This window comes from Sandaracinus amylolyticus, assembly GCF_000737325.1.
Classification (GTDB): Bacteria; Myxococcota_A; Polyangia; order Polyangiales; family Sandaracinaceae; genus Sandaracinus; species Sandaracinus amylolyticus.
Genome location: NZ_CP011125.1, coordinates 3,218,845 through 3,276,118, shown reverse-complemented (window position 1 = coordinate 3,276,118; position 57,274 = coordinate 3,218,845). Strand labels below are relative to the sequence as shown.

At 72.3% G+C, this 57,274-nt stretch carries 51 protein-coding genes and 2 pseudogenes (1 of these 53 cut by a window edge); 29 read left to right on the top strand and 24 right to left on the bottom strand.

Translation table 11 applies throughout. The annotated features are described in order from the left end of the window. On the top strand, positions 1-2,048 hold the 3' portion of the coding sequence (locus DB32_RS13750) for a class I SAM-dependent methyltransferase (RefSeq protein ID WP_053232919.1). Its footprint begins 58 nt before the window's first position; only the last 2,048 of its 2,106 coding nucleotides appear in the window; the start codon falls outside the window, past its left edge; it ends in the stop codon at positions 2,046-2,048. Here DB32_RS13750 and DB32_RS13745 read toward each other — a convergent pair. Beyond that, entirely contained in the window at positions 2,045-2,650 is a 606-nt protein-coding gene (locus DB32_RS13745; protein WP_053232918.1) for a hypothetical protein, read from the bottom strand. The two genes, DB32_RS13750 and DB32_RS13745, sit on opposite strands and share 4 nt — an antisense overlap. A gap of 86 nt (positions 2,651-2,736) precedes the next feature. Continuing rightward, a complete protein-coding gene (locus DB32_RS13740; protein WP_157069024.1) occupies positions 2,737-4,224 on the bottom strand; it encodes a thrombospondin type 3 repeat-containing protein in 1,488 nt (495 codons plus the stop codon). Positions 4,225-4,519: 295 nt separating this feature from the next. On the opposite strand from DB32_RS13740, the gene DB32_RS13735 reads away from it, so the two are divergent. Further along, positions 4,520-5,716: a hypothetical protein gene (locus DB32_RS13735; protein WP_053232916.1), complete on the top strand. Its 1,197-nt coding sequence runs from the start codon at positions 4,520-4,522 to the stop codon at positions 5,714-5,716. A gap of 9 nt (positions 5,717-5,725) precedes the next feature. Here the strand turns inward: DB32_RS13735 and DB32_RS13730 are convergent. Both DB32_RS13730 and DB32_RS50380 read right to left on the bottom strand, forming a co-directional pair. Next, positions 5,726-8,143 (bottom strand): annotated as a pseudogene (locus DB32_RS13730) (putative metal-binding motif-containing protein); the annotation flags it as partial. Between the two features lie 168 nt (positions 8,144-8,311). After that, positions 8,312-9,079 (bottom strand): annotated as a pseudogene (locus tag DB32_RS50380) (MopE-related protein); the annotation flags it as partial. Between the two features lie 413 nt (positions 9,080-9,492). On the opposite strand from DB32_RS50380, the gene DB32_RS13725 reads away from it, so the two are divergent. From DB32_RS13725 to DB32_RS13715, 3 genes are all read left to right on the top strand, one after another. Continuing rightward, positions 9,493-11,145: a DUF1592 domain-containing protein gene (locus tag DB32_RS13725; RefSeq protein WP_169791440.1), complete on the top strand. Its 1,653-nt coding sequence runs from the start codon at positions 9,493-9,495 to the stop codon at positions 11,143-11,145. Further along, the gene (locus DB32_RS13720; RefSeq protein ID WP_053232913.1) at positions 11,142-12,590 is read left to right on the top strand and encodes a DUF1552 domain-containing protein; all 1,449 of its coding nucleotides are present in this window, start codon (positions 11,142-11,144) and stop codon (positions 12,588-12,590) included. The genes DB32_RS13725 and DB32_RS13720 overlap by 4 nt, the downstream gene beginning before the upstream one ends. Before the next feature lie 78 nt (positions 12,591-12,668). Continuing rightward, complete coding sequence (locus DB32_RS13715; protein WP_053232912.1) at positions 12,669-13,457, top strand: DUF1517 domain-containing protein; 789 nt, start codon at positions 12,669-12,671, stop codon at positions 13,455-13,457. Between the two features lie 376 nt (positions 13,458-13,833). Here DB32_RS13715 and DB32_RS45245 read toward each other — a convergent pair whose 3' ends face one another. The 9 genes from DB32_RS45245 to DB32_RS13670 form a co-directional block, all read right to left on the bottom strand. Further along, positions 13,834-14,670 carry an energy transducer TonB gene (locus DB32_RS45245; RefSeq protein ID WP_053232911.1) on the bottom strand — a complete coding sequence of 279 codons (837 nt, stop codon included), beginning with the start codon at positions 14,668-14,670 and terminating at the stop codon, positions 13,834-13,836. Between the two features lie 11 nt (positions 14,671-14,681). Then, positions 14,682-15,119, bottom strand: coding sequence for an ExbD/TolR family protein (locus tag DB32_RS13705; RefSeq protein WP_053232910.1), 438 nt, complete (start codon positions 15,117-15,119; stop codon positions 14,682-14,684). Positions 15,120-15,123: 4 nt separating this feature from the next. After that, positions 15,124-15,783, bottom strand: a complete 660-nt coding sequence (locus tag DB32_RS13700) for a MotA/TolQ/ExbB proton channel family protein (RefSeq protein ID WP_053232909.1) — start codon at positions 15,781-15,783, stop codon at positions 15,124-15,126. Positions 15,784-15,954: 171 nt separating this feature from the next. Beyond that, positions 15,955-16,212, bottom strand: a complete 258-nt coding sequence (locus tag DB32_RS13695; protein WP_053232908.1) for a hypothetical protein — start codon at positions 16,210-16,212, stop codon at positions 15,955-15,957. Between the two features lie 110 nt (positions 16,213-16,322). Next, positions 16,323-17,162 (bottom strand): sugar ABC transporter permease, encoded by an 840-nt coding sequence (locus tag DB32_RS13690; protein ID WP_053232907.1) that lies wholly within the window; start codon positions 17,160-17,162, stop codon positions 16,323-16,325. Further along, entirely contained in the window at positions 17,159-19,399 is a 2,241-nt protein-coding gene (locus DB32_RS13685; protein ID WP_053232906.1) for an extracellular solute-binding protein, read from the bottom strand. Before DB32_RS13685 ends, DB32_RS13690 begins: the two co-directional genes overlap by 4 nt. Next, on the bottom strand, positions 19,396-20,475 hold the full coding sequence (locus DB32_RS13680) for an ABC transporter ATP-binding protein (RefSeq protein WP_053232905.1): 1,080 nt from the start codon (positions 20,473-20,475) through the stop codon (positions 19,396-19,398). Before DB32_RS13680 ends, DB32_RS13685 begins: the two co-directional genes overlap by 4 nt. Before the next feature lie 109 nt (positions 20,476-20,584). Next, positions 20,585-20,803, bottom strand: a complete 219-nt coding sequence (locus tag DB32_RS13675) for a hypothetical protein (protein ID WP_053232904.1) — start codon at positions 20,801-20,803, stop codon at positions 20,585-20,587. A gap of 175 nt (positions 20,804-20,978) precedes the next feature. After that, complete coding sequence (locus DB32_RS13670; RefSeq protein ID WP_169791439.1) at positions 20,979-21,761, bottom strand: histidine phosphatase family protein; 783 nt, start codon at positions 21,759-21,761, stop codon at positions 20,979-20,981. Positions 21,762-21,868: 107 nt separating this feature from the next. On the opposite strand from DB32_RS13670, the gene DB32_RS13665 reads away from it, so the two are divergent. Continuing rightward, positions 21,869-23,476 carry a mechanosensitive ion channel family protein gene (locus tag DB32_RS13665; RefSeq protein WP_053232902.1) on the top strand — a complete coding sequence of 536 codons (1,608 nt, stop codon included), beginning with the start codon at positions 21,869-21,871 and terminating at the stop codon, positions 23,474-23,476. Here the strand turns inward: DB32_RS13665 and DB32_RS13660 are convergent, their stop codons facing one another. The 4 genes from DB32_RS13660 to DB32_RS13645 are packed head-to-tail and all read right to left on the bottom strand — an operon-like array spanning position 23,477 to position 27,270. Continuing rightward, positions 23,477-24,517, bottom strand: coding sequence for a sulfate/molybdate ABC transporter ATP-binding protein (locus DB32_RS13660; protein WP_053232901.1), 1,041 nt, complete (start codon positions 24,515-24,517; stop codon positions 23,477-23,479). Continuing rightward, positions 24,514-25,302, bottom strand: coding sequence for a sulfate ABC transporter permease subunit CysW (gene cysW / locus DB32_RS13655; protein ID WP_420820941.1), 789 nt, complete (start codon positions 25,300-25,302; stop codon positions 24,514-24,516). Before cysW ends, DB32_RS13660 begins: the two co-directional genes overlap by 4 nt. Positions 25,303-25,330: 28 nt before the next feature. Beyond that, positions 25,331-26,218: a sulfate ABC transporter permease subunit CysT gene (gene cysT / locus DB32_RS13650; protein ID WP_240481197.1), complete on the bottom strand. Its 888-nt coding sequence runs from the start codon at positions 26,216-26,218 to the stop codon at positions 25,331-25,333. Continuing rightward, positions 26,215-27,270 (bottom strand): sulfate ABC transporter substrate-binding protein, encoded by a 1,056-nt coding sequence (locus tag DB32_RS13645; protein WP_053232899.1) that lies wholly within the window; start codon positions 27,268-27,270, stop codon positions 26,215-26,217. The genes cysT and DB32_RS13645 overlap by 4 nt, the downstream gene beginning before the upstream one ends. A 130-nt stretch (positions 27,271-27,400) precedes the next feature. Between DB32_RS13645 and DB32_RS13640 the strand changes: the two genes are divergently transcribed. From DB32_RS13640 to DB32_RS13565, 16 genes are all read left to right on the top strand, one after another. Further along, the gene (locus DB32_RS13640; RefSeq protein ID WP_205627052.1) at positions 27,401-29,092 is read left to right on the top strand and encodes a sigma-54 interaction domain-containing protein; all 1,692 of its coding nucleotides are present in this window, start codon (positions 27,401-27,403) and stop codon (positions 29,090-29,092) included. 64 nt (positions 29,093-29,156) lie between these two features. Then, entirely contained in the window at positions 29,157-30,527 is a 1,371-nt protein-coding gene (locus DB32_RS13635) for a DUF1552 domain-containing protein (protein ID WP_053232897.1), read from the top strand. Next, positions 30,524-32,191, top strand: a complete 1,668-nt coding sequence (locus tag DB32_RS13630; protein WP_053232896.1) for a DUF1592 domain-containing protein — start codon at positions 30,524-30,526, stop codon at positions 32,189-32,191. The genes DB32_RS13635 and DB32_RS13630 overlap by 4 nt, the downstream gene beginning before the upstream one ends. Positions 32,192-32,353: 162 nt before the next feature. Next, the gene (locus DB32_RS13625; RefSeq protein WP_157069022.1) at positions 32,354-33,613 is read left to right on the top strand and encodes a hypothetical protein; all 1,260 of its coding nucleotides are present in this window, start codon (positions 32,354-32,356) and stop codon (positions 33,611-33,613) included. Next, the gene (locus DB32_RS13620; RefSeq protein WP_053232894.1) at positions 33,613-33,966 is read left to right on the top strand and encodes a hypothetical protein; all 354 of its coding nucleotides are present in this window, start codon (positions 33,613-33,615) and stop codon (positions 33,964-33,966) included. Before DB32_RS13625 ends, DB32_RS13620 begins: the two co-directional genes overlap by 1 nt. A 339-nt stretch (positions 33,967-34,305) precedes the next feature. Beyond that, the gene (locus DB32_RS13615; protein WP_157069021.1) at positions 34,306-35,796 is read left to right on the top strand and encodes a porin; all 1,491 of its coding nucleotides are present in this window, start codon (positions 34,306-34,308) and stop codon (positions 35,794-35,796) included. Further along, positions 35,793-36,764: a YfaP family protein gene (locus DB32_RS13610; RefSeq protein ID WP_053232892.1), complete on the top strand. Its 972-nt coding sequence runs from the start codon at positions 35,793-35,795 to the stop codon at positions 36,762-36,764. The genes DB32_RS13615 and DB32_RS13610 overlap by 4 nt, the downstream gene beginning before the upstream one ends. A 27-nt stretch (positions 36,765-36,791) precedes the next feature. After that, positions 36,792-37,496, top strand: coding sequence for a MotA/TolQ/ExbB proton channel family protein (locus DB32_RS13605; RefSeq protein ID WP_053232891.1), 705 nt, complete (start codon positions 36,792-36,794; stop codon positions 37,494-37,496). A 3-nt stretch (positions 37,497-37,499) separates the two neighbouring features. Beyond that, the gene (locus DB32_RS13600) at positions 37,500-37,925 is read left to right on the top strand and encodes an ExbD/TolR family protein (RefSeq protein WP_083457364.1); all 426 of its coding nucleotides are present in this window, start codon (positions 37,500-37,502) and stop codon (positions 37,923-37,925) included. A 59-nt stretch (positions 37,926-37,984) separates the two neighbouring features. Continuing rightward, positions 37,985-38,737: an energy transducer TonB gene (locus tag DB32_RS13595; protein WP_053232889.1), complete on the top strand. Its 753-nt coding sequence runs from the start codon at positions 37,985-37,987 to the stop codon at positions 38,735-38,737. Positions 38,738-38,847: 110 nt separating this feature from the next. Continuing rightward, positions 38,848-41,499, top strand: coding sequence for a TonB family protein (locus tag DB32_RS13590; RefSeq protein ID WP_053232888.1), 2,652 nt, complete (start codon positions 38,848-38,850; stop codon positions 41,497-41,499). Beyond that, entirely contained in the window at positions 41,487-42,527 is a 1,041-nt protein-coding gene (locus DB32_RS13585; RefSeq protein ID WP_053232887.1) for a hypothetical protein, read from the top strand. Before DB32_RS13590 ends, DB32_RS13585 begins: the two co-directional genes overlap by 13 nt. 87 nt (positions 42,528-42,614) lie before the next feature. Further along, positions 42,615-43,688, top strand: coding sequence for a TauD/TfdA family dioxygenase (locus DB32_RS13580; RefSeq protein ID WP_053232886.1), 1,074 nt, complete (start codon positions 42,615-42,617; stop codon positions 43,686-43,688). Next, entirely contained in the window at positions 43,685-44,104 is a 420-nt protein-coding gene (locus DB32_RS13575) for a hypothetical protein (protein WP_053232885.1), read from the top strand. Before DB32_RS13580 ends, DB32_RS13575 begins: the two co-directional genes overlap by 4 nt. 56 nt (positions 44,105-44,160) lie before the next feature. Beyond that, positions 44,161-44,358: a hypothetical protein gene (locus DB32_RS49060; protein WP_053232884.1), complete on the top strand. Its 198-nt coding sequence runs from the start codon at positions 44,161-44,163 to the stop codon at positions 44,356-44,358. After that, positions 44,355-44,966 carry a helix-turn-helix domain-containing protein gene (locus tag DB32_RS13565; protein WP_053238798.1) on the top strand — a complete coding sequence of 204 codons (612 nt, stop codon included), beginning with the start codon at positions 44,355-44,357 and terminating at the stop codon, positions 44,964-44,966. The genes DB32_RS49060 and DB32_RS13565 overlap by 4 nt, the downstream gene beginning before the upstream one ends. Positions 44,967-45,024: 58 nt before the next feature. On the opposite strand, the gene DB32_RS13560 is transcribed toward DB32_RS13565, so the two are convergent. Further along, positions 45,025-45,414, bottom strand: a complete 390-nt coding sequence (locus DB32_RS13560; RefSeq protein WP_420820940.1) for a hypothetical protein — start codon at positions 45,412-45,414, stop codon at positions 45,025-45,027. Between the two features lie 251 nt (positions 45,415-45,665). On the opposite strand from DB32_RS13560, the gene DB32_RS13555 reads away from it, so the two are divergent. Next, a complete protein-coding gene (locus DB32_RS13555; RefSeq protein ID WP_053232883.1) occupies positions 45,666-45,956 on the top strand; it encodes a DUF2325 domain-containing protein in 291 nt (96 codons plus the stop codon). A 46-nt stretch (positions 45,957-46,002) separates the two neighbouring features. On the opposite strand, the gene DB32_RS13550 is transcribed toward DB32_RS13555, so the two are convergent. Then, positions 46,003-46,887 carry a hypothetical protein gene (locus tag DB32_RS13550; RefSeq protein ID WP_157069020.1) on the bottom strand — a complete coding sequence of 295 codons (885 nt, stop codon included), beginning with the start codon at positions 46,885-46,887 and terminating at the stop codon, positions 46,003-46,005. Positions 46,888-47,412: 525 nt separating this feature from the next. Here DB32_RS13550 and DB32_RS13545 point away from each other — a divergent pair. Beyond that, positions 47,413-48,765, top strand: a complete 1,353-nt coding sequence (locus DB32_RS13545; protein ID WP_157069019.1) for a porin — start codon at positions 47,413-47,415, stop codon at positions 48,763-48,765. Here DB32_RS13545 and DB32_RS13540 read toward each other — a convergent pair whose 3' ends face one another. Then, entirely contained in the window at positions 48,766-49,596 is an 831-nt protein-coding gene (locus DB32_RS13540; protein ID WP_157069018.1) for a hypothetical protein, read from the bottom strand. A 45-nt stretch (positions 49,597-49,641) separates the two neighbouring features. On the opposite strand from DB32_RS13540, the gene DB32_RS13535 reads away from it, so the two are divergent. After that, complete coding sequence (locus tag DB32_RS13535) at positions 49,642-50,148, top strand: hypothetical protein (RefSeq protein WP_053232880.1); 507 nt, start codon at positions 49,642-49,644, stop codon at positions 50,146-50,148. Between the two features lie 26 nt (positions 50,149-50,174). Here DB32_RS13535 and DB32_RS13530 read toward each other — a convergent pair whose 3' ends face one another. After that, the gene (locus tag DB32_RS13530; protein ID WP_053232879.1) at positions 50,175-50,582 is read right to left on the bottom strand and encodes a hypothetical protein; all 408 of its coding nucleotides are present in this window, start codon (positions 50,580-50,582) and stop codon (positions 50,175-50,177) included. A 19-nt stretch (positions 50,583-50,601) separates the two neighbouring features. Here DB32_RS13530 and DB32_RS13525 point away from each other — a divergent pair, with 19 nt between their 5' ends. Then, positions 50,602-51,375, top strand: coding sequence for an ABC transporter ATP-binding protein (locus DB32_RS13525; protein ID WP_053232878.1), 774 nt, complete (start codon positions 50,602-50,604; stop codon positions 51,373-51,375). Between the two features lie 50 nt (positions 51,376-51,425). Here the strand turns inward: DB32_RS13525 and DB32_RS49955 are convergent, their stop codons facing one another. Further along, positions 51,426-51,548, bottom strand: coding sequence for a hypothetical protein (locus DB32_RS49955; protein WP_275935471.1), 123 nt, complete (start codon positions 51,546-51,548; stop codon positions 51,426-51,428). Positions 51,549-51,667: 119 nt separating this feature from the next. Between DB32_RS49955 and DB32_RS13520 the strand changes: the two genes are divergently transcribed. Together DB32_RS13520 and DB32_RS13515 are read left to right on the top strand one after the other, a co-directional pair. Beyond that, positions 51,668-52,798 (top strand): MlaD family protein, encoded by a 1,131-nt coding sequence (locus DB32_RS13520; RefSeq protein ID WP_053232877.1) that lies wholly within the window; start codon positions 51,668-51,670, stop codon positions 52,796-52,798. Positions 52,799-53,280: 482 nt separating this feature from the next. Then, positions 53,281-53,664, top strand: a complete 384-nt coding sequence (locus tag DB32_RS13515) for a hypothetical protein (protein ID WP_053232876.1) — start codon at positions 53,281-53,283, stop codon at positions 53,662-53,664. A gap of 77 nt (positions 53,665-53,741) precedes the next feature. Here DB32_RS13515 and DB32_RS13510 read toward each other — a convergent pair whose 3' ends face one another. Beyond that, complete coding sequence (locus tag DB32_RS13510; protein ID WP_169791438.1) at positions 53,742-54,800, bottom strand: vWA domain-containing protein; 1,059 nt, start codon at positions 54,798-54,800, stop codon at positions 53,742-53,744. Positions 54,801-55,445: 645 nt separating this feature from the next. Further along, positions 55,446-56,771, bottom strand: a complete 1,326-nt coding sequence (locus DB32_RS13500) for a S41 family peptidase (protein ID WP_053232873.1) — start codon at positions 56,769-56,771, stop codon at positions 55,446-55,448. 159 nt (positions 56,772-56,930) lie between these two features. On the opposite strand from DB32_RS13500, the gene DB32_RS13495 reads away from it, so the two are divergent. Next, positions 56,931-57,128, top strand: a complete 198-nt coding sequence (locus DB32_RS13495; RefSeq protein WP_053232872.1) for a TIGR04563 family protein — start codon at positions 56,931-56,933, stop codon at positions 57,126-57,128. The last annotated feature ends 146 nt before the right edge of the window (positions 57,129-57,274 follow it).

Sequence of the window (57,274 nt, the reverse complement as noted above, 5' to 3'; positions counted from 1 at the left end):
TCGCGCTGGCGGAACGCCCCTCGCGGCGTCGCACCGGACGGCGTCGCTCGCTGCGCGTGCCGGTCGACGAGGTGCCGCGTCGCAGCACCAGCCCCGACGGAGAGCTCGCCGCGGTGTCGACGCCGGAGGAGCAGGACCCGTTCGCGCCGATGCCGACCGAGCGCACGCAGGTGAGCGCGGCGGTCGCCGCGGCGACGACGACGTCGGAGCTCGGGATGGAGCTCGCGGACGTCGATCTCGCGGAAGAGCTCGACGCGGACGAGCTCCAGGTCGACGACGAGCCCGGCGCTGCCGCGCCGTCGCTCGAGGAGGAGCCCACGCGCATCGCCGCCACGCCGAGCGCGCCCGCGCTCGGGAGCCCGTCGACGGAGCCCGAGCTCGAGCGCGTGCGCGAGACCGATCCCGGCGCGCAGCCCGCGATGAGCGAGCGCCCGCCGCCGAGCCAGCCGCCCGTCGACGCCGAGCGGACCTCGCCCGGCGTCACCCGCGCGGCGGACGAGCCGCGTGCGTCGATGCCGAGCGCACAGCCGGCGGTGATCGTGTCGCGCGTCGTCGCGATCTCGTCGCCGCCGCCCGCCCCGACGCCGACGCAGGCGGCAGCGCCCACGCCGTCGTGGCCCTCGCACGACGAGGAGCCGGAGCTGAGCATCAGCGAGAGCTTCGACGACCTCGAGGTCGACGTCGGCGACGACGAGCGCGACATGATGAGCGCGCTCGCCGACGAGGAGCTCGGCGACGATGCGCTCGACGCGGGCGATGCGCTCGACGAGGACGATGCGCTCGACGACGACGCAGCCCTCGACGCCGCTGCCACGGCGCGCGCGCCGGAGGACGACGGCGACGAGGTCTCGGCCGCCGAGCTCGAGCTGCCCGATGACGAGCTCACCGACGCGGCGAAGCCCCCTCCGCCGCCGGCGCGCGCGCAGCGTCCCGCCGACGAAGAGGAGCTCGCCGCCGACGATCTCGAGGTCGAGGCGAGCGGCGAGACCGACTCGCTCGATCCGAAGAAGCGCTCCGCCCCGCCACCGCCGCCCGACAAGCCCGCGCGCGCGGCGCCGCCGGCACGCCCCGCCGGCGCGACGAGCGCCACGCCGACCGCGGCCGCGCCCGCATCGGCGACCGCGACCGCGTCGTCGACCGCGACCGCGTCGTCCACCACCACCGCCCAGGAGCCCGCGGCCGAGCCCGCGCGTCGCTCGAAGAAGAAGGGCAACTGGTGGGAGGACTTCTTCAACGACGACTACCTCCGCACCGTGCCGCCGCCGAACCCGCGGCAGATCGCGCGGCAGTGCGACTTCATCGAGCAGCGGCTCGCGCTGAAGGAAGGCTCGACGATCCTCGACGTCGGCTGCGGGCTCGGCCTGCACGCGATCGAGCTCACGCGCCGCGGCTACCTCGTCGTCGGCCTCGACCTCTCGCTGCCGATGCTCTCGCGCGCGGCCGACGAGGCGCAGGATCAGGGCTTCCGCATCAACTTCCTCCACGCCGACATGCGGGAGATGAACTTCGACGGAGCGTTCGACGCCGTGCTCTGCTGGGGCACGACGTTCGGCTACTTCGACGACGATCAGAACCGCGGCGTCGTCGAGCGCCTGCATCGCGCGCTGCGCCCGAAGGGCAAGCTGCTGCTCGAGGTCGTGAACCGCGACTTCGTCGTGCCGACGCAGCCGAACCTCGTGTGGTTCGAGGGCGACGGCTGCGTCGTGATGGAAGAGACGCAGGCGAACTTCATCACGTCGCGCCTGACCGTGAAGCGCACCGTGATCCTCGACGACGGGCGCCAGCGCGACAACCAGTACTCGGTGCGGCTCTACTCGCTGCACGAGCTCGGGCAGATCCTCCACCAGCGCGGCTTCCGCGTGGTCGAGGTCTCGGGGCGCGAGGCGACGCCGGGCGTGTTCTTCGGCGCCGACTCGCCGAAGCTGATCATCCTCGCGGAGCGCCGCATCCAGCAGGCCGCGCCGCCCCCCGCGCCGAAGAAGACGGGCAGCATGGACGCGGTCGACGCGCCCACGACCGACTCGTCGGAGAGCGGCGCGGAGAGCTAGTCCGCCTCGGCCTCGAGGTCGTACCGAGCGGAGCACGGCAGCGTCGGGAAGCTGCCGCCGTGGACGATCAGCAGCGGGCTGCAGTCGGAGCCCGCGACCGGCACGACCTCGATGCGGTGCGACGCCTCGAACGTCGGCCGCGCGCTCGCGCCCGCGTCGCCCTGCGTCCCCGCGTCGCCCTGCGTCCCCGCGTCGCCCTGCGTGCCCGCGTCGGGCATCGACGTCCCGCCGTCCGCGCGAGGCAGATCGCGGATCGTGCCCTCGATCGTCTCGATCTGCGTGAGCCGGCAGCCGCGGATCCCGTTCACCGGATCTTCCGGCCAGGCCTCCGCCTCCGTCGACGAGCGCACGCGGAACTCGCCGTCGTCCTCGATCGTGCCGAACACCGGACCGCCGCCCTGCATCCGCCAGGTCAGCGTGCCGTGCTCGCGCGCGAGGTCGACGCGGAACTCGAGCGGATCGATCGAGTCGAGCCCGGGCGCGCACCCGTTCTCGTCGAGCGTGCCGTGCACGTCGAAGCTGCCGATCGACGTGCCCGACGTGCTGTCGACGTCGCGACACGCGAGCACGAACGGCGTGCCCACGAGCGCGACGACGAGCATCAGAAGCGAAGCGACCCGGTGCCGCATCCCGCCCACGTACGGGCGAGCGCGTCACCGGGTCAACTTTCGGGCAGAGCGGAGCGAGCTCAGCGGCCGCGGCGGCGGCGATCGGCGGGCGTCTCTTCCGCGGGCGGCGGGCCCGCTTCCTCGGCGCAGCCGTCTTCGTCCTCGAAGCCGTCGGCGTCCTCGGGCTGATCCGGGCACTGATCGCCGTCGTCGGGCAGGTTGTCGCCGTCGAAGTCGGTCTCCGGGCAGCCGTCCTCGTCGCCGAAGCCGTCGGTGTCCTCCGGCTGATCCGGGCACTGGTCGGCCGAGTCCTCGATGTTGTCGCGATCGCGATCGGCGTCGGGGCAGCCGTCGTCGTCGCGGTCGCCGTCCATGTCCTCCGCCTGCGTCGGGCACGAGTCGTAGCCGTCGTGCACGCCGTCGCCGTCGGTGTCGAGGTCGGGGCAGCCGTCGTCGTCGGCGTCGCCGTCCATGTCCTCCGCTTCGTTCGGGCAGCGATCGGCGCCGTCGGCGAGGCCATCGGAGTCGTTGTCGGGCTCGGGGCATCCGTCGTCGTCGTGCCAGTCGTCGAGGTCCTCGCGATCGGCCGGGCACGAGTCCATCGAGTCGTCGATGCCGTCGCCGTCGTTGTCGGCGCGCTGCGGCGCCCACGCGAAGCCGCCGAGCACGCGGAACACCGGCACGCCCACGCCCGCGACGAGGCCCGCGCCCGCGCCGAGCTCGAACACGACGTCGTCGACGCGCAGGCGGCCACCGAGGCGCGCCTCGAGCGGGTTCTCGTCGACCTGCCCGGAGAACGCGGTCGAGCCCTGGATCTCGCCGAACACCATCACGAGCGGCGTGATGTCGTAGCCGAACGCGAGGCCGTAGCTCAGCGCCGGTCCCGCGACCGTCGAGAAGAGCGTGTCGCCGTCGCGCCAGTAGCCGCCGACGTTGCCGGCGACGTGCACGCCCTGGTTGACGTACTCGATGATCGCGTGGCCGCCGAAGCTCGGATCCTCGTCGCCGACGAAGCGCCCTTCCGCGATGTGCACTGCGACCGGCGCCGTCACCCACGCCGCGAGGCCGAGACGCAGCCCGCTCGCATCGTCGAGCAGGTTCGCCTTCACGTGCAGCCGCGGATCGCCGAGCGTGAAGCCGCTGCCCGACGAGATGAGATCACCGGGGCCCGCGGGGTTCGGGAACGCGTCGCCCTCGGTGAGCACGAGCGGCACGTTCAGGCCGATCTGGATGCGGTTGAAGAGCGCGATCGATCCCCAGAGGTGCGCGGCCGCGGTGTACTGGACGACGTTCGCTTCGATGCCCGTCGTCTCGCAGCCTGCGTCGCCCGCCTCGCAGGTCGCGCTGTAGAGCGTGAACGGCTCGTGCGCGTAATCGAGCTGCACGCCCGCTGCGCCTGCGACCTCACCACGGACCGCGGCGCCGTCGACGCCGAAGTAGTTGTTGGGGCCTGGAGCGGGGTGGTAGCGGAGGACGTTGAACTCCCCCAATGGCTGAGCGGACGCGTGATTCGTCCACGCAACGAGCAGACACGTGAGCGTGCCGACGACGAGGGCGATCCGGCGCATCGAGAGCTCCCCATTTCACGCGCGGGGGCGGCATGCCGCGCGTGGTGCGACTATCTCAGACCGCCATTGCGAAGAACAAGGTCGAAAACGCCGAGAGCGTTCGGATCCAGTAGTGCTGTCAGGGAAGTCCCGCACAGGGGAGCGCGCAGAATTCCGAGATCTGCGCGCGAGCGGGGTGCGCGAGAGGGCGCGCGCAGGATCCCGATTCCACTCAGCGCCTGCATGCGTGCTACGTCGGCGGACGCCGAGGGGGCCGGCGCACGATCGGACCTCTCCGTCCACCTGGAGGATCCGCATGCATCGCACAGCTCTCGTTCTCGCATCGGCGCTCGCTGCTTGTGCGCCCGACCAACCTGCCACCGGCCTCGCGCTGCACCTGACGGCGACCGACGCGGAAGGCGCGACCTATCGCCTTCGCGACGCGACGTTCGCGATCGCCGGGCCCGAGACGACGAGCGCATCGACCGAGACCGATCCCGATGCCGCGACGATCTCGCTCGAGCTCGCGGCGGGCACGTACGCCGTCACGCTCGCCGACGGGTGGCGGCTCGAGCGCGTGGTCGCCGGCGAAGCGACGGACGTGACCGCGACGCTCGTCTCGCCCAACCCGGTGAGCGCGACCGTGGTGGCCGCCGCGAGCACGCAGGTGCGCTTCCGCTTCGCGGTGCGCGGCGACGTCGTCGAGACGGGCCCGGGGCAGCTCGACATCGGGATCGAGGTCGAGCGCGAGACGGCCGGCGACGAGATCGTCCTCGGCCCGTGGAACACCGGCGCCGGCACCGAGGAGACGCTCTGCCTCGTGGTCGACGCCGGGGGCATCACCGGCAAGCGCGTGCGCGCGATCCACGTCACGCCGTCGCCCGGCACGTACGAGGTCGAGATCGCGAGGACGACCGCGCCGCTGACCGAGGGCGCGACGACGTGCCCGGGGGACATCGGGAGCGCGCCGCTCTTCGTCGCGACTGCCGCGCCCGCGTCGCTCGTCCTTCCCGACGACACCGAGCTCGTGCTCGCGCCGCACGAGCACGTGCGCATCCTGCAGCGCGTCGCGAACACGAGCGACGCGGACGTCGAGTCCTCGGTGCACGTGGAGCTCGACGTGCTCGATCCCGGCGCGCCCGCGCGCGACGCGCTGAGCGTGTCGCTGCTCTTCGACTGGATGTTCGCGTGCCCTCCGCACACGACGTGCGCGACGAGCTCGTTCCACGCGATGCCCGCGAGCGCCGAGCTGGTCGCGCTCACGACGCTGACGCGCTCGCGCGCCGACGCGACCGTGCGTCATGCGGCGTCGGCGGCGGACACGACGGGCGCGCTGATCCACGACGCGGTGGATTGGAGCGCGCCGGGCACCACGATCGCGGCGCCGCGGCGGACGTTCGGCGGTGAGGACGGCCTGCGGCTCACGTGCACGATCACCGCCGACGACTCGACGCTGACCGCGGGCCTGTCGAGCCGCGACGAGATCTGCGCCGCCCTCGCCTACCACCGCTGAGCGTCGCGCTCAGAAGCACACGTTCGATCGCTGGGCGCGCGTGTACGGCCCGCCCCCGACGAGCGCGCCGTTGAGCTCGACGCGCGCCATCGACACCGCGCCCCCCGTCGCGGCGCTGAACCCGACCTGGAACGGCTCACCCGGGACGAGCTCCCGCGAGAGCGAGGGCGACGCGCACGGCGGATCGCACGCGCAGATCGATCCGCCGCACGACGACGGCGAGGGCGCGATGTCGAGCGCGATCGGCCCGTTCACCGCGAAGCGCAGCCGCAGCCGCTCTTCGCTCGTGACGGTGCGCGGATCGTCCGGCGTGTACTCGATGAAGAGCCGCTGCGTGACGTCGCTCGACGACGTCGAGTCGAGGTGGGCCGAGGGCGGCGTGACCGTGCCCAGCACCGTCCGCGTCCCGCCCGACTGCCGCACGACCTGCACCTGATCGCTCTGGCTCGACGGGACGCCGGTGTAGTAGCGCCACTCGAGCACGAGCCCGTCGCGCGTCGAGGGCACGCCGAGCCCACCGCCGACGGCGCCGAGATCGCCGCTCCCGCTGCGTCCGAGGATCACCGCCCAGCCGTCCGCCGGGTACGTCGTCGGCGACGCGCTCCGGCCCGCCGTCACCTCGGCGACGAAGCTCATCGGTCCCCAGCCGAGGCGCCGCATCGCCGCAGGGCTGTCGAGCCAGATCGCGCCGGCGTCGTTCGCCGCGCCGTTCACGAGCGTGTACGTGCGCGACGTGAGGGTCGAGCACGTCGTCGTGGTCGACGCCGCGCGGAACGCGCTGCACGTGTAGAGGTCGGTGACGATGCCGTTCGCGAGGCTCGCGTCGCTCGTGCTCGGATCGCCGTCGTCGTCGCAGTAGTTGCAGCTCTCCGCGCTCGCGTAGCAGGCGGTCTCGGTGTGCGCGCTGCAGCTGGCGTTGCAGATCTGCTGGCCCGCGGTGCCGCACGCGGTCGTGCAGTACGTGATCGCGTTGCGCGGACAGAAGAAGCCGTTGTCGACGCTGCCGTCGCCGTCGTCGTCGCAGCCGTTGCACGTCTCGGTCGCGGTGCAGTCGCTCCAGCCGCTGCAGTCGGCGAGACAGCGCTGCGTGCCCGCGACGCTGCCGCCGCCGCACGCGCGCGTGCAGCTGCGGGTCTCGCCGAGGCGGCACGCGAAGCCGTCGTCCGCGCTGCCGTCGACGTCGTCGTCGCAGCCGTTGCAGATCTCGGTGCCGCGACAGGTCTGGCCACCGAACGAGCAGCTCGCGCTGCAGCTGCGCGTGCCGACGGTGCCGCAGCCCGTCACGCACGCGTGGCCGCTCGAGCTCTGGCGGCACTCGAACACGTCGTCGATCGCGCCGTCGCAGTCGTCGTCGCCGCCGTTGCACGTCTCGGACGGAGGCGCGGGCGTGAACGTCTCGGTCGTGCAGCCCGCGTTGCACGCGTAGGTGCCCGCGACGCTCGCGCACGAGCCGTACGCGCCCGTGCCCGCGCGCACCGTGCCGAGCGCGCAGATCATCCCCGCGCCGTCGTCGGCCGCGGCGTCGCAGTCGTCGTCCCGGCCGTTGCACGCCTCGGTCGCGCCGGGGCGGATCGCGCTCGAGCTGTCGTTGCAGTCGCCGCCGCGGCTCGTGTAGCCGAGCGGACAGAACCCGTGCGCGCCGCGCGTCGCGTCGCGGCACTGCGTCGTCGCGCTGCCGATGCCGTAAGTGTCGGCGTCGGCATCGGGGAAGCAGCCGGTCGCGGTCGTGCCTTCGTCGATCGTCGTGTCGCAGTCGTCGTCGATCGCGTTGCACGACTCGGTCGCCATCGGGCGCGCCGACGCGTTCGCGTCGTTGCAGTCGCCGCCCGTCGTGGTCCAGCCGGGCGGGCAGAAGCCCGCGCTCGCGCGGGTCGCATCGCGGCACTGTCGCGTCGCCGCGCCCGCGCCGTAGCCATCGCCGTCGCCGTCACCGAGGCACGTCGCGACGACCGTGCCCTCGTCGGTGCGACCGTCGCAGTCCTGATCGAGCCCGTCGCACACCTCGGCGCTCGACGCGACGTCGCCGACGCAGCTCCCCCACGATCCGCCGACGCAGATCTGCGATCCGATCGCGCACTCGCCGACGTTCGTCGGCGCGCCGCCGCCGGGGCCGGTGCCGCAGTCGCGGCGCGCGCCGTCGGTGCACGTGCAGCCGGGATCGGTCGTGCCGTCGCAGTCGTCGTCGATCGCGTTGCACGCGTCGTGGCGCCCGGGATGGCGCGCGGCGTCGGTGTCCGCGCAGTCGCCCCCGAGCGTCACGTACCCGCTCGGCGCGGTGCAGCCGGTGCTCGTCGTGGCACCGCCGGCGCCGTCGCCGTCCTGATCGCGGTGGAACGTGCGCAGCACGCCCTCGTCGGTGCGCCCGTCGCAGTCGTCGTCGGCGCCGTTGCACGACTCGATGCCCACCGGGCTCGCCGCCGCGCGCGCGTCGTCGCAGTCGCCGCGCCGCTCGACGTACGACGCGCTCGGCGGGCCGCACGTCGCGCCCGCGGCGTTCGCCGCGCCGCCGAATCCGTCTCCGTCGCCGTCGAGGTGGTAGACGCGGCGCAGGCCCTCGTCGGTCGTGCCGTCGCAGTCGTCGTCGAGGTCGTTGCAGACCTCGGGCGCGGCGGGGCTCACGCCGGCGCGCGCGTCGTCGCAGTCGAGCGTGTTCGACGCCCAGCCCTCGGGGACGCTGCACGCGCTCGTCGTCACGCCCGAGGTCGCGGAGCCGTAGCCGTCGCCGTCGGTGTCCTCGTGGTACGTGCGCAGCACGTGCTCGTCGACGATCGCGTCGCAGTCGTCGTCGACGCCGTCGCAGAGCTCTTCGGCAGGACCGACCGCGCCGATGCACTCGCCGAAGATCCCCTCGACGCACACGCGGCGGCCCTCCTGGCACGCGCCCTCGCCGGTGCCGCACACCTCGGCGGCGCCGGGCGCGCACGGACAGACCTCGTCGGCGACGCCGTCGCAGTTGTTGTCGACGCGATCACACGCCTCGCCGGCGCGCGGGTTGATCAGGCTGTCGCCGTCGTCGCAGTCGTCGCCGCACTGCGCGCCTTCGTCGTCCGCGTTGCAGCACGTCTCGGACGCCGAGCCGTCGCCGTCGTCGTCGACGAAGCCGAACGTCGCGACGTTGCAGTCCTCGTCGTGCCCCGCCGCGTCGCAGACCTCGGTGTTGCCGGGGAAGCGGTTGCGATCGCCGTCGTCGCAGTCGTCGCCCCCGCACTCGGTCGCGATGCGGCCGTCGCCGTCGGCGTCGAGCGCGACCGGGCAGTCGGTCACGCAGCGCCGCGCGTCTTCCTCGCACACGTAGCCGGGCTCGCAGGCCGCGACGTACGCGGGCACGCAGCCGCGCTGATCGGCGTCGGTCGCGCCGGGCATGCAGCGCTCCTCGCCGTCGCAGAACACGCCGTTCTGGCACTCGCGATCGAGCACGCAGAGCTCGGGCCCCGCATCGGCCTCGATGCCTCCGTCGGGCGTCGCCGGTGGAGGCGCTTCGCACGCGACGATCACCACGACAGCGAGCACCACGACGCGACGACGATCGAGCATGGACGCCGCGCCCGAGCAGCGCGCGTACCACGCTCGAAATCGCACGGAGCGCACGCACCGCACGCGGGCCGCCCGCGGGCGCGCACGCGGGCCGCACGCGGTCTCGGAGCACGGACCGCGACGACACGAGTCGTCCGCTCGCGCGCTCGGTTCCAACCGCGCGCGTCGACGCAGAGCGCCTGAAAAACGCGACGGCCACGAGCGACAAGTCCTCGGTGCAGGACATGCAAACAGGGACTTGCGTGCGCCACGCTGTGCCCCTCGCCGTCATCCTCCTCCTCGCTGCGCTCTCGGGATGCGGCGACGATCTGCCCATCGCGCGACCGCTTCCGACCGGGCGCGCGACTCCCTCGCTGCCAGAGCCGCTGCGACGGCTCTCGCGCGTCGAGCACGAACGAACGCTGCGCGACTTGTTCCCCGGCACCGCGCTGCCGCTCCTCGAGCTCCCGCCCGACACCGAGCTCGATCGCCTGGAGAACGACGCGCGCTCGCTCGGGCCCTCGCAGCTCGGGATCGCGCGGTACGAGGAGTCCGCGCGGGCCGTGGCGAGCGCCGTGATGGCCGACGAGCGTGCGCGCGCGCGGGTCCTCTCGTGCGACGCGTGGTCGACGCCGAGCGAGCAGGAAGCGTGCGTCGATGCGTTCGTCGCCGGCTTCGCGATGCGCGCGCTGCGCAGGCCGCCGAGCGAGGACGAGGCGGAGCGCCTCCGCTCGCGCATCCGCGCGTGGACGACGCAGACCGACTTCCTCGGCGCGATCGAGCTCGCGGTGCAGATGCTCCTGCAGACGCCGAGCTTCCTCTATCGCACCGAGCCGAGCGTCGACGACGACGACGAGATCATCGCGGTCGACGGCTACGAGATGGCTTCTCGGCTCTCGTACGCGCTCTGGCAGTCGATGCCCGACGACGCGCTCTTCGAGGCCGCCGCGTCCGGCGCGCTGTCGAGCCGCGAGGGCGTCGAGCGCGAAGCCCGCCGGATGATCGCGGACGCGCGCGCCGGGGACACGATCGTCGACTTCCACCGGCAGTGGCTCGATCTCGATCGCATCCTCGAGCCCGAGCACGCAGTCCGCGCGGACGGCACGCGCAGCGACTGGGACGCGCGGACGCAGCGCGACGCGCACGCCGAAGCGCTGCGCTTCGTGCGCATCGCGCTCGTCGAAGGAGACGGCCGCCTCGCGTCGCTCCTCGAGAGCCCCGAGGCCGAGCTCAGCGGGCGCCTCGCGCGTCTCTACGACGTCGGGACCGACCCTTCGTGGGCCGACGACGAGTGGCGCCGCGTGACGCTGCCCGACGAGCGACGCGCCGGCATCCTCACGCGCGTCGCGGTGCTCGCGTCGCACGCGCACCCCGGCTACGCATCGCCGCCGCTGCGCGGCAGCTTCGTCCTCGAGACGCTCCTCTGCGCGCCGCGCACGAGCCCACCCGCCGACGTCGATCTCTCGCAGCCGCGACCGAGCGACGGCGAGGGCCCGCGCACCAACCGCGAGCTCTTCGCCCAGCGCACGAGCTCCGCGCTGTGCCAGGGCTGTCACGTGCGGCTCGACGGCATCGGCTTCGGTCTCGAGCACTACGACGCCGCCGGCGTGTGGCGCGACGTCGAGGTGGGCGTCGCGATCGACACCGCGGGCGCGCTCCACGGCACCGACGTCGACGGCCCCTTCGACGGCGCGCTCGAGCTCTCGAGGCGGCTCGCGACGAGCCGTGACGTCCACGCGTGTTACACGCGCCGCTGGCTGCAGTTCGTGCGCGGCAGGCCGGCGGACGCGAGCGAGCAATTCCTCCTCGCGGAGCTCGAGGAGCGGTTCGCGGAGAGCGGCGGCGACGTGCGAGCGCTGATGCTCGCGATCGTCACGCACCCGAGCTTCGCGCGACGCACGGCGGTGGGCGAATGACGACGATCCTCGATCGACGACGGTTCTTGCGCGCCATGGGCCTGTCGGCGCTCGCCTCCGCGGGCGCATCGACCGCGCTCGGACGATCGATCGTGCACGCCGGGGACGACGACGCGCCGCCGCGACGCGTCGTCTTCTTCTGCACGGGACACGCGCACGTGTGGAACGGCTGGCACGTCGCGCTCCCCGGGCTGCCGACCGATCGCACCGTGGAGCGCTCGCTCCTCGAGCTCTCGCGCGACGAGCTCAGCCCGGTGCTCCGGCCGTTCCACGCGATGCGCGATCGCGTGCTGCCGATCGAAGGGATCGCGCACACCTCGGTGCTCGGCGATCTCGCGGCGCTCGCCGGCCAGACCGGCATCGACGCGAACCATCACAACGTCGCGATGGCGCACCTGCTCACGGCGCAGATCGCGCAGCAGCGTGGGCCCGGCGCGATCTGCATCGGCGGCGGGCGCTCGATCGATCAGGAGATCGGCGCGCGCGTCTCGCAGCCGGGGCGCTTCGACGCGTGCGTCTGGGGCGCGAACCACTGGATGCCCTACTCGTTCCTCGGCGCGGGCCACGCCGCGCCGCGCGTCGACGATCCCGAGCGCGCGTACGCGGACCTGCTCGGGCTCTACGTCCCGCCCGCGAGCGACACGCCCGCGACGCGCGACGAGCGCATCCGCGCGCTGCGCGGGAGCGTGCTCGACGCGGTCGCGCGCGAGCACGAGTTCATGCGCACGCGCATGGGGCTCGAGGGCGCGCGCAAGCTCGAGCAGCACCGCGACATGGTGCGCGATCTCGAGCGCGCGCTCGGCATCGCGGTGCCGACGCGCTGCGATCCCGTCTTCGAGTCGACGGGCCACGTGATCGACCAGTACTCGCGCCTCGCGACCCTGGCGCTCTCGTGTGATCTCACGCGGGTCGTCACGATCGTCCCGCCGATCCTCGAGCCCACGGAATTCGGGTATCCCGCGAGCTCCGACGTGCACGGGCGCTTCGCGCACAGCTCGGTCGACGACGGCAGCGAGCCCTTCGATCCCGTGTCGGAGCGAGCGATGATCGACTACGGCATCTTCTATTCGCAGCGCTTCCTCGCGCTGCTGGAGATGCTCGACGCGGTGCCCGAGGGATCGGGGACGATGCTCGATCACACGACGGTCGTGTGGCTGACCGAGCTGGGCTCCCCGACGCACCAGCACGTCGACGCGTGCACGCTGATCGCGGGCGGCACCGACTTCTTCCGCACCGGCCGGTACGTGCGCTACGCGCGCGACGTCCGCGCCGCGATGGACTGGGCCGGGCGACCGCTCTCGCACGGCCCGGCGCTCTCGCAGCTCTTCGTGACGTTGCTGCGCAGCTTCGGCTGGGACGACGATCACTTCGGCATGCGCGAGGTGACGCGCGGCGACGGAAGCACGATCGACGTGCGCGGGACGCTCCGCGAGCTGCACGTCTGATCGCGTCCGCGCGAGGGCGCACGTCGCGCAGCAGGCGTATGACGGAGCGTGATCGCCGAGATGCTCCGGAGACGATCCATGTCGGGCGCGGGGTGGCTTCACGGGCTCGCGCTCGCGCTCGCCGTCCTCGCCGCGCTCGCGACGACGGCGAGCGCCCAGGCCTCGACCCGGCGGCCGCGCCCGTTCCCTCCCGAGCAGGCGGCCCACCTGCGCGCCGTCGCCCGCGAGAACGTCGTGCTCGTCCTCGCGACGGCCGCGGCGGGCGCGGTGCTCGCGGGCTGGGCGCTCTCCCGCCGACGGTCGCGCACGCGGCTCGCGTCGGACACACCGATCCGCATCGAGCAGTGGGACCTCGCGGTCGTCGAGGTCGCGCTCGCGCGCGAGCACGTCGCATCGCTCCGGCGCGAGCTCGACGAGATCCTCGCGTCGCGCCTCAACGCGCGCGACGTGCTGCCGGAGCTCGCGAACGCGCTCGCGCGCGCGCCCTGGTCGCACGTCGGGATGCGCCAGTACCCGCGGGTCGACGCGCCGATCGCGGAGCAGCGCCACCGCGCGGTGCAGACGGAGATCGCCGCGCGCGAGACGCTCGAGGTCCCGCCCGAGCCGGGGCGCGGCTACCGCGGGGAGCCCATGCGCGACGAGCCGGAGGAGCACGCGCTCGTCTCGCTGCTCGTGCTCACGCGCGCCGAGCTCCCGGAAGCGCTCGGAGCACCTCCGGACGCCGCACGGCGCACGCTCGAGTCGCTCGCGCGACGCCCGACGAGCGAGATCGTGCAGGTGGACGTCACGTGGTTCCCGCCGGGCGCGGGCGAGACGACGACCACCCGCGATCTCCTGGCCCGCGCCCCCCGCTTGGTCCCCGCCTGAGCGCTCGAGCCGCCCCGAATCTCCGAGATTCGCCCGCCGATTCCAGAATCGACCACCGAATCTCCGAGATTCGCCGGGTGGATTTCGAATCCAGGGATCGAATCTCCGAGATTCATCCGCCGATTTCAGAATCGCCGACCGAATCTCCGAGATTCGCCGGGTGGATTTCGAATCCAGGGGATCGAATCTCCGAGATTCGCCCGCCGATTTCAAAATCGATCACCGAATCTCCGAGATTCGCCCGCCGATTCCAGAATCGACCACCGAATCTCCGAGATTCGCCGGCCGGTCCCCGACCGAGACCCCGAACCTCCGACATTCGCCCCGGCGCCGCGCCCGCTCCCGAGAGCGACCCGGCCCCGGCCCCCGCCCCCGCTCAGAGCCCGACCGCGAACTCGCACTCGAAGCTGGCGTCGGTCGCGACCGCGGCGCCGTCCTGCGCGAGCGGCGGATCCCAGCGCAGCTGCTGCACCGTTCGACGGCACGCCTCGCCGAAGCCCTGCGACGGCGGCGTCTCGCTGCGCGTACGGAACCGCTGCACGCTGCCGTCCGGCATGATGCGGAACCCGATCACGACGCGCCCTTCGATGCCGAGCTGACGCGCGCGCGGCGGGTAGTTCCGCTGCAGCACCGCGTTCATGTCGCCCTGCGGGCTCGGGCGTCGCGACAGATCCGCGAGCGCGACGACGCGCGGTCCCTCGGGCGCCGCCGTGCCGCTGCCGCCGATCGCGCCGCCGCTGCCGCCCTCGCGACGACGACCGGTCACGACCGCGCCGGGCTGGCCGATCGGTCCGTCCATCGGCGCGCCGTTGCCCACCGGCATCGCGAAGGTCTCGCCGCCCTCGTTCGTCAGCGTCTCGCCGGTGAAGTCCGCGATCGCTTCCTCGACCGGCGGCGGCTCGGCGCTCGGCGGCTCCGGCTGCGGCTCGGGCGTGGACGGGCGCGGCTCGGTGCGCTCGACGCGACGCGGCTCAGGGCGCACCGCCTCCGGCTCGGGCGGCGGAGGCTCGGGCTCCTCGACGACCGGCTCGGGCTCCGGCTCGGGCGGGAGCGGCTCGTCGATCGCGACGATCTCGATCATCTGCGGCTCGTTCGGGATCAGCTCCCGGGCGAGCGGCAGCGCGATCAACACGAACGCGACGGCGACGTGCGCGCCGGTGCTGAGCACCAGCATGCCGAACACCCTCGCGAGCCCTGCCGCGCCGTCTCCCAAGCGGTCTCGACTTACTGCGCGAGGTCTTCGGGACGGACGTTGATCGCGTAGCGCGTCACGCCCTCACGACGAAGCGAGTCCAGCACGTACACGAAGCGCGAGTGCTGGATGCGCCCGTCGGCGGCGATCGTCGCGCGCGACTCCTGACGGTTCGGCAGGCTCGCGACGTACTCGCGGATCCGGCGCCGGAACACCTCGTCCGAGATCGGCTCCGCGTCGATGTGCAGCTGCCCCGTCTCGTTGATCGAGACCGTCAGCGTGCGCGGCTGCTGCGCCTCGGGATCGCCCGTCTCGGCCTGCGGCAGCTCCATCGGGATGCTGTGCGACACGATGTAGCTCGCGGTGACCATCAGGATGATCAGCAGCACGAGGACGACGTCGACGAGCGGCGTGACGTTGATCGAAGTGATCAGATCGTCGTCGCCACCACCACCGGTTCCACCGCCCATCGCGTCACTCCGCCGCGGCTTCCGCGACGCCGTTCTTGCGGCGCTCGGACTTGAGGAACGCCAGCACTTCCCTGCCCATCGCGTCGGCGCGCGTGAGGCGCGCCTTGATGATGCGCTGGAAGAGGTTGAAGAACGCGACCGCGGGCAGCGCGACGAGCAGACCGATCAGCGTCGCGACGAGCGCTTCGCCGACCTCCGCCATCAGGCCCGCGCTCACCTGTCCCTGGCTCTCGTTGAGCTCGTGGAACGCGCGGATGATGCCGATGACGGTGCCGGCCAGCCCGACGAAGGGCGCGTTGTTGCCGACGGTGCCGAGGAACGCGAGGTTGCGCTCCATGTTCAGGCGCGAGATGGACGTCTGGCCGTCCATGCGCTCTTCGGCGGTCTCCGCGCCGTCTTCGGCGGCGTCGAGCCCGGCGAGCGCGACCTGCGCCTCCACGCTGCGTGATTGCCGCATGCGGGTGCGCGCGGCGTCGACGTCGTTGGAGCGGAGCTTCGCGAGCAGGTCGCTCTTGAGCTTCGCGATGTCGTCGCGCGAGACGAAGAGGTAGTACGCGCGCTCGAGAATGATCGCCAAGCCCACGATCGACAGGAGCACGAGCAGCCACATGACCCACGTGGCCCCGAGCATCGCGAAGGCGGTGAGGCGTTCCTGGATGTCCATTCGGGCGAGATCCTGAGGTAAAAGGGCGCGAGAAGCGGCGGAACCCTACGAGAGGTGGATTGCAGACGCAACCAACATTGAGAATGCAATGTGGTTGCAGAACGCGTCTCTCGCCCAGCTATTCCCGAACGTCGTTCCGGGAACGCCCCGCACGACTCCGCAGATGGCGCCTCAGTCCTGCAGGTCGCCGCGCACCAGGCGCCAGACCTCGCTCACGGAGTCGATCTCGAGACGCACGCAGGCGACGCGGATCGCCGCGGCCGCGAGCGACGGATCGACCCCGAGCTGCGCCGGCAGCGCCTCGGGCGCGACGCCCGCGAGCGAGAGCGCGATCACGCGCCGCTCGATGTCGTTGAGCCCGACCCTCGCTGCGAGGTGCGCGACGACGCGCTCCGCCGCCGCTCCGTCTCCGTGCGTGCTCGCCCCCATGTCCATCAAGTGGCGAGCCGCGCGCGGACCGGCTCAGGAATCTCGTGTCGCGTCCGGCCATCGATCGGCCAGGTGGATGTCCGCGAACGGAGATCGCTCGAGCGGAGATCTCAGCCCTTCACGCCACCCGCGGTCAGGCCGCCGACGAGCTGGCGCTGGAGCGCGTAGAAGAGCGCCATCACCGGGATCGAGACGACGATCGCGCCGGCCGCGAAGTGACCGAAGTTGGAGTCGTACTCGCTCGCGTAGCCGTTCAGGAGGATCGGCAGCGTGTAGAGGTCCTGCGAGGTCAGGAACGTCGCGGCGAGGATGAACTCGTTCCACGCGGTCATGAACGCGAAGAGCGCGGTGACCGCGAGCGCGGGGCGCGCGGCGGGGAGCACGACGCGGAAGAACGCGCCGGCGCGCGTGGCTCCGTCGACCATCGCGGCTTCTTCGAGGTCGCGCGGGATCGCGTCGAACGCGCCGCGCAGCTGGAAGATCGCGAACGGCACCGCGCTCGTGGCGTAGACGAGGACGAGGCCGGTGCGCGTGTCGAGGAGGTTCGACGCGTCGAGCAGCAGGTAGAGCGGGATCGACGCGGCGACGCCGGGGAACATCTGCGTCGCGAGGAGCGTGCGCGTCGCGCCCCGCGCGCCGACGAACTCGAAGCGCGAGAGCGCGTACGCCGCGGGCGTCGCGATCGCGATCGCGACGAGCGCGGTCGCCGCGCTGACGACGACGCTGTTGAGCAGCTGGAGGCCGAAGAGCCAGCGCCCTTCGTGCACGCGCATGACGACCGCCTCGAAGTGCTCGAGCGAGGGCTCGGTCGGCCACGGCAGGATGCGCCCGCCGGTGGTCGCGCCGCTCGAGAGCGCCTGCGAGACGACCCACGTGACGGGATAGAGCGCGAAGAGCACCGCGATCCAGAGGACGAGGTGCACGAGGAGCTCGCGTCCGCGCGCCTTCATCGCGCGCCCTCCTTCGCGCTGCCCGAGCCCGGCAGCGCGCGCGTGCCGAAGTAGAGCAGCAAGAAGATCAAGACCGCGTACGCCGCGGCGTAGCCGTACTGGTGGCCGCGGGTGAACGCCCAGCGATAGGCCTCGCTCACGAGGATCTCGGTGGTGCCGTCGGGCTCGCCCGCGCTCACGAGGTACACGACGTTGAACATGTTGAACGTCCACACCGCGCCCATCGCGACCGCGGGCGCGAGCGAAGGACGCAAGAGCGGGAGCGTGACGAAGCGGAACTGCTGCCACTTCGTCGCGCCGTCGACCTCGGCCGCTTCGTAGAGGTCCTTCGGGATCGCGGTGAGCGCGCCGAGCGTGACGACCATCATGAACGGGAAGCCGAGCCACACGTTCGTCGTGACGTTCGCGGCGAACGCGGTGGACCAGCGCGCGAACCACGAGACGGGCTCGGCGCCGAGCGCCTCGAGCATCGCGTTCACCGCGCCGAACTGGCGATGGAACATGCCGCGCCACGCGAGCGCGGTGACGTAGCTCGGCACCGCCCACGGCAGCACGAGCAGCACGCGGTAGAGGCCCTTGAAGCGCAGCGTCGATCGGTTGAGCAGGAGCGCGAGCGCGACCCCGATCGCGACGTGGAGCGAGATGTTCGCCGCGGTCCAGAGCACGGTGACGACCAGCACCGCCCAGAACGATCCGTGGCCGAGCAGATCGCCGCCGCGCGCGGTGAGGATGTCGACGTAGTTCGCGAGCCCGACGTAGTGGAGGTCGCGACCGTGGCCCGCGAAGAAGCTCGTCCCGGCGCCGACGACGAGCGGGAGGATCACGAGGACGCCCACCGTGATCGCGGCGTGCGCGACCCACGCGTAGGCGGGCACGGAGCGGCGCAGCGCGACGCGGAACATCGGATCGCGCGCGCGGCGCACCATGCCGAAGACCATCGCGAGCAGCACGAGGCCGAAGGCGAGCAGGCCGGTCGACGGATCGCGGGGCGGGGGCGGCTCGCGCGTCTCGTCGTCGAAGCGGTGCTGGCCCTGGGCGAGCGCTTCGTCGATCGCGATCTCGCCGCGCAGCACGTTGCGGAGCGCGCGCTCGGCCGGGACGAACACGGCGCGCATGCTCGGATGCGTCGGCGTGATGCGCGCGTGCGACGCGGCCTGGCGGAACGCGACGAGGCGGGTGTCGCGCGCGACCTCGGGATCGCTCCACACGCTGCGGGTCGCGACCACGTGGCCGCCGTGGATCGCGCGGAGGCGCGCGGCGTCGGGCGTCGCGAGGAAGATCGCGAGCGCGCGCGCTGCGTCGAGGTCACGCGCGCCCTCGGCCACGAACGCGGCCTCGATCGTCGCGAACGCGCGCATCGGCTCGCCGTCCGCGCCGCGCACGATCGGCAGCGGGCGCACCGACCACTCGAGGTCGGTCGGGAGATCGCTCGCGAACCACGGGCCGCTGATCGCGGTCGCGGCGCGCCCGCTGCGGAACAGATCGCGCACGAGCTCGTACGAGGTCTCTTCCGGGATCGTGCGGGTGCGGAGCAGGCGCAGCAGGTGATCGAGCGCGCGCTCGGTGCGCGGTCCGACGAACGCGTAGGTGCCGTCGGGCTCGAGCAGACCGCCGCCGTACGCGTGGAGGAGCGACGCGAACTGGTACGCGTCGTCGGCGTCCCACGCGAGCGGGAACGAGCCGTCGGGGAGCGTGGCGCGCAGCGCTTCGAGGTCTTCGAGCGACTCGATCGTGCGATCGCCGAGCAGCGCGTCGTTGACGAAGAGCGCGGCGCTCTTGAGCTGCAGCGGGACGCCGTAGAGCGCGCTGTCGATGGTGAGCGCGTCGAGGTGCGCCTGCTCGAGCTCGTCGTCCATCTCGAGCCCCGCGCCGAGCGGCTGGACGAGGTGCGACGAAACGTATGAGCTCAAACGATCGTGCGCGTCGACGAACACGTCGGGGCCGCGCTGCACCGGGATCGCGGACTCGAGCTTCGAGGCGTACGCGCCGAACGGCACCGCGAGCATCTCGACGTGCGTGCCGCGATGGCTCTGCTCGAACGCGTCCACCGCCGCGCGGAGGCCGCGCTCCTCGCGCTCGCCGTAGGAGTGCCAGAGCGTCAGGGTGGTCGTCTGGCCACGCGCTGCGCTCGGCAGACACAGCGACACCCAGGTCAGCGTGACGCCCGCGAGGAGAGCGAGCACCGCCGTGAGCGCGGCCGACAGCACCGCGCGCGTCTGGGTCCTCCGGAAGCTCATGAGAGCGTTCGCTCGGAGTCCGGATCGAAGAGGTGGAGAGAGCCCTGCGCGATGTCGAGCGCGAGGGTGTCGCCGGGCCGCGCAGCGCGCGCGCGATCCCCTTCGAGGCGCGCGACGAACGGGTGCGCGCCGACCTTGCCGTGCGCGTACGCCTCGAAGCCCATCGCCTCGATCACCTCGACGCGCAGCAGGATGTCCGCGTGGCCGTTCGCGCTGGGCAGCACGTCGTGCGGGCGGATGCCGGCGAGCACGCTCTTGCTCGCGATGCGATCGTTCTGCGGCAGCTGCGCGTCGAGACCGTCGGCGCGGATGCGCCCGTCGACGATCTCGCCGGGCACGAAGTTCATCGCGGGCGAGCCGAGGAACGACGCGACGAAGCGGGAGCGCGGCTTCTCGTAGACCTCGAGCGGCGCGCCGATCTGCTCGACGTGGCCCGACTTCAGCACGACGAGGCGATCGGCGAGCGTCATCGCTTCGACCTGGTCGTGCGTGACGTAGATCATCGTCGCGCCCTGCCCTTGCTCCTTGAGGCGAGCGTGCAGGCGCTTGATCTCGACGCGCACGTCGGCGCGCAGCGCGGCGTCGAGGTTCGAGAGCGGCTCGTCGAAGAGGAACACCGAGGGACGGCGCGCGATCGCGCGGCCCATCGCGACGCGCTGGCGCTGGCCGCCGCTCATCTGACGCGGGTAGCGATCGAGGAGCTTCTCGAGGCCGAGCATCTGCGCGACCTCGTCGACGCGCTCGGCGATGGTCTTCGCGTCGGTGCCGCGCAGCTTGAGACCGAAGCCGAGGTTCTCGCGGACCGTGAGGTGCGGATAGAGCGCGTAGCTCTGGAACACCATCGCGACGTCGCGGTCGCGTGGCGGGAGCTGCGTCACGTCGCGATCGCCGATCTTCAGCGTGCCGCCGTCGGGGATCTCGAGGCCGGCGATGGTGCGGAGCAGCGTGCTCTTTCCGCAGCCGCTCGGGCCGACGAGCACGACGAGCTCTCCGTCGCCGACCTCGAGGTCGACTCCGCGCAGGATCGGGTTTCCCCCCAGATCCTTCTTGATTCCGCGCAGGCTCAGCGACGACACGGGGCGGCAGGATGCCGGAGCCTGCGTGACGTTTCCAGAGGGTTTCTCTCTCGTCGCGGAAGTCCGCGCAATCGCACGCGGACGCTGGCCCGGGAGAGCGTGTGGCCCGTCAGCCCTCGGTGTCGCGGACGAGCTGCGCGCGGCAGGCGCGTGCGGCCGCGAGCATCGTGGCGAGCACTGGGTCGGTCGACGCCTGCGCTTCGAGCGCGACGAGGTCGTGATCGAGACGCCGGAGCTCGGCCGAAGCGAGCGTCGAGCGCGTGCGGCGGGGCGTGCGGTGGGTGGTCTCGCGGTGCATGAGCGACACGAAGAGCAGCGCACGTGCCACGCGCCGAGGTGCGAGATCCGGCGGAAATTCGGCCGTCCGGCCACGCGCCTGGCCGGCTGCTGCAGCCGAGGTTTCCAGCGCGGGACGAGGACGTGTCGACGCAGCGCGCGTCTCGCGGATCGCGGGCTCGGAGCACGCGCGGCTCCGCGCCCGGAGCGCGCGGAGCGCCGCGCGATCACCCGAACGCGGGCGTGGCGAAGCTGCGCAGCACGGGATGCGCGGTGCCTCGCACGAGGCGCGTGATCGAGCCGGGGCGCGGCGGGTGGAGGTGGACGCGCTGCGCGTCGCCGATGCCGAGCCGCGTCGCGACGCGACGAACGATGTCGTCGGGCGCGCCCTCGAGGATCTCGTCGTCGTGCGGGGTGTCGCTCGCGTCGAGGTGCGCGCCGCAGTTGTAGGAGACGATGCGAACGCGGCGCTCGGGGTCGACGCGCAGGTGCGTGATCGACGTGTTCGTCGCGCCGATCAGCGGTCGTCCGCGCAGGCCGAGCAGGCGCATCACGATCGAGCGGATCACGCCGCCGTGGGTCACGACGATCACGCGCTCGCCGTCGCGGCCGCTCGCGATCACCGCGTCGAGCGCGCGGTGCACGCGCGCGTCGAACGTGACCATCGACTCGGCGCCGCCGATCGGCATGTCGGTGCCCATCGCCATCGCCTGCACCTCGTCGGGGAAGCGCTCGCGCACCTCGCTGTGGAGGAGGCCGCCCCACGCGCCGAGATCGAATTCGCGCCACGCCGGGTCGTGCACGAAGTCCGCGCCGATCGCGGCGGCGGTGTCGCGCGTGCGCATGAGATCGGACGCGATGCGTCGATCGAAGTGGGCGTTCGCGAGGCGTGCTCCGAGCTTCGCGGCCTCGGCGCGGCCCTGCTCGGAGAGCGGGACGTCGGTCTGGCCCTGCCAGCGACCTTCTGCGTTCCAGATCGATTCGGCGTGACGAACGAGGACGATCTCCACGCGCCGCAGCATGGTGCGGGTGCCCGCTCGCGTCGACGTCGCGCGTTGCCACGCGGCAGAGCACCTCGCTCCGAGAATTGGCACCGTGCCTGCGTGTCGCGCGCGGCATGCGCTCGCGCTTCCGCGCGCTCGCCTCGTGGGCCTCGTTCGTCGCGCTCGTCGCGATCGCGGGGAGCGTGCGCGCGCAGGGCGAGCCTGCGCCGACGACCGGCCTACCGCCGCCCGACGAGCCGCTCGATCTCTCGACACCGCGCCGCGCGCTCCGCTACTTCGACGGCGCGGTCGCCGACGGAGAGTGGATCGACGCCGCGCGCGTGCTCGACCTGCGCGACGTGCCGCCGGAGCGCGCGGTCCCGCGCGGAGAAGGCGCAGCGCGCGCGATCGACGCGGTGCTGACCGATCGCGGCGTGACGCCCGAGTCGCTCCCCGACGAGGCCGAGCCCGGCGGATCCCACGTCGTCGGCGTGGCGTGGATCCCCGGTGTCGAGCCCGGCGTGGTGATGCGGCGCCTCTTGCGCGACGGACGGCCCGTCTGGGTGTTCTCGCGCACCACCGTGCGGGTCGCGCCCGATCTCGCGGCGCGCATCGATCGCGGACCGATCGGGAATCGCCTCGGGCCCGCGCTGCGCGAGCCGCGCTTCGCCGAGCTCGAGCCGTGGCAGTGGATCGGCAGCGCGCTCGCGCTCGTGATCGCGGCGGTGCTCGCGACCGCGACCGGGCGCGCGCTGGTCTGGCTCGTCTGGCGATCGCTGCGCCGCGAGGAGCGCGCGAAGCTGGGACGCGCCGTGAAGCGAGTGCGTCCGCCGGCGAGGCTCGCGCTGACGCTCGCGTACCTCGGGCTGCTCGCGATCCTGCTGCGCTACCCGCCCAGCATCGTCGCCGTGCTCGCGGACGCGTATCGCGCGGCGTGGATCGTCGCGGTCGGATGGCTCGTGGTGCGCGGCATCGACTTCGCGGCGCAGGCGGCGTCGGAGCGCGCCGCCGCGCGGCAGGGCTGGCGCGCGCGCATGGTGCGGACGCGCGTGATCCTCTTGCGGCGCGCGCTCAACGTCGTCGCGACCGTCGTGTTCGCGTCCGTGCTGCTGCTGCAGTTCCCGCCGGTGCGCGAGGTCGGCGTGTCGCTGCTCGCGTCGGCCGGCGTCGCGGGCGTCGTCGTCGGCATCGCGGCGCAGCGCACGCTCGGGAACCTGCTCGCGGGGATCCAGCTCTCGTTCACGCAGCCGCTGCGCGTCGGCGATCAAGTGGTGATCGAGAACGAGTTCGGCACCGTCGAGGAGGTGAACCTCAGCTACGTCGTGGTGCGGGTGTGGGATCAGCGATGTCTGATCGTGCCGATGGCGCGCCTGCTCGAGCTGCCCTTCCAGAACTGGACGCGCGCCGCCGACGATCTCATCGGCGACGTCTTCTTCTACGTCGACTTCGCGACGCCGATCGAGCGGCTGCGCCCCGAGATCGAGCGCTTCGTGCGCGCGCATCCGCTCTGGGACCGTCGCGTGCTCGGGGTGCAGGTCGTCGAAGCGACCGAGCGCGCGGCGAAGGTGCGCGTGCTCGTGAGCGCGCGCGACGCGGGCTCGACGTGGGATCTGCGCTGCGCGACGCGCGAGTTCGTGCTCGGGCTGCTGCAGCGGCTCGAGGGCGGACGCTATCTGCCGCGGATGCGCCTCGACGACGTCGAGCGACCGAGCGAGGGCTCGGGCGCGCGACGCCTCTCGTGATCAGGGCGCCGGATAGACACGCTGGACGCGCGCGTCGATGCGCACGCGGCTCCCGCGCTCGGCGGCGCGCGGCGCGTGACGCGGGACGTGCGCGCGCACCGTGGGCCCGCCGTCGATCGTCGCCTCGAGCTGGATGCGCTCGCCGAGATCCGCGATGCGCGAGATCGTCGCGTGCGCGTCGCCGTCGTCGGCCGGCGCGACGTCGAGATCGCCCGCGCGCACCGCGATGCGCACGCGCTCGCCGGTGCGCGCGCCGACCACCGGAAGGCGCAGCGCGCCGATCGCGATCGCGCCGTTCTCGACGACGCCCTCGAGCACGTTCACGTCGCCGAGGAACGACGCGACGAACGCCGTCGCGGGCGCGTCGTAGAGCGCGGTGGGCGAGCCCTCCTGCTCCACGCGCCCTTCGTTCATCAGCACCACGCGATCGGCGATCTCCAGCGCCTCTTCCTGATCGTGGGTGACGAGCACCGTCGTGACGTGCAGCTCGTCGTGGAGCGTGCGCAGCCACGCGCGCAGCTGGCGTCGCACCTTCGCGTCGAGCGCGCCGAAGGGCTCGTCGAGCAGCAGCACCTGGGGCTCGACCGCGAGCGCGCGCGCCAGCGCGACCCGCTGCCGCTGACCGCCCGAGAGCTGCGACGGATGCCGCTGCGCCATTCCCTCGAGCTGCACGAGCGAGAGCAGCTCGTGCACGCGCGCGCGGATCGTCTCTTCGCTCGGTCGCTCCTTGCGCGGCTTCACGCGCAGCCCGAACGCGACGTTCTCGAACACCGTCATCTCGCGGAAGAGCGCGTAGTGCTGGAACACGAAGCCCACGCCGCGCTCCGCGACGCCCGATGCCGACACGTCGCGCCCCGAGAAGAGCACGCGCCCCGCGTCGGGCGCCTCGAGCCCCGCCATCACGCGCAGCAGCGTGGTCTTGCCCGAGCCCGAGGGACCGAGCAGCGCCACGAGCCCGCCCCGCTCGATGCGCACGGTCACGTCGCGCAGCGCGTGGTGCGCGCGATATCGCTTGGTCACGCCGATCGCTTCGATGCTCATGCGAGCGCTCCTCGGTTCTTCGCGCGCTGCTCGAGCAGCGCCTTCAACGTCAGCGTCACGAGGCCCGACAGCGCGAGCAGCGACGCGACCGCGAACGCCGCGACGAAGTCGTACTCGCCGTAGAGCACCTCGACGTGCAGCGGCAGCGTGTTGGTCTCGCCGCGGATGTGACCGCTCACGACGCTCACCGCGCCGAACTCGCCGGCGGCACGCGCCGCGCAGAGCACACATCCGTAGAGCACGCCCCACTTGATGCGCGGCAGCGTCACGCGCGTGAGGATCGACCAGCCGCCCGCGCCGAGGCTCGCGGCGGCCTCTTCTTCTTCGCGGCCCTGCGCCTCGAGCAGCGGCACGAGCTCGCGGGTCACGAAGGGCAACGTCACGAACAGCGTCGCGAGGATCACACCGGGCACCGCGTACACGATGCGGATGTCGTGATCGGCGAGCATCGGCCCGAAGATCCCGCGCGCGCCGAAGAGCAGCACGAAGAGCAGGCCCGACACGACGGGCGACACCGCGAACGGCAGGTCGACGATCGTCAGCAGCGCGCCCTTGCCCGGGAAGTCGTAGCGCGTGATCGCCCACGCCGAGGCGATGCCGAACGCCGCGTGGAACGGCACGACGACCGCGACCACGAGCGCGGTGAGCTCCAGCGCGTGCAGCGTGTCGGCGTCGGAGATCGCGGCGGCCCAGCGCGCGGGACCTTCGGCGAACGCCTCGACGAACACCACCACGAGCGGCAGCACCAGCAGCACGATCATCGCGACGAGCGAGATCGCGACGATCGCCCACGCCGCGCGCCCGCGCGGCCGCTCACGCGCCCTGTGCGCCACGATCCACCAGCCTTCGTTGCGCGGCGTTCACCGCGAAGAGCAGCCCCGCCGACGCGACCAGCATCGCGAGCGCGACGACCGCGGCGCTCGCGTAGTCGTAGCTCTCGAGGTGCGAGAGGATCCGCAGCGGCGCGATCTCGGTGCGCATCGGCATGTTGCCCGCGATGAACACGACCGAGCCGTACTCGCCGAGCGCGCGTGCGAACGCGAGCGTGGTGCCCGCGACGATCGACGGCATCAGCGAGGGCAGGATGACGCGCAGGAACGTCTGGGCGCGCGACGCGCCGAGCGACGACGCGGCCTCTTCGATCTCGGCGGGCAGATCCTCGATCACCGGCTGCACCGTGCGCACCACGAACGGCAGCCCGGTGAAGAGCAGCGCGATCGCGATGCCCACGCGGTTGAACGCGAGCTCGATCCCGAGCGGCGCGAAGAGCGCGCCGATCCATCCGCTCGGCGCGCACAGCGCGGTGAGCGCGATGCCCGACACCGCGGTCGGCAGCGCGAACGGCACGTCGACGATCGCGTCGAGCAGCCTTCGACCGGGCAGGTCGTAGCGCGCGAGCGTCCATGCGATCGCGACGCCGAGCGGCGCCGCGACGAGCGCGGCGACGGCCGACGCGCCCACGCTGAGCCCGACCGCTGCGAGCGTGCGCGCGTCGGTGAGCGCGCGGACGATCGTGTCCCACGGCGCGCGCGCGACCGCGAGCACGAGCGCGCCGAGCGGCACGAGCACGAGCACCACGAGCACGGTGCCGGTGATCGCGAGCGACGGCGCGAAGCCCGGGATCGATCGCGGAGGGCGTGCCGCGCGCGGAGCGACGGTCGGCGTCGCCTCCGCCTCGGCGGCGACGGGCGTGGTGGTCACGTTCCGCCCTGCCCCGGCTGGTAGATTCGATCGAAGAGCGCGCCCTCCGCGAAGTGCGTCGCGTGCGCGCGCTCCCATCCGCCGAACACCTCTTCGACGGTGAAGAGCGTCATCGTGGGGAACGACTGCGCGTACCGCGCCGCGACGTCGGCGTCGCGCGGTCGGTAGTGCTGGCGCGCCGCGATCTCCTGCGCCTCGGTCGACCAGAGGTGCCGGAGGTACGCCTCCGCGACCTCGCGCGTGTGGTGGCGCTCGACGTTGCGATCGATCCACGCGGCCGGCGGCTCGGCGAGGATGCTCTCGCTCGGGATCACGATCTCGAGCCCCGCGTCGGGGCTCTCCGCGAGCAAGAGGTGCGCTTCGTTCTCCCACGTGAGCAAGACGTCGCCGATGCCGTTGCGCGCGAACGTCGTCGAGCTGCCGCGCGCGCCCGAGTCGAGCACCGGCACGCGCTGATAGAGCGCGCGCACCATCTCGGTGCCCGCCTCGTCGCCGGTGCGTCCGTCGTATCCGTGGCGCAGCGCGTATCCGTACGCGCCGAGGTAGACGTAGCGCGCGCCGCCCGACGTCTTCGGGCTCGGCGCGATCACCTGCGTCTCGCCGCGCACGAGATCGTTCCAGTCGCGGATCCCGCGCGGGTTGCCCCGCCGTACGACGAACACGATCGTCGAGTAGAAGGGCGAGCTGTGATCGGGGAGGCGCGCGGCCCACTGCGGGTCGAGCAGGTGCTGTCCCTCGCGCGCGATCGCGTCGACGTCGAAGGGCAGCGCGAGGCTCACCACGTCCGCGTCGAGCCCGTCGATCACCGCGCGCGCCTGACGGCCCGAGCCTCCGTGCGACATGCGGATCTCGACGCGCTGTCCGCCGTGATCGCGCGCCCACGCGCTCGCGAAGGTCGGGTTTATCTCGGCGTAGAGCTCGCGCGTCGGATCGTTCGAGACGTGGAGCAGCGTGAGAGTCCCCTGCCCGTCGCTCGCGCCGCCGCCGGAACAAGCGGAGAGCGTGATCAGCAGCGCGGAGGAGAGGAGCAGTGGAAGAGCGCGGGCTCGCATCGCGCGGCGCCCTTCGCCAGAGGTATGCCAGCGCGAGAGCCCCGCGGTTTTCACGGGCTGCTCGGCCGCGCCCGTGACCCATCACGGGAGATCCTGGCCTTCCGTGCCAGAGCACGGGAGAATCCGTGAGATGTCACGGATTCCCCCGCGCCGGTCACGGGCCGAAGTCCACGACCGTAGAGGCACCAAGGGTCTCGACACGGGCACGCCTCGTGCTGAGCGCGCCAAGCCCACGATGATGCTCGAGCTCGAGATCTGGCGCGAGGCGTGTCGTCACCTCGACATCCACGACTCGCTCTCGCGCATGTTGCCGGTGCTCGCGAGGCACCTCCCGATCGACGCGATCACCCTGCGCAGGCTCGACGTGCCGCGCGCGCGCCTCGAGACGGTCGCGCAGGTCGGCCGCACGGTCGACGTGACGCAGGCGCCGTTCGAGTTGCCGTCGCCGCAGATGGCGCGCGTGCTCGCGCTGTTCGAGCGACGCACCGCGCATGCGACGCAGCTCGACGGTGACGATCCCCTCTTCGGCGCGACGCCGGGCGAGGATCGAGCGCGCGTCGCGAGCGACGTGATCGTCGCGCCGCTCGCCGACGACGACGGCCCCGCCGGCGTGCTCGCGCTGATCGCGCGCGATGGCGCGAAGGTGAGCGCGGACCACGCGAAGCTCGTGAGCACGATCGTCGAGCCGCTCGTCGTGGCGCTCGCGAACGATCGCCGCGTGCACGAGCTCGCGCAGCTCCGCGAGGCGGCGCTCGCCGAGAACCGCGCGCTGCTCACGCGGCTCAATCGCCAGAGCATCGTCGAGTCGATCATCGGCGAGCGCGGCGGCTTGCGCACGCTGATGGAGCGCGTCGAGCAGGTCGCGAACGCCGACGTGCCGGTGCTGCTGCTCGGCGAGACCGGCTCGGGCAAAGAAGTGATCGCGCGCGCGCTCCACGAGCGATCGCGGCGGCGCGAAGGGCCGATGGTGCGCGTGAACTGCGGCGCGATCCCGAGCGAGCTGATCGACAGCGAGCTCTTCGGGCACGAGCGCGGCTCGTTCACCGGCGCGGTGGGCACGCGCAAGGGCTGGTTCGAGCGCGCCGACGGCGGGACGCTCCTGCTCGACGAGGTCGGCGAGCTGCCCGCGGCGGCGCAGGTGCGCCTCTTGAGGATCCTGCAGGAGGGCACGCTCGAGCGCGTCGGCGGTCAGCGCACGCTTCACGTCGACGTTCGCATCGTCGCGGCGACGCATCGCGATCTGCATCAGATGGTGCAAGCGGGTCAGTTCCGCGAGGACCTCTGGTATCGACTCTCGGTGTTCCCGCTGCGCCTGCCACCGGTGCGCGAGCGGCTCGAAGATCTCCCCGAGCTCGCGTCGCACTTCGCGGCGCGCGCGGGCGCGCGGCTCGGCGCAGGACCGCTCACGCCGACGCGCGAGGATCTGCACCTGCTGCTCGCGTACTCGTGGCCGGGCAACGTGCGCGAGCTCGCGGCGGTCATCGAGCGCGCGGCGATCCTCGGGCACGGCAGGAAGCTCGAGGTCGCGGCGGCGCTCGGCCTCGGCGGGCCGCTGCCGACGCCGTCGCGCCTCCCCGCGAGCACGCCGCGCGCGGAGACGAACGGGCACGGAACGACGCTGCCCGCGATCGACGCGAGGTCGCAGAAGCTCGACGACGTGGTCGTCGCGCACATCGAGCGTGTGCTCGCGTCGACGCGCGGTCGCATCGAGGGCCCGAAGGGCGCGGCCGCGCTGCTCGGCATCAACCCGCACACGCTGCGCGCGCGCATGAGGAAGCTGCGGCTCGACTGGAGCCGGTTCCGCGGCGCCGACGCCGACTGATCGCGCTGCGTGACCCGATCGGCGCGCGTCGCGCCACTGGCGCTCCTGGGACCCCAGGAGGACCATGTCGCCTCGCGATCGATCGACGAACGGCCCGGCAGAGCGACGGCTGCGACGTCGCGTGTTCCTCACCGCGCTCGGGCTCGGTCTCGCCGCGCCGTTCGCGACGCGCCTCGCGCGGCTCGTGAGCGCGCAGGCGGAGCGACCGAAGCGGCTCTTCGTCTTCTACGTGCCGCACGGCGCGCCGCCCGAGCACATGAACCCCGTCGGGTCGGGCGCGAGCTTCTCGCTCGAGGGCAGCGGGGTCGGCGTGTTCGGCCCGCTCGAGCGATGGAAGCACCTGACGACGGTGCTGCGCGGGCTCGAGATCAAGGATCACTCGAACCACGCGGCGATCCGCGCAGTGCTCACCGACGGCGGCGACGTGTCGATCGACTTCGCGATCGCGCGCGCGCTCGAGACGCGGCCGCTCGTGCTCGGCGCGCTGCCGCATCGCGCGGGTGGGCTCGACGCGGATTCGTTCCTGGTGCGCGACGGCGAGTGGGTGCGGCCGATCTCGAACCCGGTGCGCGCCTACGACGAGACGTTCGCGGGCATCGGCGGCGGCACCGGGCCCGATCCGGTCTCCGACGAGGTCGCGTTCCGCAACGCCGCGCTCGAGCTCACCGAGGGCGAGCTCGACACGCTGTCGCGCTCGCTCCGTGGGCTCACGCGCGAAGAGGACAAGCTCGCGCGGCACCTCGCGGCGGTGCGCACGCTGCGCGCGGAGATCGAGATGCCGCCGCCGGGCGGTGGCGGGACGTGCACGACGCGTCCGGCGATCGCGCGCGTGGACGCGCTGCGGGGGAACGACGACGCGTTCTTCCTCCGCGACGAGAACTTCGGCGCGATCGCGCAGGCACAGGTCGAGATCGCGGCGAACGCGCTGCTCTGCGGCGTGACGCGCGTCGCGACGATCCAGAACATGTACGTGAACGCCAACGTGCCCTTCGGGCACATCGGCATTCCCGAGGGGCACCACGAGCCGATCTCGCACTCGCTCAACGGACCGGGGCGCGAGAAGTTCGCGCGGTGTCAGCGCTGGATGTACGAGCAGGTCGCGCGCGTCGCGGAGATCCTCGACGTGCCCGATCCCGAAGATCCGTCGCACACCGCGCTCGAGAACTCGGTGCTGCTCGTGACGAGCGAGATCGCGGACGGCAACGGGCACCTCTCGCGCAAGGCCGAGGTGTGGGTCGAAGGTCGCGCGCACCAGCAGTTCGTCCCGACGGTCGTGATCGGCGGCGGCGGCGGCGCGCTGCGCGGTGGTCAGGTGATCGACTTCGAGAACCGCGCGCACGGTGACGCGCTGCTCACGATCGCGCAGGCGATGGGCGCGCCGATGACGAGCTTCGGCATGAACGGGCGCTCGCCCATCGCGGAGATGCGGGCATGACGCGCGTGCTGCTCATCGCGCTGTGTGGCGCGCTCGCGGGATGTCTCGGCCAGATCGGCGGTCCTGCGGCAGGGCCCGACGGTGTGCCGACCGATCGTCCACCGACCGACGAGCCCGATCCCCCGGTGGTCCCGCCGGTCGATCCCACCGCGCGCTGCGAGACCTCGGAGGTCGGACCGCCGCTGCTGCGTCGGCTCACTCGCGGCGAGATCGATCGCACGCTGCGCACGGTGTTTCCCGAGATCGCGGGCGAGTGGAGCGGAGTGCGCCTCGGGCCCGATCTCAATCAGACGGGGTTCACCAACAACGCCACCGCGCTCGTCGTGGGCAATCAGACTGCGCGCGATCTGCTCGAGACCGCGGAAGACGTCGCGACGCTGATGACGCGCCCCGCGACGCTGAGCGCGACCCTCCCGTGTGCGTCGAGCGGGGACGCGGGGTGCGCAGGTCAGCTGGTGGATCGATATGGAGCGCGCTTGTTCCGTCGCCCCCTGACGAGCGACGAGCGGAGCCGATATGTCGCGCTGCATCAGCGCGTGTCGGGCGAGTCCGACTTCGCCACCGGCGCGAAGTGGACGCTCGTCGCGATGATCCAGTCGCCGCACGCGGTGTATCGCTCGGAGATCGGCGGCGGCGCGGGCTTCGCCGCGGGCGACACCCGCGAGCTCGATGCGTACGAGCTCGCGAGCCAGCTCAGCTACACGTTCGGCGGCAGCCCGCCCGACGACGCACTGCTCGCGATGGCGCGGAGCGGAGGTCTCGTCGATCCCGCGGTGCGCATCGCCGAGGCGCGACGACTGCTCGAGACGCCCGGCGGTCACGCGGTCGTGCAGCAGTTCTTCCGCGAGCACTTCCGCTACGAGAACGTCGCGTCGCAGACCAAGGAGCACGTCGGCGAGGCGTTCGCGCAGGTGCGCGGCGCGATGGTCGACGAGACGAGCCGGTTCGTCGACGAGGTGCTCTACGAGCGCGACGGCGATCTCACGGAGCTGCTCACGGCCGACTACACGATCGCCGATCCGCCGCTCGCCGCGTTCTATGGCTTCGCCGCGCCCGCGGGCGCGACACCGTCGCTGATCACGCGCCCCGAAGGGCGCGGCATCGGGCTGCTCGCGCAGGGCTCGATCCTCGCGGGCACGTCGAACGTCACGCACAGCTCGCCGACGAACCGCGGCCTCCTCGTGTTCGAGCGGTTGCTCTGCCAGGTGCGACGCCCGCCGCCGCCCGGCGTGTCGACGCAGCTCGAGCCCGCCGAGGGGCGCACCACGCGCGAGCGCATCGAGACCGTGCACACGCGCGACGCCTTCTGCGCGTCGTGTCACTCGCAGTTCGATCCGATCGGCTTCGGCTTCGAGCACTACGACGAGGCGGGCCGATATCGCGAGCTCGAGGCGGGCATCGCCGTCGACGCGTCGGGCTCGATCCCGCAGACCGGCGCGATGTTCGTGGGGCAGGAAGAGCTCGCGCGCGCGCTCGCCGCGTCGGAGGACGTCGCCGTGTGCGTGTCGGGCCAGATGACGCTCTACGCGTACGGCGGCGGAGGACAGGTGGAGTGCCTCGGCGAAGGCGCGCGACAGGCGCTGCTCGACGGCGAGGTGGGCATCCTCGAGTTCCTCGCCGCGCTCGCAGCGGAGCCGCACTTCACGTCTCGCCGCGTCCGCTGATGGAGCGAGCCGTGCCCGCTCACGGGCCGTGACCGGGCACGGCACATCGATCGCGACTCCGATGCTCGGCACTGGCTGGAGCATCGGATTTCGCGGGATCAGCACCTGAATCGGACTGGCACTCTGCGTGCTCAGCGGGCGGCGGCCCCACGAGGAGCACGAATGAAGAGCCGAGTCCCGATTCGCTTGCTGATTCCCGCGCTGCTCGCGCTCGCCGCGCCACTGCTCGCGGTGTCGCGCGCCGACGCACAGGAGAACTGTCGAGACCTGCCCAACGCCGTGATCGGCGCGGGCGGCAGCGCTTCGGTGCCGCTGCTCGCGAGGGTCGGCGCGGCGCTCCGCAGCGTCTCGAATCCCGCGGTGACGGTCGTCTATCAGTCGCCCGGCGCGTGCTTCGGAATCACGCCGTACGTCGACGGCACGACGATCACCGGCACCGCGAGCTACTGGGATCCGCCGCCCGCCGGCAGCCCCGCGGGCACGCCTCCGGTGCAGCGCACGTGCAACCTCCCGCTGACCGGCGTGGTGCCCGACTTCGGCATGATGGGCACCGCGGGCACGCTCTGCGAAGGCGTCACCGAGATCCCCGCGGGCATCGGTGATTTCGCGGGCCCGATCACGTCGTGGAGCCTGATCGTCCCGCAGACGTCGCCGCAGACGGTGATCGCGGCCGAGGCCGCGTATCTGCTCTACGGCTTCGGGCCCGCCGAGGCGCAGGTCTCGCCGTGGACGGACCCCGCGCATTTCTGGGGCCGCAACCCGACGTCGGCGGCGCTCATCGCGATCGCGCTCGCGATCGGCGTGCCGCCCGAGCGAGTGGGCTCGTGGTTCTCGGGCGACCGCGCCTCGTGGGACGTGCGCACGAACCAGGCGATGATCCAGCGCGTCTACGAGAGCGGTCAGGTGTCGGCCGCTGCGACGCTCGGCTTCGTCAGCACCGAGGTCGCCGACAACGCGCGCGATCAGGTGCGCACGCTCGCCTATCAGCACTACGACCAGTCGTGCGGCTATCTGCCGGACTCGACGTCGACGCGCTTCGACAAGCGCAACGTGCGCGACGGACACTATTTCCTGTGGTCGTCCTATCACTTCTACGCGCCGGTCGACGCAGCAGGGCAGATCACGAATCCGCGCACTCGCACGCTGGTGGGCTATTTCACCGGCGCGGTCGACACGCCCGACGAGCTCCCGCTGCTCGAGATCACCGCGCAGAACGGGAACATCCCCGAGTGTGCGATGCAGGTGTGGCGCGACACCGACATGGGCCCTCTCTACAGCTATCTGCCGACCGCGCCGTGTGGCTGCTATTACGAAGAGGTCGCGACCGGCACGGCGCCCGCGTCGTGCACCGCGTGCGACGAGGCCAGTGACTGCACCGCGCCCGGCTCGGTGTGCCGCTTCGGCTATTGCGAGGTGCGGTGATGCGTACGACGACGATCGTCACCCTCCTCGCGCTGCTCGCGCTGGGATGCGAGCGCGAGAATCCCGCGCCGCCCGACGCCGGTGGTCGACGCGATGCCCAGGTCGACTCCGGCGATCTCGACGGCGGGCCCGATCCCGAGCCCACCGACGCGCAGGTCGACGCGCAGCTGCCCGATCGCGAGCTCCCCGACGGCGGCGAGTGCACCAGTCGGCCCGACTGCTGGTCGTGTCTCCCGACCGAGCCCGAGCACTTCCTCAATGGATGCACCGACTCGACGTGCATCGAGTTCCCGGTCACCCAGGCGCGCCTTCCGCGTCTGCGCGCCGACGGAACGGTCCCGCCGCTCGATTGAGCGACTCGCGATCGAATCGAGGCCCCGAGCGTCCTTGTGATGCTCGGGGCCTCTCGCGTTTCACGGCTCCGTGATGCGCTCCCAGCGCGGAGCACGGCCTGTCGGATCCCACGGCCGCGATCCAGCACGGGCCACGGCGCCCGTGATCGGATCGGGCCGGATCGGAGGATTTTCACGCGTCCCGATGCGCTTTCGCGGGATGGCATCGAGCGTGCTCACGGGGTCGCGCCGCGTCGAAGGACGCAATCGCCGACTCGACCCCATCGATCCGGAGCCCGCTTGTCCATCGTTCCGCGATTCCGTCGCTCGCTCGCGCAGACTCTGGCGCTCGCTGCGCTCGTGGGGGCACCCGCGAGACCAGCGCACGCGCAGTCCGCGACCATCGAGATCGAAGAGGACGATCAGGAGATCGTCGTCCCCGCGTCGTCCCCGCCTCCCGCTGCTGCTGCCGAGACGCCGCCTCCTGCCGAGCCGAGCGAGGTCGAGCAACTGCGCGCCGAGCTCGCGGCGCTGCGCGAGCGACTCGACACGATCGACGCCGAACGTACGCGCGAAGCGGCCGCGCCCCCCGAAGCGGTCGTTGCGCCGGCGGAGCCCGTCGCGCCCGACAGCCCGAGCCTCGGCGTGCCCGCGCAATTGCAGCGCTGGGGCTTCTCGCTCAGCGGCTACGTCCAGGCCCAGTACGAGTGGAGCGATCTCAGCGAGGACCAGCTGCTCCAGGGCGGCGTGGTGCTCAATCGCAATCGATTCTCCATTCGCCGCGGGCGAATCCGGCTCGCAGGAGAGTGGGAGCACGTCGCGTTCGAGATCGAGCTCGATGGGAGCACGACGCGCGGGCCCTTCTTCGGACTGCGACGCACGACGGTGTCGGCGCTGCTCCGCAGTCCGGATTCCGGACTGCCACCCTTCGTCGAGCTCTCCGCCGGTCTGACCGAGATCCCGTTCGGTCACGAGGTGCGGCAGAGCCAGCGCGACTGGCTCTTCATGGAGCGCTCGCTCGGCTCGCTCGCGTTCTTCCGCGGTCCGCTCGATCTCGGGGTGCGCGCGCAGGGCGGCGTCGGCGTGCTCCGTTACGACGTCGCGGTGATGGGCGGCACGCCGCTCGACGACCGCGCTGGACAGGGTTTCGCGGTGGATCCCACCTCGGTGCCCGACGTCGTCGGTCGCGTCGGAGTCGAGACCGTGAACGAGCGCGACTTCGAGCTCGCGGGCGGTGTCTCGTTCCTCTGGGGCACCGGCTTCCACCCCGGACAGGACGCGGTGAAGGGTCGCCTCGAGTGGCGTGATCTGAACGAGAGCGGGACCCTCGACACCGGCGAGATCGTCGCGATCCCGGGCCGCGCCGCGACTCCGTCGCTCACGTTCGAGCGCTGGGGCGTGAACCTCGACGCGCACGCCGGCGTGCGGACCCCGATCGGTTGGACGCGGCTCTTCGTCGAGGCGACGCTCGCGAGCAACCTCGATCGCTCGATGTTCGTCGCGGACCCGATCGAGACCGGGTTCGACGTGCGGCACCTCTCCGCGTACGCCGCGCTCACCCAAGAGATCTTCGACTGGGGCCTGCTCGGGCTCCGATACGACTACTACGATCCGAATTCGGATCTGGTCGATCAGCGGCGTGGTCTGTCGGTCCCCGCGGACGCCTCGATCCACACGTTCTCTCCGCTCGTCGGAGTGCGCCTCCCGCCCGAGGTCGCGCCGGGGTTCGCAGGCCGTCTGGTGTTCCAGTACGACGCGATCCTCGACGCGCTCGGACGCGACGCGCGCGGCGTCCCCGCGGATCTGCGAAACGACCAATTCACGGTGCGCGTGCAGGGAGAATTCCGATGAGCGCGGCAGTGCGGACTGCCACGCTGATTGGCATTCTCGCGCTCGCCGCGTGCACCGGCGAGGTGAGCCCGGTCGGTGTCGAAGAGCCGATCGTCGTGCACGGCGCAGCGCTGCGCCGCGGCGAGGAGCTGCCCGGCGCCGCCGAGCTCGAAGAGGGCCCGCGGGTCACCGCGATCGAGACGACCGGCGGCATCTGGGCACAGGGTCAGCTCGACCGCACGCTGCAAGGCCGCGCCACCGAGGAGACGTGGGCAATCGGCGTCGAGATCGACGGGCTCGGAAGCGGGTACTGGAGCCTGCCGGTGGGCGCGCTCGACCCCGCGTTCCCCGGCGAGCGCGTGTGGGCGGTGGAGCTCGACGTGAGCGGTGGTCTGCCGCCCGGTCTCCACACGCTGCGCGTCGTCGCGATCGACGAAGAGGGTCGCGGCGGCGCGTGGAGCGAGCTCGACGTCTGCGTCACCGACCCGCGCGTCGCCGACAACTTCAACGCGTGTGATCCGACGCTTCCGCCGCCCGCCGCGGTCATCGCGGTGACGTGGGACGAGGACGTCGATCTCGATCTCGCCATCGTCACGCCCGACGGAAAGACCGTCGACGCGCGTCACCCCACCACCGCGCTGCCCGACGACGCGGGGCGCATCCCGCCCGAGGCGCTGCGCGATCCGACCGTCGGGCGGCTCGACGGCGACTCGCTCGCGGCGTGCGAGCCCGATGGTCGCAACAGCGAGAGCCTCACGTTCCAGGAGCCGCCGCCCGGCGGCGGCACGTACCTCGTGTACGTGAACCTGTTCGACGCGTGCGCGCACGCGAGCGTGCGATTCGCGGTGACGACCTACGCGCGCGAGCAGACCGGAGAAGGCGAGTTCCGACTCGTCCGGACGAGCCAGACGACTGGCGCGCTGATGTCGATGGCGGCGAACGGCGGAGCGGGCAGTCCGCTCTACGTCACGGCCGTCGAGATTCCTTGATTCCGCAGAAATCGAGAGACGTACCCCATGGACATCGTCGAATCCCTCCTCCGCGTCGCGCTGCTCGGCTCGAGCTGGGTGCTCTGGCTGCTGCTCGCGCTCTCCGTCGTGTCGTTCGCCGCGATGGCGGAGCGCTGGGTGTTCTTCCGGCGCAACCGCGCAGGCGGCGAAGCGCTCCGTCGCTCGCTCTCGAAGGCGCTGCACGAGGACGACGAAGACGCGCTCTCGAAGGCGCTGATCTCGAATCCGTCGGTCGAGGCCGACGTGCTACGCGCAGCGCTCGAGTGGCGTCGCGGTGGGCCCGAGGCGTTCTCCGACGCGGTCGAGAGCGAGATCGGCCGCGCACGCGCGCAGCTCGAGCGCAGCATGACGCTGCTCGGCACGCTCGGGAACAACGCGCCGTTCATCGGTCTCTTCGGCACGGTGCTCGGCGTCATCGAGGCGTTCCATCACCTCTCGGACGGCTCCGGCGAAGCCGCGATGGGCAACGTCATGAGCGGCATCGCGGAGGCGCTCGTCGCGACGGGCGTCGGCATCTTCGTCGCGATCCCCGCGGTCGTCGCCTACAACGTCGCGCAGAAGAAGATCGCCGACGTCGAGAACGACGTGCAGGCGCTCGCGAAGCTGGTGAGCGCGTGGCTGCGCGCGGGCGGCGAGCCACACGCGCGTCGCGCGCCGGCGCGCGTGCGCGAGGACGTTCGTGGCGAGCTCGCGCTCGCGGAGGCCGAGTGAGCCATGGCCGCGACGACGTCGAGCGGAGGTCGTGGGCGCAGGGGTGGCGGGATGATCGTCGGCATCAACGTGACGCCGATGGTCGACGTCGTGCTCGTGCTGCTCGTCATCATGATGGTCTCGGCGACCTACATCGTGTCGCAGAGCATGCGCGTCGATCTGCCGAACACCGCGACCTCCGACGGGAGCGCGGCGTCGCTCGCGGCGGTGAGCATCGCCGCGGACGGTGCGCTGCAATTCAACGGTGAGCCCGTCGACGAGGCCGCGCTGATCGCAGGTCTTCGCGATGCGCGTCGTCGCGATCCCGAGCTGACGTTGATCGTGAGCGCGGATCGCGCGGCGCAGCACGGCGCGGTCGTGCACGTCCTCGACGTCGCGCGGACCGAGCGGATCACCAGCTTCGCAGTGCAGGTCGAGCGGAGCGAGTGACTCGACTGACACGCTGACTGGCAACCTGACTCCCACACTCCACGCGGCGCACATCCACCGTGGCGAAGAATCGCATCGTCCTGCTCTACGTCGGCAGCCTGCTCGCGCACGGCGTGCTCGCGGCCGCGGTCTCCGCGATCGAGCCTCCGGCGCGCGTGGAGACCGTGCGCATCACGATGCGCGAGGCGCCTCCTCCGCCGCCCGAGCCCGTCGAGCCGCCGCCTCCGCCGCCCGAGCCCGAGGCGCCCCCGCCGCCGCCGCCCGAGGCTGCGCCCGAGCCGGCGCCTCCGCCGCGCCCGCGCGCCGAGCCGCCGCCCGAGGCTGCACCGCCTCCGCCGCCGATGCCCGCGGCCGCGCCGCTCGACTTCGGCGTCGCGATGCAGGGCGGCGTGGGGCTCGGTGGCGTCGCGGTGCCCGTCGGCGACGTGCACGCGAGCCCGACCGCGCCCCGCGAGGCGGTCACCCGCACCGCGAGCGCGCGCGCGCTCGAGGCGCCGCAGGAAGCGCGCGCGCCGCGCGCCGCGAGCGAGGACGCGTGCGCCGAGGACGCGACGAGGCCGCGCCCGGTCTCGATGCCGCAGCCGGCCTACACCGACGAGGCGCGCAGCGCGCAGATCGAAGGCCGCGTGCGCGTGCGCATCGAGGTCGACGCGACCGGCGCGGTCACGAGCGTCGAGGTCGTCGAGGGCCTCGGCCACGGCCTCGACGAGGCGGCGACCGCAGCGGTGCGCGACGCGCGCTTCGAGCCCGCGATGCGCTGCGGCGAGGCGACGACCGCGACGTTCACGATCTCGGTGCGGTTCACGTTGTGAGCACGGCATCCACGACCAGCGCGCTGATCACGGCCGCTCCACCGCTCGTCCCTCTGACTCTCCTCCTGGTCCACCTCGCCGTGCGACGACAGAGATATTCGCCACGCGTCGTGATCGCGCTGTTCGTCGCGACGCTGATCGCCGCCGCCCTCGCTCCGCTCACCGCCCACGCGCAGGAGCGACCCGCCGGGCCGCAGCTGACGCGCGCGCCCGAGCTCGTGCAGTTCGTCGAGGCGGAGTATCCGCCCGAGGCGCGCGAGACCGGCATCGAGGCGACGGTCGTGCTGCAGATCACGATCGACGCGACCGGCGCCGTCACCGAGGCCGTGGTGATCGAGAGCGCCGGCGACGCGTTCGACGCCGCGGCGATCACGGCAGCGCGTCAGTTCCGATTCACACCCGCCGAGGTCGACGGCGTGCCCGCCGCGATTCGCATCTCGTACGCATATCGGTTCACGCTCGAAGAAGAAACGCCACCGCCGCCCACGACTGGCACGCTGACTGGCATCGTCCGCGACCGTCGCAGTCGCGCGCCGATCGCCGGAGTGACCATCACGATCGAGAACGGCGCCTCGTCGGTCACCGACGCCGAAGGACGATTCGCGCTCTCCGATCTCGCGCCCGGCGTCGTCGTGCTCTCGCTCTCGGGCGAGCGCCTCACCGCGCTGCGCACCGAGGAGACGATCGCCGCGGGCGAGCGCCTCGAGGTCGCGTACGACGTCACGCTCCGCGATCCCGAGGACGAGCAGAGCGAAGCCGACGCGGACGATCTCGAGATCGTCGTCGTCGCGCCCGCGCTGCGTCGCGAGGTCGTCTCCACGCGCGTCGAGGCCGAAGAGGCGCGCCGCGTCCCCGGCACCGGCGGTGACGTGCTGCGCGTCGTCGAGAGCCTGCCCGGCGTCGCGCGCTCGTCCGTCGGCACCGGCCAGCTCGTCGTGTGGGGCGCGTCGCCCGAGGACACCCGCGTCTACGTCGACGGAGTGCGCATCCCGCGCCTCTATCACGAGGGCGGACTGCGCTCGGTGATCGCGTCCGATCTCGTCGAGTCGCTCGATCTCGTGCCCGGCGGGTACGGCGCCGCGTACGGCCGCGGCCTCGGCGGCATCGTCACGGTCCGCACGCTCACGCCGATGGGCGACGGTCTCCACGGCACCGTCTCCGCCGATCTCTACGACGTGTCCACGACACTGCGCGGCTCGGCCGGTGATCGCTGGCGCGCCGCGGGCGCTGCACGCGTGAGCTGGCTGCACCTCTTCGTCGAGGCCACGCAGGGCGATCTCGGCGACTACGTCGCGGTGCCGCGCTACTGGGACACCCAGCTGCGCGCCGCGCACCAGGTGCGGCCCGGCGAGACCATCGAGCTCGTGCACATGCTCGGCGGCGATCGCATCTCGCGCGGCGTGCCGAGCAGCGATCCCGCGCTCGTCACGTCGGAGTCGCGCGAGCTCGACTTCCAGCGCCTCTACGCGCGCTGGGATCGCGAGGGCGGCGACGGCAGCCGCAGCACGATCGTGCCCTGGGTCGGTTGGGATCGGAGCCTGCGCGCGAGCCGCTTCGGCGACGTGACGACGTCGGTCGCGAGCGAGACGTGGCTCCTCGGCCTGCGCGCGAGCCATCGCGTGCGCGCATTCGATCAGCCGGGCTTCGGGCTCGACGTCGAGATCGGTGTCGACGCCGAGGTCGACGTCGTCGGGCTCTCGCGACAGGGCTCGATCGGCCTGCCGGCGCGCGAAGGCGACGTGCGCGTGTTCGGCCAGCCTCCGCCCGATCGCATCGCGTCGGACGCGTGGGAGGTCGTGCAGGTCGGCGCGGCACCGTACGTCGAGGGCGACCTCGCGTTCTTCGACGGCGCGCTGCACGTCGTGCCCGGGCTGCGCATCGATCCCTACGCACGCACCGTCAGCCGTCGCTCGCCGCGCGAGGGCGACGCTCCCGACATCGGGCTCGCGCTGCAGGACTTCCGCGCCGAGCCGCGCCTCGCGCTGCGCTGGGACCCTTACCCGTTCCTCGGATTCCGTGCCGCGGGCGGCCTCTATCATCAGTCCGCGGTCCCCGAGGATCTGAGCGCGACGTTCGGCAATCCCACGTTGCCAGTCGGGCAGTCGTGGCACGTGCTCGCGGGCACGACGGTGCGCCCGACTCCGACGCTCGGCATCGAGGTCACCGGGTTCGCGTCGTTCTCGGAAGGGCTCGCGGTGCGCAGCCAGGACGAGTCGCCGCTGCGCGCGCAGGCGCTCGTCGCCGAGGGCTGGGGCCGCGCGTACGGCGTGCAGACGCTCGTGCGACTCGAGGAGACCGAGGGCTTCTCGGGATGGGTCGCGTACACGCTGATGCGCTCGGAGCGGCAGGACGCAGCGGGCCAGCCATGGCGTCTGTTCGACTACGATCAGACTCACGTGCTGACTGCCCTGCTCTCCTGGACGCCGGGCGGCGGTTTCGAGGTCGGCGCGCGATTCCGATACTCCACGGGATTCCCGCGCACGCCCGTCGTGGACGCGTTCTACGACGCGGGGCGCGATCGCTGGCAGCCGCTCTTCGGCGAGCGCAGCAGCGTCCGACTGCCGGAATTCGTGCAGCTCGATGTGCGCGTGGGCCAGCGCATCGAGCTCGGAGACACGCGCCTCGAGCTCTGGCTCGAGGTGCAGAACGTCACGAACCAGGCGAACGCCGAGGAATTCGTGTTCTCCCCCGACTACACCCGCCGCGACACGATCCGCGGACTGCCGATCCTGCCGGTGTTGGGACTGCGATGGACGTTCTGAAGACGACTGGCATCCTGATTGGCATCCTCGCGAGCGCGTGTGTGCCCGACGTGGACGTCGACGAGTCGATCCTCGCGGCGCCTCGCCTGCTCGCCGTGCGCGCCGAGCCCGCGGAGGCCGCCCCCGGCGACACGGTGCGCTTCGTCGGGCTCTACGCCGACGCGTCGGGTGCGATCGACGAGGCCCCGCTCGACTGGGCGTTCTGCGTCGCACGCAAGCCGCTCGCCGAGCTCGGTCCGGTCGCGCAGGCGTGCCTCGAGCTCGAGAACGACGTGCTCGTCCCGATCGGCACCGGCCTCGACGTGAGCGGCGCGATCCCGCGCGACGCGTGCGGTCTCTTCGGCCCGGAGCCTCCGCCCTCCGAGGGCGGAGAGCCCGCCGGCCGCCCCGTCGATCCCGACGTCACCGGCGGATACGCGCAGCCGCTGCGCGTCTTCGACGCCACCGAGGGCTCGACGTCGCTCGTCGAGACGCGCCTCGCGTGCGGCCTCTTCGGCGCGACGCAGCAGCAATCGGTCGAGTACACGCAGCGCTATCGACGCAACGTCGCGCCCGCGATCCAGGCGCTCGAGATCACGCGCGCGGACGGCACCACCGAGACGCTCGGCGACGCGCCGATCGCGGTGCGCGCGAGCGAGGTCGTCACCGTGCGCGTGCGCTGGCCCGACTGCCCGCTCGAGGACGCGTGCGGCGACGGCCTCTGCGGCATCGACGAGACGCGCACGCTCTGCGCCGACGACTGCACCACGATCACCGGGAGCTGCGGCGGCGCCGAGCGATACCTGCGCTTCGACCTCGCGACGCGCACGCTCGTCCCGGAGCGCGAGTCGATCCGCGTCGCGTGGTACGTGAGCGGCGGCACCCTCGAGTCCGAGCGCACCGGCGTCGCCGACGACGACACGACGACGAGCAGCGAGAACGTGCTCGCGCTGCCCCACGCGCCCGGCGAGCTCGCGCTCGTGGTCGTGCTGCGCGACGCGCGCGGCGGCGCCGCGTGGTCCCAGGCGCGGCTCCGCGTCGAGCCGTGATCGCTGCGCGTCGGCCGTGACCCGCCACGGGAGAGATCGCGATTCGCGCGTATTCTCCGCGGCACGAGCGTTGCGAAAGCCACGCGCATGAGCCTCTCGAAGCCGCGTGTCGTCTCGCACGATCGGTTCGCGCGCATCGTGTTCGGCGACGGCCGTCACGCCGACTTCCACTGGATCTGGCTGCGCCACGAGTGCGCGCTCGATCGTCATCCCAGCACCGGCGAGCGCACGCTCTGCAGCTCCCGCATCGCGCCCGATCTCCGCGCGCACTACGCGTGGATCGACGGCGACGCGCTCCACGTCCGCTGGGCCGGCGAGCGCGCCGATCGCGCCGCGAGCCGCTATCCGCTCGGCTGGCTGCGCGAGCACGCGTACGCGCCCGATCGCGACGACGTCGAGCCCGCGCGCACCCTCGCCGAGCTCGAGACGACGCTCGCCTCCGACGAAGCGCTCCTGCCGCCCGACTGGCCCGAGCGCCTCGCGCGCGACGGCGCGCTGATCGCGCGTCACCCCACCGGCATCACCGGCCCCGAGCACACCGAGCGCCTGATCGATCAGATCGCGGCCGAGGGCCTCGCCGTCATCACGACCCACTTCGGTCGCATCGAGGATCTGCGCACCGACAACACGACGAACCAGAACACCGATCAGCTCGGCTACACCGACGCGCCGATCGACCTGCACACCGATCAGCCGTTCCTCGACGCGCCGCCGCGCTACCAGCTGCTGCACGCGATCCGTCCTGCCGACGAAGGCGGCGAGAGCCTCGTGTCCGACGCGCATCGCGCCGCGCGCTGGCTCGCGCAGCACGACGTCGAGACCTACCGCGTGCTCACGACGACCCCCGTGCGCTTCCACCGGAAGCAGAAGGCGTTCGAGCGCCTCTTCACGGGCCCCATCCTCGACGCGCGGAGCGATCGGTTCCAGGTGCGCCTGTCGCCGTTCACGATGGCGCCGCATCGCCTGCCCTTCGCCGAGATGGACGCGTGGTACCGCGCGTACGCGCGGTTCGTGCGGCTCGTCGAGGAGAGCGCGGTGCGGACCACGCTGCGCGCCGGCGACGTCCTTCTCTACGACAACCATCGCATGCTGCACGCGCGCACCGGGTTCCGCGGCGCGCGCTGGGTGCGCGGCGTCTACTTCGATCGAGGTGCGCGATGAACACCCTCGAGGACGCGTTCTGGTCGGCGCGCGCGTCCGCGCTCGCGGCGCAGTCGCACGGTCGCGCTGCGATCGTGGTGAAGCGTGGGAAGCGTCTCGCGGAGGCGGTCACGTCGAGCGCACGCCAGGCGGCGATCCACCTCGCGATCCTCGACGCCGGCGCCGCGGCGCGCGGCGCGACGGTGTACCTCGCGCAAGCGCCGACGCGCGATGCGCTCGAGCTCGCGAGCCGCGCGCGCGTCCAGCGCATCGTCGTCCCCGCGGGGGCCGAGATCGCGCGCGAGCTCGAGGACGTCGCGAGCAGCGCGCGCGTGACCGTGACCCGCGCCGTGGCCGACCACGGATCGCCTTGGCCGGTCACGGACGCGACCATCGCGCGTCGCGGCGCGCGCGAGATCACCGCGAAAATGCGCTGACGATCACGATGGATCGCCACGTGCTGAAGCGGACGACGTAGCGCGAGGAGGCATCGATGCGTGCGGAGCAGAGCGCGAAGGTGGTCGACCTGGACGAGTTCCGGAAGCGTCGTTCGGAGCGCGAGAGCGCGAGCGCGAGCGAGGCGTCCGCGCGCTCCGCGGCGCGATTCGTGTGGATGGTGCCGTTCGCGCCGGTCGCTCCGATGGCGCCCATCGTGCCCGCGTGGGGCTACTGGCTGTGGCCGCGCGGGTGAGCGCGCCCTCGCCGGCGAGCGACGAGGACACGCCGGCCGCGTCTCCGGATCTCCTGCCCGTCGTCGGCGCGAACCTCCGCAAGCTGCGGACACGGCGTGGGCTCTCGCTCGAGCGCCTCGCGCGCAAGAGCGGCGTGAGCCGCGCGATGCTCTCGCAGATCGAGCTCGCGCAGAGCGCGCCGACGATCAACGTCGTGTGGCGCATCGCGAGCGCGCTCGGCGTTCCGTTCGGCGCGTTGCTGTCGAGCGGCGAGCCCCGAGGACCGCAGGTGCTGCGGGCGCGCGAGGCGAAGATCCTGACGAGCCACGACGGCGCGTTCCGATCGCGCGCGCTGTTCCCGTGGGGCGGGCGTCGCACGAGCGAGCTCTACGAGCTGCACCTGCGCGCGGGCGGCATCGAGCGCGCCGACGCGCACGCGCCGGGCACGATGGAGAACCTCGTCGTGAACCGCGGCCGCGTGGTGATCGGCGTCGGCAGCGAGCGTCATCGCCTCGAGCCCGGCGACGCGATCCAGTTCGTCGCGGACGTGCCGCACACCTACGAGAACGACGGCGACGACGACGCGGTGCTGTACCTCGTGATGACCTACGCGATCGAGAGCGACTGAAACGACACGAGGCCGGCCCGCTCGGCGGGTCGGCCTCGTCGCGTCGCGTCGCGATGCTTCAGCGCGTGCACATCAGCATGGGCATGCCGTTGCACGACATCATGCACGGCATCCCCATCGCCATCATGCCGTTCATCATCTCGCAGCACGCCTTCATCGCGTCCATCTGCGCGGCGTCCATCGGCATCATGCGACAGACCATGCCGTCCTTGGTCATCTCGCAGGTCATCCGGCACTGCATCATCGGCATCATCATGCCGGGCATCATCGGCATCATGCCGTTCGTCATCGGCATGCCCATCATCGGCATCATGCCGTTCATCATCGGCATCATGCCGTTCATCATCGGCATCATGCCGTTCATCACCGGCATGCCCATCATCGGCATGTTCGACATCGGCATGTTCGGCATCGACGCGGGCATCTGAGGCATCGGCATCGCGGGCATCATCATGGGCGCGGCTCCTTGGGGGTGGCGCGACCGGCGCGCCCACGGGCCCTGTGTGCCGCCCCCACGCGACGCGTTCAACGAGGTTCTCCCGAGCGCGCGCGCTTTCCTCCGCCACGACGGAAGCGTCGCTCGCCGCGACGGATGCGAGCGCCCGCGACCGGCCGCGGCTGCGCCGCGCAACCATCACGGAGCACGCGCGGATCTCCGCGAGATCGCGCTGGGCACGGCCATCGCACTGCGCTCGCGGCATGAGGCTCGCGCTCATCGGTGGGATCAGCCGCTCGGCGGACACGTATCGCAAGCTCGCGGGCGACATGGGGCACGCGCTCGAGGTGCACGACGGCGAGGTCGGCGGGCGCGGCTCGGTCGGGCTGCGCAGCGTCATCGCGCGCGCCGACGTGGTGCTCGTGCTCACCGACGTGAACAGCCACGGCGCGGTCGGCATCGCGCGACGCGAAGCGCGCGAGGCCGGCAAGCCCGCCGTCCTCCTCCGACGCTGCGGGCTCGCGCGCCTCCGCGCGCTCCTCGAGACGCTCTGATCGCGACGCGCGCTCGAGCGTCGAGCCCGAGCGCGCGTCGCGTCGATCAGAGCGCGATCGGCAGCGCGGTCTCGCTCGCGTCGTCGTGCTCTTCCTCGCGCGACGCGAGGCGCTCCGCGCGTGCGAGCCAACGCGTGTCGCACGAGCGCGCGACGTCCACCGCTCGCGCGAGCCACCCGAGCTGACGCGCCCTCGCCGCGTACGCCGCGAGGTGCTCGATCGCGCCCTCGTCGATCGTCGGTCGCGTCGCCTCCGCGAGCGTGCTGCCGATCGTCGCCCGCGCGTGCTCGACGCTCCAGCCGCGCCGCGCCGACACGTGGCTCCACACGTTCGCGTCGTCGGCGAGCATCGACGCCCGCAGCGCCGCCGCCAGCGCGCGCACCACGAGCGCGCCGTCGCTCGCGAGCGCCGACGCGCGCGCCGCGATCACGATCGGCCCGCGCGGGCTCGGCAGCCCCGAGCGCGCGTCGAACGTGACCCACGACGACACTCCGACGGGCACGAGCGCCGGGTCGTCCTCGGTCCACGCGAGGTCGACGCGATCCCGCGCGAGCGCGCCGAGCGCGCTGCTCCGACCGGGCTCGAGCTCGACGCGCTCGACCTCCTTCGCGCGCGCCCCGAGCGCGACGTGCAATGCGATCTCCGCGGCCACGCGCGACGAGCGCGCGCTCGCCGGCGGCACCGCGGCGCGCAGCCCGCGCCGCACCCACGCCTTGTCGGTGCGCCCGATCACCGCCGATCGCGCCGCGCCCGATCCGAGCGCCACGATGCGCAGCGGGTCACCGTCCGCGATGCGCGCGAGCGCGTCGTACGCATCGAACGCCACGAGCCCCGCGCGCGTGATCAGCGCGGGTGGCGCGAGCTCGAGCGCGCACACGCGCTCGACGCCGCTCGACCAAAGCGCTCGCACCGATGCCGCTCGTCCAGTCATCCGCGTCCTCCATCCACCTCGAACGGCGAGCGCGGATCGCCCGCCGCGCGTCGCTCGCGCGACGCGTGCCTCCACGTTCGGCGCGAGCTCGACGCACGCGCTCGATCGCGCGCATCGCTCGTCCGTCACGCGGCGGCCGACTGCACGTCCCGGACCGCGCGGTGAGTCCTTCGTTCTCTCGCGCATCTCGCGTGTCGGCGTGCTCGGCGCGGGCGAGACCCGTGCGCGATCACGGGCGACCGCGGCGTCGCGCCGTCGAGCCCATCGACCGGCGGCACCACGCGCCGGACACGGACATCCGCCGCCCAGCACGGCCGTGGCCTCGCAACCGTGATGGATCACGGCTTTCGCCGTGATCCATCACGGGCAACGGTGTGATCCGTGCCGGGGCATGGCTCGTCCCCGCGATGGAGCAAGGCGTCCCGTGGAATTCCACGGGACCGCCGTGGATGGCGCGACCCGTGCTCTGCGCGGGCCGCATGCTCGCTCGCCCGCCGTCGCTCCCCACGCGTGAAGACCGCTGACATGCGTACGCAATTCGCTCTTCTGCTCGCCTCGCTCGCGGCCGCTTCGCTCTCGTCGATCGCGCACGCGCAGGACGCGCTCCCAGCCGACGCGGACACCGAGACCACGACCTTCGACAGCGAGACGCGACCCGACGCCCCGGCCGACGAGCCCCCGCCCGCCGCGCCTGCGCCCGCCGCGAGCACCCCGCCTCCCGTCGCACCGGCCGCGCCGCCGCCCGTCGCGCCCGCGACGCCGTCGGTCGCCGTCACCGCCGAGCCCGGCCGCGGCCTCACCGTCTCGATGGGCGATGCCTTCTCCGGCTCGATCCGCGCGCGCCTCCAGGTGCGCGCGACGCTGCGCATCGACGACGATCAGGTCGACACCGGCATCGAGATCCGCACCGCGCGCCTGTGGTGGACCGGCCACGTGCTGCACCCCGACGTGCGCTACGGCCTGCAGCTCGCGCTCGGCGCCAACGACTTCGAGCCCGGCAACCCGAGTCCGATCTTCGACGCGTTCCTCGAGCTGCGCCAGCTGCGCGAGCTCAACGTGCGCATCGGTCAGTTCTTCGTGCCCTTCGATCGCGCGCGCACCATCCGCGAGTTCGCGCTGCAGACCGTCGATCGCACCGACGTCGTCCGCGAGCTCACGCTCGATCGCGACGTCGGCGTCGTGCTGCAGTCGACCGACTTCCTCGGCCTCGGCGGCGCGCTCTCGTACTTCCTCGGCGTGTTCGGCGGCGACGGTCGCAACCGGCTCGGCGCGACGCCCGACGCGGGCCTGCTCTACACCGCGCGCGTCTCGGTGCGCCCGTTCGGCGGCTTCGACGACGACAGCGAGGGCGACCTCGCGCGCAGCCCGAGTCCGCGTCTCGCGATCGGCGCCGGCTTCGGCTTCAACCACCGCAGCGATCGCCCGCGCTCCACGACGGGCGTGCCGTACCAGTTCGCGCGCTTCGACTACGCGCACCTCGCGGGCGATCTCGTCTTCAAGTGGGCGGGCGTCTCGCTGCTCGCGGAGATCGTCTGGCGCGAGTCGACGAGCGGCGACTTCGTCGAGCAGACCGACGCCGACGGCCAGGTCACGCGCGAGTACTCGCGCTCGGGCTGGGGCTACCTCGCGCAGGTCGGCGTGATGCTCCATCCGATGTTCGAGATCTGGTCGCGCTGGGAGCAGCTCGTCGCGCGCGAGGGCACCGACCCGGCGCTCGTCGCGCAAGCGAACGAGCGCGGCCACGGCCTCTCGGCAGGCGCGAACCTCTACCTGCACGGCCACCTGCTCAAGGTGCAGGCCGACTGGTCGCACTCGTTCGGCGACGACTTCCTCGTCGGCGCGCACGTCGTGCGCCTGCAGCTCGACGCGAGCTTCTGATCAGTCCACCAGCTCGGCGATCACGGCGTCGAACCGGAAGCCGAACGAGAGCCGACGGCACACCAGCGGGTCATCGGGGTGAGGCTCGAGGTCGGCGAAGCCGGAGAGCGCGGCGAGCGCATCCTCGCTCCCAACGCCACCGAAGCGGTTCGCCCACGCCGCGAGGTCCTCGATCGTCCAGCTCCCACCCAGCCAGCCCTCGCGCAGCGCCACGCCATCGGTCGCGAGCGCGACGTGCGTCACCTCCGCCCGCTCGATCGGCATCGCCGGCACCGCGACTCCGTCGACGGGCGTGAACGCCGGCACCACCGCGCTCAGGCGCTCGCGCCGCCGCTCGCACTCGCGCTCGACCGTGAAGGGCACCTCCGCGAGCACCTCGAGCGCGCGAAACGCCTGACCGACCCGCGGCCGATCACCGAGCGTCTCGATCGCGCCGCTCACTGGCTCACCACGCACGACGCGCAGCGTCGGCGTGCCCCCGTCCTCGCCCCACCGCACGTCGAAGAGCAGCACCATCCGCCCGCTCGTGACCAGCTCCGGCGCCGCGTCCTCGAGCGACCCCGAAGCGATGTCCTCGGCGATGCCGACCAGCAGGGCGGCGGCGTTGTCCGCGCCGCGCGGTCCGTCCGGCGTGAGCTCGACGCAGCTCGTGCCTCCGGAGCGGCCCGTGCTCGCCACGCCATCGACGTCGAGCCCCGGCGCCGCGCCGGTGGGCGCGTCGTCGATCGAGAGCGAGGTCACGAGGTACGCCACGTCGCGGCGCGGGACCTCGCAGGGCTCGGCGCAAGCGGTCACGAGCAGAGCGAGCAAGAGCGCGGAGGCTGGTCGCATCCGATTTCTTGCATCGGATCGCGCCCTCGGGCACTCGCTGGATCCATGACCGATCGTCGTGCGTCGCTGCTTGGGCTCGGTTGGGGTGAGATCCGCGCGCTCGCGCCGACGCGCGCTTCGAACGGCGCATCGCACGCGATCCTCGGGCGCAGCGAGCTGCACCGCACCAGCGCCGCGTGGTGGCCGCGCGGCGCGATCCACGAGATCACGGTGCGCCCCGAAGCCGAGGTCTGGGTCCACGTCGTCGCGGGCGAGCTCGCGCTCGAGCGCTGGTCGCGCGACGACGAAGGCGCGTGGCGCGACGAAGGCGCGCGCGCGATCGCGGGCCAGTCACTGCACCTCCGCGAAGGCGCGCTGCACCGCGTGACGGCCCATCGCGCATCGAGCGTGATCGTCGTGAGCTCCCCGCCCGACGCGATCGACGAGAGCGTCGATCGCCCGCTGCTCGCGATGCTCCGCCGCGCGCGCGACGTGCGCGCCGAGGTCGCGCCGGGCGACGCGACCGCGGTCGGCTGCGCCGCGCCCGAGCTCGACGGCGAGCCCGACGCGTGAGCCTGCGGTCACGCCCTCCGTCGCGATCACGGCTCGAACGCGAGCGTCACGATCAACATCGCACCGCCGGTCGTCTCGCTCCGTGCGCGCACGTAGCGGCGCGCGCCGACGACGGCGACCTCGTACTCCTCGAGCCCGCCGAGCCGCGCCCGGCGCCACTCGAGATCGCCCGGCACCGCGTCGCGCCGGCGCATCGCGAGCGACCACGGATCGGGCCCGTCGCGCTCCACCCACGCGCCGACCACGCCTTCTTCTCTGCGCACCGGCGCGAACGTCGCCTCCTCGAGCGCCGCGCGGCTCGGGAACGTCGTGTCCGCCGCCGCGACGCGGCGCGCCCAGCGCTCGAACGCGTCCATCTCCTCGGCGTGCTCGCGCGCGATCTCGACGGCGCGCTCCGCGTCGAGCTCGTCGCGCTCCCCCGTGCAGGAGAGCACGAGTGCTAGGCTCGCCGCCGTGGCGCTGATCGAGTTCCGCAACGTCCGCAAGGTGTTCGGCCCGAAGGTGGTCTACGAGGATCTGCACCTCGACGTCCACGCGGGCGAGTCGCTCACGATCATCGGCGGCTCGGGCATGGGCAAGAGCGTCATGCTCAAGATGCTGATCGGCCTGCTGCGCGCCGACGGCGGCACCATCACGTTCGACGGGAAGCGCATCGACGACAAGGGCGAGCGCGAGTTCCCCGCGATCCGCCGCCGCATCGGCATGCTCTTCCAGGGCGCGGCGCTCTTCGACTCGATGAGCGTCTACGACAACGTCGCGTACGGCCTGCGCGAGCACGAGCGGCTGCCCGAGAACGAGATCGAGGAGCGCGTCGCCAAGGCGCTCGAGGACGTCGGCCTGCCGGGCACCCAGCGCTCGATGCCGACGTCGCTCTCGGGCGGCCAGCGCAAGCGCGTCGGCCTGGCGCGCGCGATCGCGATCCGCCCGCAGGTGCTGCTCTACGACGAGCCGACGACCGGCCTCGATCCGATCAACACCGAGCGCATCAACCAGCTGATCGTCGAGACCAAGAAGCTGCTCAACGTGACCTCGATCGTCGTCACCCACGACATGGAGAGCGCGTTCGAGATCAGCGATCGCATCGCGATGATCCACAAGGGCTACGTCGTGTGGTCCGGCACCGTCGACGACGCGCGCTCGACCGACAACCCGCAGGTGCGCGACTTCATCATGGGCCACGCGCCCGAGACCGACGACGCCGCGACGCTGCTGCGCTACGGCGGGTGAGCGGCGGACCGACGAGCACCTTCGCGTCGCGTTGACGACCACGACCACGTTCACGACCACGACCACGTTCGCGTGCACGGACGGCCGCCGTCGACGTGGACCTCGTGGTCGTGGTCGTGGTCGTCGTCGTGGTCGTGGTCGTCGTCGTGGTCGTGGTCGTGGTCGGTCGTCATGTGGTGTTCGGCCGTCCTGTGGACTGCGCGTGACGCCTCCCCACATCGCCCCACGGGGGACATGTTGACGGTGTTCGAGGGGTGTCCTACGAGGGGCCGATAGAGAGGCTCACGACTTCATGAATTCAGGCCGCTCCACCGAGTTCAAGGTCGGCATCTTCGTCACACTCGCGCTCGTCATCGGTGCCGCGCTCGTCTTCACGCTCGGCAACCGCAGCGCGCTCTTCGCTTCACGGCTCGAGTTCCGCACGGTGTTCGCCAACGTCTCGGGCCTGCGCCCGGGATCGCCGATCCGCCTCGCGGGCATCGAGGTCGGCACCGTCTCCGCCATCAACTTCACCGACAACGGTGAGCTCGAGGTCGTGCTCGAGGTGCGCGAGGACGTGCACCACCTCGTCACCTCGCCCACCGATCCCGCGACCGGCGCCGGCGGCACCGTCGCGACGCTCGGCAGCAAGGGCCTGCTCGGCGACATGCTCGTCGATCTCTCGCCCGGTCGCGGCGAGCCGCTGCCCGCGGGCGCGATGATCCCGAGCCAGGAGACCGGCGGCATCTTCGGCGCGCTCTCGAGCGCGGGCGAGCTCATGGAGGACGCGCGCCCCGCCGTCGAGAACGTCCGCGAGTTCACCGAGACGCTCGCCGACGAGGACTTCCGGCGCGACCTCCACGCGATCAGCCACAACGTCGCGGAGCTCACGCGCATGCTCGCCGAGGAGGACGGGACGATCCCGCGCCTCATCCGCGATCCGCAGCTCGCGGATCGCGTCGAGAGCACGCTCGGCTCGGTGCAGGTCGCGACGTCCGAGCTCGCGCAGACGGCCCGCAACGTGCGCGCGATCACCAACGAGATCCGCGACGGAGACGGCACCGCGCACGAGCTCATCTACGGCGAGACGGGCACGCGCCTGGTGTCGAACCTCGCCGACACCGCGGGCGAGGCCGCGACGATCCTGCGCGACATCCGCACCGGCGACGGCAACGCGCACGAGCTGCTCTACGGCGACTCGGCGGGCGATCTGATCTCGAACCTGACGGCGATCAGCGGCGACCTGCGCGCGGTCATGGCGGACGTGCGCGCGGGCCGCGGCACGATCGGCGGCCTGCTCGTGGATCCGTCGATCTACGAGGACATCAAGCGCATCACCGGCAACCTCGAGCGCAACGACATCCTGCGCGCGCTGGTGCGCTACTCGATCCGCGAGGACGAAGCGCGCGACCCCGCGCCGCGCCCCGAGCCCCAGCCCGAGTGAGCGCCGCGCGGCGCTCACCCGCCGCGCGCGAGCCACCAGGCACGACCGACGAGCGGCGGTCGTCGTGGTCCCAAACCACGAGCGACCACCGACGACCGCCGGGCCCTCGTGGTCCCAACCACCCGCGACCGCCGACACCGCCGGCTCGAGGCCCTCGAACCACCGGCGACCACCGAGGACCGGTGGTCCGTCATGGTCCCGACCACCCGCGACCACCGGCGACCGGCGGTCCGAAGCCACCGAACCACCGGCGACCACCGACGACCGGCGGTCCATCGTGGTCCCGACCACCCGCAACCACCGACGACCGGTGGTCCGTCGTGGTCCCGACCACCCGCAGCCACCGACGACCGGTGGTCGGTCGTGGTTCGGCGCCCACGAAACGACCCTCCGTGGCGCCCGGGGTGGTCCCGACCGCGCGAGGCGCTCTCGTGCCGCGCCCGGCGGTCGGAACATCGCGAGATCACGGTCTTCGCCGCCCGGTGCCGCCGTGGACGGCGATCGACGACGGTGTTCACCCCGCGACGGCGCCGTGGACGCCGATCGACGACGGTGTTCACCCCGCGACAGCGCCGTGGACGCCGATCGACGACGGTGTTCACCCCGCGACGGCGCCGTGGACGCCGATCGACGACGGTGTTCACCCCGCGACGGCGCCGCGAACGGCGATCGACGACGGTGTTCACCCCGCGACGGCGCCGCGAACGGCGATCGACGACGGTGTTCACCCCGCGACGGCGCCGTGGACGCCGATCGACGACGGTGTTCACCCCGGCCGATCGCCGTGTTCGGCGATCCGGGAGGGTCGTCACCCCGCCGAACCGCCGTCATCGGCGATCACGGAGGGTCATCACCCCGCGACATGACCGTTCGCGGCGCTTCGGGATGGTCTTCACCCCGAAACACCGCGAAATTCGGGACTCCGAACGTCCGGACCCGCGGATCACTGCGCCGTGGCGCGCACCTCGATGCGGGCGCCGCGCTCGGCGCGCGGGCGGGTGCGCGTGTTGCGCGCGTTGCCGATCGCGAACGGCGGCGGCCGGCTCGGGTTGCAGTCGGGGCCGAAGCCCGTCGCGTCGAACTCGTAGGTCAGCGAGCCGCGTGCGTCGGGCGTGACCGCCTCGACCGTCACCTCGTGCGTGCCCGCGCGCGCCGGGCTGCAGTAGCTCAGCAGGTAGAAGCGCTGGGTCATCGCGAGGATGTGCGCGCCGATCTGCTGGAACGCCTGGGTGACGGCGGCGGTGTCCTCGACGAGCACGTAGCCGTCGCGGCCGACCGCGCCGAGGGTGCCCTCGTCGATCTCGCTGCCGACGCCGATCGCGAAGATGTCGTAGGGCGACGCGTCGATGGCGCGCCCCATCTCGTTGCGCGTGATGCGCGCGGCGCGATCGCTGCCGTCGGTGAACACGACGATCGTCCCGAAGCGCAGCGGCACGCGCGAGCGCGCGAGCTCCGCGTCGAGCACCGCGATGCCCTGCACCACCGCGCCGTGGAGGTTCGTCGACGGATCGCGAGGACGGAACGATCCGAGCCGCCCGATCGCGCCCTGCGCGCCGCCGCCCGAGGTGAAGTCGGCGATCGCGTAGAGATCCTCGGCACCGTCGAACGCGTAGACGGCGACCTTCTGGTGCCCCTCGAGCTGCGCGGTGAACTCCGTCGCCGCCTGCTGCAGCGCGGGCACCTGATCGCTCTCGACGACGCTGCCGCTCATGTCGACGAGCAGCAGCGTGTAGTGCTCGGCGGCGACCTCGGGATTGACGATCGTCTGCTCGCTCTCGGTGGGCGAGACGAGCTGCCCGTCCTCGTAGATGCGGAAGTCGGTCGCCTGCAGGCCGCCGACGGGATCGCCACCCGCGGTGTCGACCGTGAAGTAGACGGCGACGTTGCTGGGACGCTGGTACGCCGAGTCGACCATCGCGACCCGGAGCCCACCACAGCCGACGACCGCTGCCGCGATCGCCAGCACGAACCACGAACGATGTTGGATGAAGCGCTTGGACACGGCGCGCATCATCCGAGCGAGCACCGCGACGATCAAGGCTCTCGATGTGCGCCCTCCGAGCCTCACACGAGAGACAGCACGGAGCGCCGAGCGACACGGTGGTACGAGGTGCGCTCCGACCGCGCGTCACGCGCATCGTGCAGCCCAGCATCGCGCATCGTGCGGCCGAGCATCGCGCGTCGTGGAGCGCGCAGCGCGCGCGTCGTGGAGCGCGCAGCGCGCGCGTCGTGGAGCGCGCAGCGCGCGCGTCGTGGAGCGCGCAGCGCGCAGTGCACACGTCGCGCAGCGCGAGCATCGCGCGCAGTGCGCACGCCGTGCAGCCGACAGCGCGCGCAGTGCGCATGGAAGCCGTGGGCGACGCCCATCGTCGCCGAGCGCGTCGTGGCACCGAAGCGCGCGCAGTGCGCACGCCGTGCAGCCGACAGCGCGCGCAGTGCGCACGCCGTGCAGCCGACATCGCGCAGTGCGCACGGACGCCGTGAGCGACGCCCATCGTCGCCGAGCGCGTCGTGGCACCAAAGCGCGCGCAGCGCGCACCGTCGAGCATCGAAGATGCTCGACCAGGAAAACAGAGCTGAAGGTGTGACCTGACCGCGCGAGGTGCGACGTGCCGTTCGTCGCACCACGCGCGGTCTGGTCACACCTTCAGCGCGAGATCATCGCGCGCAGGATCTCGTGCGCGAGGTGGGCCTGGAAGTCGTCGTCGAGCGAGCCTTCGCTCGCGTCGCCCTCGCTCGGCCCGGTGCGCGCTTGGTCGCGCGGTGTGCTCGTCTCGGTGCGTCGCTCGCGCTCGCCCGACAGGTGCCCCTCGAGCACCGCCTCGCTCACCACGACGCCCTCGCGGCGCAGGCGTGCGAGCGTCTCCGCGTCGAGCTGCTCGACCTCGACGTCGGGGTCGATGCCGTGCGCCTGGATCGACGTGCCGTTCGGCGTGAAGTAGCGCGCGACCGTCAGCTTGAGCGCGCTTCCGTCGGGCAGCTCGACGATGTTCTGCACGCTGCCCTTCCCCCACGTGCGCGATCCGACGACGACCGCGCGGCGATGATCCTGGAGCGCGCCCGCGACGATCTCCGACGCGCTCGCGCTGAAGTGATCGACGAGGATCACCATCGGCCAATTCGGTCGCGTGCCTGCGCGCCGCGCGCGCGCTTCCTCGATGAGCTCACCGCCGCGCGCGCGCGTCGAGACGATCACGCCCTCCTCGAGGAACTCGTCGGAGACGCGCACCGCCTCGTCGAGCAATCCTCCCGGATTGCCGCGCAGATCGAGCATCACGCCGCTGATGCCGCCCGCGTCGCGCGTCTCCTCGGCGGCGTGATCGATCGCGGCGCGGAGCTCGTCCGTCGTGGTCCCCTGGAACGATCGGATGCGCACGTAGACGACGCGATCCGGCAGCACGCGCGCCTCGACCGCCTCGACGTGGATCACCTCGCGCGTGAGCGTGACCTCGACCGCGTCCTCGACGTTCTCGCGGCGGATGCGCACGCGCACCTCGGTGCCGGGATCGCCGCGCATGCGGCGCACCGCCTCGGAGATCGGCATGTCGCGCGCGGCCCAGCCGTCGATCGTGAGGAAGCGATCGCCGGGGATCACGCCCGCGCGATCCGCGGGGCTGCCCTCGGTGACGCCGTGCACCGTCAGCCATCCGTCGCGCACGTCGATCGACACGCCGATGCCGCCGAAGCGACCCTGCGTGTCGCTGGTGAGGATCCGGTACTCCTCGGGATCGAGGAACGTGCTGTGCGGGTCGAGCGTCTCGACCATCCCTTTGATCGCGCCGTAGATCAGCCGATCCTGATCGGGCGGCTCGACGTGCGAGGCCTCGATGTGCGCGAGGGCGCGCGCGAAGATCGCGAGGTTCGCGTACGGGCTCGCGCGCGTCGGCGTGGCCTCCGCGCGCCCACCCAGCAGCAGCGTCGCGCCGAGCACGAGCACCGCGGCGAACGCACCGGCGAACGCCGACGCGCACACGGCCCACAGACGACGCGACCTCGCACGTTCCGCTCGCGCGGTCCCCGTCCGCGTCGCGTTCCCGACATTCGTTGACCGTTCCACGGTATGCGTGTAGTACCATCGGCGTCCGATCGGGTCGCGCCCAAGCGGCTCGCTTCAAACAAGGAAGGCACACGGATGGCGGGCACCGACAAGCGCAAGCAGAGCTTGTACTTCCCCGAGTCGATGCTTCAGGACATCCAGCACGAGGCGGCCCGTCTGGACCGGTCGCTGTCGTGGATCGTCCAGCGCTGCGTGAAGATCGGGCTGCCGGAGATCCGGAAGCTCCCCTCGGTCAACGACGTGGACGAGGGCGAGGGAGGCGAGGAGGGCTGACGCCCGACACGGGCGACGTCGCGCTCCACGGTCGTACGACGCCGCTCGTCTCGTTCGTCTCCCTTCTCGCTGACGGCTCTCTCGCTGCAGCCCACGCGGTCTCTCGCGGCGCACGCATCTCTCTCGCTGCGGCCCGAGCAACTCTC

Bases quoted from the DNA above. Each gene is read 5' to 3' on its own strand.
- DB32_RS13745 (WP_053232918.1), bottom strand. From the start codon at position 2,650: ATGCTCGTCGTCGCGCTCGTGGGCACGCCGTTCGTGCTCGCGTGTCGC.
- DB32_RS13740 (WP_157069024.1), bottom strand. From the start codon at position 4,224: ATGCGCCGGATCGCCCTCGTCGTCGGCACGCTCACGTGTCTGCTCGTT.
- DB32_RS13735 (WP_053232916.1), top strand. From the start codon at position 4,520: ATGCATCGCACAGCTCTCGTTCTCGCATCGGCGCTCGCTGCTTGTGCG.
- DB32_RS13720 (WP_053232913.1), top strand. From the start codon at position 11,142: ATGACGACGATCCTCGATCGACGACGGTTCTTGCGCGCCATGGGCCTG.
- DB32_RS13715 (WP_053232912.1), top strand. From the start codon at position 12,669: ATGTCGGGCGCGGGGTGGCTTCACGGGCTCGCGCTCGCGCTCGCCGTC.
- DB32_RS13705 (WP_053232910.1), bottom strand. From the start codon at position 15,119: ATGGGCGGTGGAACCGGTGGTGGTGGCGACGACGATCTGATCACTTCG.
- DB32_RS13700 (WP_053232909.1), bottom strand. From the start codon at position 15,783: ATGGACATCCAGGAACGCCTCACCGCCTTCGCGATGCTCGGGGCCACG.
- DB32_RS13695 (WP_053232908.1), bottom strand. From the start codon at position 16,212: ATGGGGGCGAGCACGCACGGAGACGGAGCGGCGGCGGAGCGCGTCGTC.
- DB32_RS13690 (WP_053232907.1), bottom strand. From the start codon at position 17,162: ATGAAGGCGCGCGGACGCGAGCTCCTCGTGCACCTCGTCCTCTGGATC.
- DB32_RS13685 (WP_053232906.1), bottom strand. From the start codon at position 19,399: ATGAGCTTCCGGAGGACCCAGACGCGCGCGGTGCTGTCGGCCGCGCTC.
- DB32_RS13665 (WP_053232902.1), top strand. From the start codon at position 21,869: ATGCGCTCGCGCTTCCGCGCGCTCGCCTCGTGGGCCTCGTTCGTCGCG.
- DB32_RS13660 (WP_053232901.1), bottom strand. From the start codon at position 24,517: ATGAGCATCGAAGCGATCGGCGTGACCAAGCGATATCGCGCGCACCAC.
- DB32_RS13645 (WP_053232899.1), bottom strand. From the start codon at position 27,270: ATGCGAGCCCGCGCTCTTCCACTGCTCCTCTCCTCCGCGCTGCTGATC.
- DB32_RS13640 (WP_205627052.1), top strand. From the start codon at position 27,401: ATGTCACGGATTCCCCCGCGCCGGTCACGGGCCGAAGTCCACGACCGT.
- DB32_RS13635 (WP_053232897.1), top strand. From the start codon at position 29,157: ATGTCGCCTCGCGATCGATCGACGAACGGCCCGGCAGAGCGACGGCTG.
- DB32_RS13630 (WP_053232896.1), top strand. From the start codon at position 30,524: ATGACGCGCGTGCTGCTCATCGCGCTGTGTGGCGCGCTCGCGGGATGT.
- DB32_RS13625 (WP_157069022.1), top strand. From the start codon at position 32,354: ATGAAGAGCCGAGTCCCGATTCGCTTGCTGATTCCCGCGCTGCTCGCG.
- DB32_RS13620 (WP_053232894.1), top strand. From the start codon at position 33,613: ATGCGTACGACGACGATCGTCACCCTCCTCGCGCTGCTCGCGCTGGGA.
- DB32_RS13610 (WP_053232892.1), top strand. From the start codon at position 35,793: ATGAGCGCGGCAGTGCGGACTGCCACGCTGATTGGCATTCTCGCGCTC.
- DB32_RS13605 (WP_053232891.1), top strand. From the start codon at position 36,792: ATGGACATCGTCGAATCCCTCCTCCGCGTCGCGCTGCTCGGCTCGAGC.
- DB32_RS13600 (WP_083457364.1), top strand. From the start codon at position 37,500: ATGGCCGCGACGACGTCGAGCGGAGGTCGTGGGCGCAGGGGTGGCGGG.
- DB32_RS13585 (WP_053232887.1), top strand. From the start codon at position 41,487: ATGGACGTTCTGAAGACGACTGGCATCCTGATTGGCATCCTCGCGAGC.
- DB32_RS13580 (WP_053232886.1), top strand. From the start codon at position 42,615: ATGAGCCTCTCGAAGCCGCGTGTCGTCTCGCACGATCGGTTCGCGCGC.
- DB32_RS13575 (WP_053232885.1), top strand. From the start codon at position 43,685: ATGAACACCCTCGAGGACGCGTTCTGGTCGGCGCGCGCGTCCGCGCTC.
- DB32_RS49060 (WP_053232884.1), top strand. From the start codon at position 44,161: ATGCGTGCGGAGCAGAGCGCGAAGGTGGTCGACCTGGACGAGTTCCGG.
- DB32_RS13560 (WP_420820940.1), bottom strand. From the start codon at position 45,414: ATGCCCGCGATGCCGATGCCTCAGATGCCCGCGTCGATGCCGAACATG.
- DB32_RS13555 (WP_053232883.1), top strand. From the start codon at position 45,666: ATGAGGCTCGCGCTCATCGGTGGGATCAGCCGCTCGGCGGACACGTAT.
- DB32_RS13550 (WP_157069020.1), bottom strand. From the start codon at position 46,887: ATGACTGGACGAGCGGCATCGGTGCGAGCGCTTTGGTCGAGCGGCGTC.
- DB32_RS13545 (WP_157069019.1), top strand. From the start codon at position 47,413: ATGCGTACGCAATTCGCTCTTCTGCTCGCCTCGCTCGCGGCCGCTTCG.
- DB32_RS13540 (WP_157069018.1), bottom strand. From the start codon at position 49,596: ATGCGACCAGCCTCCGCGCTCTTGCTCGCTCTGCTCGTGACCGCTTGC.
- DB32_RS13535 (WP_053232880.1), top strand. From the start codon at position 49,642: ATGACCGATCGTCGTGCGTCGCTGCTTGGGCTCGGTTGGGGTGAGATC.
- DB32_RS49955 (WP_275935471.1), bottom strand. From the start codon at position 51,548: ATGACGACCGACCACGACCACGACCACGACGACGACCACGACCACGAC.
- DB32_RS13520 (WP_053232877.1), top strand. From the start codon at position 51,668: ATGAATTCAGGCCGCTCCACCGAGTTCAAGGTCGGCATCTTCGTCACA.
- DB32_RS13495 (WP_053232872.1), top strand. From the start codon at position 56,931: ATGGCGGGCACCGACAAGCGCAAGCAGAGCTTGTACTTCCCCGAGTCG.